Raw genomic sequence first — 57671 nt, forward strand, 5'->3', positions numbered from 1 at the left:
GAATCTTAATAAATCGTTTATCTCCACCCCGGCCATAATCATCCCCCTAGTCTGTCAAATGGAAAAACGCAGCTGTCCGAAGTAGATCCTCGGCAGAATCACTTCGAACAGCCTATTTTTCTCCCTATCTATCCTGTTATTTCAATCCAATATACTTGTCATACACATCGTACACGGAACGTGAGATGATCGCAGCCGATCTTCCCCCATAACCACCCTCTGGAACGATTACGGCTACTGCCAGGACCGGATTGTCGACAGGCGCATACGAAATGCTGACACCATTCGTAATGCGGGCATGCATTTTCCACTTTGTCTTTTTCTGTCCTGTTTTCTCATCTGTCACCGTTACCGGTACATAAATGTCTTGCTCAGATGTACCCGTTTTTGCAGCTACCTGAAACGGCATTCCCGCATACGCGCGGACTGCTGTTCCCCCTGGCTTCGCCACCATCACCATGCCTTGCTCCAAAATGTCCCAATATTTATCTGAGTGAGGAAAGGTACTCATCGTTTTTGGCGTGTGCGTTTTCACCAGTTTTCCTTTTGCATCTGTAATCTTATCTACCATCTGCGGCTGCAAACGTACCCCTTTATTTGCAAGTGTCGCTGCATACTGAGCCAATTGCATCGTCGTCGCCCGAACTTGTTGCCCAAAGGAAGCCTGCACCATCGCGGCTAATGGTCCGTAGTTTTCATCCATCACCAAATAGTCTTCTTTGCCTTTGTTTTCATTCGGCAAATCCACACCAGTCTGAACGCCTAATCCGAACGCATGATAGTACGATTGCAGTACAGACGCTGACTCTTTTCCTTTTCGACGGGACAGCTCCTCCCCGATTCTCGCCATGTACGTATTCGATGATTTTTGCAGGGAAATCGGAGGGGTAATGATGCCATGCGCTTTGGAATTGTCGTTCTTAATCCGATCTGTACCACGTCCATAGTGATACACACCTCCATCATTCCAACGGTCGGAGGGAGTAATGATGCCTTCCTGCAAACCGAGCAAAACTGTAATCGGCTTGAGGACAGACCCTGATGGCACGATTGAGCCCGGGTGCTTGTAGCCCTCCTGGATGGCCGACTCGCCATTTAATGGCCGCGTGTCGTAAGGGGCTTCCCGAATCGTCCCATTCGTCACCGCCAGCTTGATCTGGTCATACATTTTTTGATCGGGTCCCTCAATCCATACGTTTGGATCGTATTCAGGATAGCTGACCATCGCGACGACCTTGCCTGTCTTAACCTCGACCGCCACGACGTATGCTCCCTTTGCCCCCCTCGCCTCAGGGATGGTTGCACGCATCTTCGGAAGAAACTCTCGGATCGAATCCCGGATACCTAGCTGTACCCGTTGATCAATGGTGAGATACACATGATTGCCCGGAATAGATGGAACTTCCTCCACTTGCTTCACTACCGTTTGATCTGCTGCGACCTCATACATCCGGTAACCGTTACTCCCGCGAAGCTCTTTTTCGTAAGACAATTCAATTCCATCCAGCCCGACTAACTGGTTCGGTAAATACTGCGTACTCTCATCCTTATAGGAGGCGAGCTTCACATTTTCAGCAATGTGGAAGGGCCGGACATACCCAACCGCCTGTACAGCGATTTGCTTCGGATCATATTTTCTGATCGGTTTTGTCACGACTTCAATCCCCGGCAAATCACCGCGATGCTCACCCAATACCGCGATTTCTTTATTCGTCAAATCCACCTTCAGCTCTTTCTCTAAATAGCGCGGCAATTGTCGCGCCGCTTCCACATACTTGCCTTTCTCGTAGGCATAGCCGACATCCATCTTTTTTAACAGCGTGGCCTTGTCGAGGCTCAGTATTTTCTCCAGCTTTTCCACCAGGTCAACGTACGCTTTCTGCTCCATGATCTCTTGTTCACGGAAGACGGCGAGATGGGAAGGCCGACTTTCGGCAATGACATATCCGTTGCGGTCATAAATGTTTCCACGCATAGCGGGAATGTAATCTTTTTTATACGATCTGTCTGCCAGCTCATTTGCATAACTGCTCCCTTGCTGGATTTGGATTTGCGCCAATCTCAAAATGATAACCACAAACATCAGAAATACGACGATATAGACGATTTGCAGCCGTTTCACACGATCGTTTTTTTCTTCCTTCATACTTGCTCTCCCTAATTTTTCAGTACCTTCGTGAAAATCCGTTTGATACGTGCATCGAGTACATGACTGCCACCCCGACCACGAACATCTTCTATCATCATGGTAACCAGCAAACGCGGATCATCTACATTAAAAACGGCGTACCAACCGTTTTCCAGCCCAAGCTCGCCTTTTTTCTGCTTTAGTTCAGCTGTTCCAGTCTTGCCCGCCATGCGAATACCAGGCACGCGTGCTCCTCGTCCTGTGCCGCGCGGATCTTCCATAACCTGTATCAAATGCTGCTTCACCGTACTCGCCACATCTGCAGGTATGACATTCGTCTTCCAATACCCGTCTTTTTTGTCTTCCTGCAACAGTGATGGATGAACGATATTCCCGTCATTTGCAAAAGCGCTGTATACCAACGCGAGGTGAAGCGGCGTCATCGTTACCTCGCCCTGACCGTAACCGGAGTCTGCCAATTGAATCTCGTTTTTGAAACCATCGTTATACAGCTTCGACTTTTCCAGTGGATATGGAATCGGGAGAGCTTCATGGAATCCAAGCAGCTCGCTCTTTTTCACGAATTGCCCCTCCCCCATGGAGAGCGCCGCTTTCGCGAAATAAATATTGTCGGAGTACACCAATGCTTTTTCCAAATTGACAGGTCCCCCGTAATCGCTGACCCGCGTTACCTCGTATCCACCCCAGGACGCATCCTTTTGCCAATGCAGTCCGCGGACGTGGATACTGTCCGAAGAGGTAATTGCACCTGACTCAAGGCCAATCGCTGCCGTAATCGGCTTGAAGGTGGAGCCCGGCGCAAACCCGCGCGCGAATCGATTCAGAAACGGCTTTTGCGGGTTTTCATTCAGTTGCTTCCATTCTGTAGCCGACATCCCAAGCACAAACGCATTCGGATCAAAGGAAGGAGAATTGACGAGCGCCAGTATTTCCCCGGTCTTTGGTGAGATGGCCGCAGCCGTGCCTGCTTCGTTTTTCAGCTCCTGGTAAATCGTTTTCTGTACTTCAGCATCTATGGTTAATGCCAGTGGCTGTCCATGCTTGGCAAAGCGTTCCGCCACGGTCTTTTTTTCCGTTCCATCTGCATCCGTGATGATAATGCGCCCACCTGTACTCCCTCTTAGCTTCTCCTCAAAAATCTGTTCCAGTCCTGATTTTCCAATCACATCGGACGTTTTATAGCCCTGATTCTTTCGCTTCTCGTACTCTTCCTGATTGATCGCTCCTACATAGCCAACCAGATGGGCCGTCGCGTCCTGATAGGGATAGTAACGGACCTTCTTTTTGTGCAATTTGAGCCCTTCTGTTTTTTCTAATTGTTTGAGGCGTTCATCGTCCTGTGGCAGCGTGGCGATCCGGATAAACTTTGCCGACTTGCTTGTCGTAGCTTGTACCTTCGAGGTGAGGTCATCCAACGGAATTTGCAAAAGCTTGCTGACCGCCATTTTCCCGGTCTGTGACGTCTGGCTCCATTCTCCCGGATTTATCCCGATATCTACCACGATACGCTCTGTTGCCAATGGCCGCCCTGCCCGATCCGTGATTTCACCTCGTCTGGGATACACCGTATTGGCTCTTACTTTGTCCCCTTCTTTCATTTCTGGAAAAATAAAAGAAGGATTCCAATGAATGTACCAATCCTCCAAGTCGTTCTGCGTTTCTTTGACTAGCGTCGCTTTTCCCGTAAAGGAAATCGGTTCAATGAAAGTTTCCATCGTCAGCCGGTAATGAAAGTTGATCTGCCCATCCTCACCTGGCAAAACGTCGCCATTGTACATCGGCTCGACCACAATCGCTTTGGCCTCGATTCCTCCGTAAATGTTTTGATAACGTGAAACGAATTCTTCTTTGTTGATGGTCCTTTTTGTATGTAAAGAAAGCTGCTCGTACATGTCAGAGAATTTCTGTTCTCCCCATTTTGTCGTATACGCGGTGAATGCGGCCTTTGCTCTCTCGCCTTCCGACTGCGTAGTGTCCTTCCAAAAGTCCCAGAAAAGATAGAAAAAACCTGAAAGAACAACGACAAAAACCGTCCAAAATACTATCCATGTCTTTTTCACTAGTCATTCACCTTCCCTATCACACGATATTACAGTCGGATACCATAATATATGGAAAAAAGATGATGACATGATGAGACTATTCTCATAGTACGATGATAAGTGTCAGATAGTTACATCAAATGCAAAAAAACACAGGAAATTTATCCTGTGTCTGTCGTACTGCCTACTATTCTTCCCACATGTAACCAAAGCGCGGGATCGTGGTGACATTCTCGCCATATCTGCCCAGCCGCTTACGCAAGCGATAAACGAGAGCGTTGATCTCGGCTCGTCCAACATCGGGAACACTGCTCTCAGCATTCAGCAACCGCTCCGGCCAGACGAGTACCATGATTTCCTCATAGCTAACCGCCTGATTCGCACGTTGGTACAAAAGCATGAGCAAGTCCATATCTTTTCCGGTCAAATGGATTCTCGCACCATCGAGACGGATTTCTCTGCGTTCCAGATTGATGACCAAGCCGGAAGTAGAGGTAGTTTCTTTTGGATACGTCAAAGGGAATGAGAACTCCCGTGTCACATCCATCTCGCTACCCTCTGCAAAAAATATCATTTCTACCACGCCTTTGGCCAGCGTAATATGATCACCATGATAAAGAAAATGGGGTGCCTGCTGTATCGGCATTCCGTTCACTTCTGTCCCATGCTTGCTTTGCAAATCAGAAATCGTATATTGGTTATTGATTTTCCGTATCACTGCATGCCTTCTGGATATATACGGACTGGAAAAAGCAATGTCTGGTTGTAATTGATTGCCCCGTCTCCCAATCGTACACTCTTCCTTATGTAGAAACTGACGCTTTTGAAGCTGTTCGGGGTCTCCCTTTTTGATCAATACATATATGCCGTCGTCCAACATTCATCACCTCGAAAAGAGTTGGAGCTATCAGTATTTATTACAGTACAAATTACGTATAAGTCAACACTTTTTTGAACATATATTAATAGCAAAAAAGCCGCCAATTGTCCAGCCAACGAAAGTGACCGGGCGATTGACAGCTCTATATCATCGCTATCCACAAACGAATAGCGCTTGATTTTCTATGTTGATCGTCTTAGGAGCAGCGCTTGAGAGCAGCGAATTTTTTCGGTTCAATCGCCAGTAGATGACAATCGCCGTTCGGAATAAACAGTTTATAGGAAACTCCCTTTGGCACAACGATAAACTCTCCGGCTTCGACCCATATATTACGCTCGTGGTACATCAGCAGCAGTCTGCCTTTGACGACAAACAGCAGTTCATCTTTCTGGTCATTTTGTTGCCAAGGATACTCACCTTGCAGCTTCTCTAGCTTAATAGACGTATCATTCATCTCTCCGACAACCAGAGAGCCCCAGGAATCTTGCAAGCGTGATAAATGTTGTGCGACGTTCACCTTTTCCATGATGATCCTCTCCCCTTTGCCTTCTACGATAATATAATTCGCAGGAGAGAGACATAGTAGCGAAATGATAAATCATCTCATAAGACGATGATAAGATACTGAAATTTCTGATACAGGAAACAAAAACGGGCAGTCACCTTGAAGGCCTGCCCGTTAAATAGTCTGTTACTCTTTATCGTCTCACTACTCTGTCGTGCCAAACCGTTTGGCGTTTCTCGCGCGAGCACGCTCGATCTCGACTTCTCGATTGCGTGGCTCTGCATTCGTCACGAGCGAATCCAGAAGGTTTTTCGCAACAACGGAGACCTCTTGGACCGCGCGGTAAAATGCCTCTTCATTTGCCTTCGAAGGCGTGTTGAAGCCCGAGAGTTTGCGCACGAATTGCAGGGCTGCTGCTTGAACCTCATCTTCTGTCGCAGGTGGGTCGAAGTTGAATAAGGTTTTGATGTTTCTGCACATCGCTTACACCTTCTGTTCCCTTTTTTGTATCATTCTACTATACATGAACGATGAATCGCTAGGGTTGCTGATTGCGCACGAAAGGGCCGTTTAGCACAGCATTCATGTATAATGATTTTTAGATATTGATATATTGTCATTGGGGAACAGGTGGTGTGAACGAAGGTGGCAGACAACAAAAGAACGATAGTAATTTGCAATGATGTGGGTCTTTATTTTGACGCTCTGACACGTGGTAAGCATTACGAAGTTTTAGCTGAGGACGAAGCAAAAGAACAGATAAGGGTTGTTGGTGACAATAACCGAGCAAGATGGTTTAGAAAGTATTATTTCGTACCTGACGGGAATAGTGTACCAGTATTAGTTAACTGGACATTTGACGATACGATTCAAGATTCAAGTGAAGAATCTTTAGAACATATTGAGGTCACAGTCACCTTTAGTGAAGGTGACAAGAGATGGTGTTCCCTTTGCACTAAGGCTGGATTGTTGGGTTACATTGAGCGGAACATGGACGATAATGTTTTCTTAATAGAGAATCAGGTAATTGTGAAAAACTTTTCAAAAGAAGTAGTCACTGACGCATTAAAGCGATTAGACCAACAAAATCAACTACTAAGTTCAACCAAACCGTTTACTAAGGAGGTCAACCAGTAAAAACTGGCTAACCTCCTAATACGAAAGGGCAGTAGTACGAAGATTCGCCACAGAGAACCTATTTAAAAATACGATCAATTTCGTTGATTTCTTCTTCTGTCAGGTGGACGTCTACTGTTTTTAAATTATCCAGCACTTGCTCTGCTCTTTGTGCTCCGGGAATGACAACATCAATTGAATGATGTGTGAAATACCAAGCAAGGACTATATGAGCAACTTCGGCATTTTTTTTATTTGAAATTTTACGGAGCTGCTCTACCTTTTCTAGATTTCTTATAAAGTTATCGCCCTGGAAGTGAGGCATATCTTTGCGTAGATCATTGAATGTCATATCCTTATTGTATTTACCGGCAAGCAAGCCTGATGCTAGTGGAAAGTATGGAATAAACGAGATATTATTCTCTGTCGTATATGGAAAGAATTCTTGTTCCGCTTCACGCTGCAGCAAATTGTAGTTTCCCTGTACTACATCGACATAACCATCCTTATTTGCTTCTTTCAATTGTTCCAGTGAAAAGTTAGAAACGCCAATTGCTCTAATTTTACCTTCGTCCTTTAGCTGTTTTAAGACTCCAACCGCCTCATCTTTTGGTGTATCCTGATCTGGAGCATGAATATAAAATAAATCTATGTAATCTGTTTGTAGCCTTTTCAAACTATCTTCAACGGTTTGTTTTAAATAAGCAGGCGAATTATCCATGGTAACATCATTGCCGACAAGTGTAAGGCCACCTTTTGTTGCAAGGATGAGTTCATGACGCTTTCCTGCTTCTTTTATCACTTCACCTATTAGCTCCTCTGAACGTCCTGTTCCATAAAAAAACGCTGTATCTAAAAAATTCACTCCATGGTTAATCGCAGCCCGCACCAAATCTTTCCCTACTTCTTCATTTAAATCAGGATAAATATTGTGGCCACCTACAGCGCTTGTTCCAAGTCCGATTGGATTGACAACTAAATCTGTTTTACCAATTCGTGTTTGTTTCGTCATTCTCTTCAACTCCCTCTCATTTTAAGCTTAGCGTACGTTTTTCGCGTGAGGTTTTTACCGGGATCTACATCATAATTCATTACGTTACGTAAGCTTCAAGTGCAAAATGGATTTTTTTGAATATTCGCATGAAAATATTGTTTTTCTTTAGGGACCTGGAGCCTAATGGCATGTTGCCGCTCGCCCTATGCCGAGGATGAGAATAACCTCTTGTCCGAACAACCGCTCTGCTATAAACGATATATCTGTGGAAGACGTATAACACGGTCTGATGGCTTGTAAAACTAGCAAAACCTCCCCCGCTTCACTTCGGAAGGATTGAGTCCATACTGCTTGCGAAACACCTCGGAGAAATGACTGAAGTTAGAGAATCCCACGATGAGCGCAACCTCACTGACATTCAGATTGCCTTCCTGTAGTAGTCCAAGTGCTTTTTCCAAACGCCTTTCCCGCAAATAGGCAAATGCACTGGTCCCGAACTCTTCTTTGAAGCCGATCTTCAGCTTGTATTCATTGAGCTGCGCCAAACGCGCCAGTTCGATCAGAGAAGGGGGAGACTCCATATTTTCGAGTAAAATGTCACGAGCGTTGTGTATCTTTTCCCGATCACTCCGAGATAACTGTGATCTCGGTCGATTCACTTCCCGCTCGTACAAAAACGCATCCAGCGCCGACGACACAATCTCAAGAATCTTGCTTTCTGTATACAATCTCCGCAGCTTCTGATGGGAGGATGTAAAATCGTTCAACTGCTGGAGCATCCGAGCCATATATGGTTGCAACGGCATACGAAACAGACGATAGGCTTGATTGCCTAGCAGCCCTTGAAAAGAATAGGCTGCTCCCACATCGCTCTCGGCCACCCAATCATTAAATTGCTCCACGGATATACCGATGCCGACAGATTGATGAGAACCATCCGCCCGGTACATAAAATGCGCATGAAAGTCGTTCATCAATTGAAGAGAACAGCTCCCAGGCAAAAACTCGTGCTGACTTCCCGAAACGACGAACTCCCCGCTCCCCTCCAAACAAAAGCTAAGCTCCACCATGGCTGCCTGCGACTGTATATCCATGACGCGGTTTTCCTGGAGGGAATAGTTGGATTCAACCAGCTCCAATCCCGGTCGGGGAATCACTCTCCGAAAGTAGCCGTCATTATTCGTCCGTGTATACCGATTCGCTTCGGACACAATGCAATCACTCTTCGTAGAAGGCAATGCATTAATGTAGCTATCGTATATGGAATGTACAGATGCTTGCTCCATGACCTTCTCCCTGCCTAATCATATGTAGGATAATTTTGCAAATGATTCTTATTCTCATAATAGTTACACAGGCGACGATCTGCAACTACAAAAGCTGCCCCTCAGAGCATTGGGCAGCTTCCATTTTCACGATACGATACTATTTATACTCATAAAAACAAGGATAAGAATAGGCGAGAAATTCAAAGCCTTTTTTCTCCAAGATCGGTCGACTCATCGGGCTCGCATCCACCATCAATAACGGATACCCGCGTTCCTGTGCTGCTTGTACCCGCACTGCCACGAGAGCCGTATAATAGCCTTTATTTCGAAATTCAGGTAAAGTAGAGCCTCCCCACAGACTGCCAAAGGACGTATCCTCATGCAAGTACATCCAAGCTGCACTCACTGCCTGATCGCCACTGTACGCAGCGTACACGAGCAGGTGTTCAGGATCTTCCGCCAAATCCCGTTTTAATCTCGCAGCAAGCTCAGCACTCACACTCCCCCATAGATGCTCCTTCAACTGCATGATATCATCAATGCCCGCCGCGTCTGTGATTTGCCGTATCTCTGGCGGAATGACAAGGCTTCGCAACTCCTTTGCCTGCGCCACCTCCAACACAAGCGTCGCTTCCTCCTCATCAACCGTAAAACCATGAGCTTTCAGCCTCTCAAGCAAATGAGCGGGTTGGTCATAGTCAAACAGCTTCCACTCAAAGGATTGCTGAAGACTTGAGAAATAAGCGAGTTCCTGCTGGATAACCTCCTCTGCATTTTCTTCAGACAGCCTGGAAAACAAGACGACTCCTGAATCATCCGGGGTGGGTGAGACGTGGCGAACGAGGTGTTCTGTCTCCTCCCGCCGGAGTGGCGGATAAGTGATTTTCACCCTCATCTCCTTGTCAAAAAGCCGCAATACTTCTGCCTTGTTCAAGTTTTCTTCCTCCCTTGTCTACATCAGGACTAGTGCAAAATGTTCAGCAAAAACGTTAATGTACCTATACTGATCACCGTCGTAACCAACACGCTGCTGGAGACGAATTGTGGTCGCATGTTGAATTGGATCGCATAGATCGCAGTCGTTGCTGCAGAAGGCATGGCTGCCAGAACGACCAGCACCTTTTGCAGCAGCGGATCAATCGGGAATAACAGGCAGATGAGGTACGCCAAAAGTGGTGACGCCACGAGTCGAATGACACTCGCAGCACTGAGTCCCTGCCACTCTAGCGCTTTGGTAGATACATTGGCGAGCTGCATGCCCAAGATGAGCATCACGACTGGAATCGCCGCCTGTGCAACGAGATCAATTGCCTGGTAGTAGCTTTGCGGGATGACGATTTGCAGCTGTTGCAGCAAAATCGCGAGAACCACTGCGTAATTCGATGGCTGCTTGAAAATCGCCTTGATGGCCGTCCCCATCCCATTCCCGCCTCGGGAGGCAAAATACACGCCGAATACGCCCATCATGATCGAGTGGAAAACCATGATTTGCACCGCATACGTAAAGCCAGCGTCTCCAAAGGCAAACAAGATAATCGGCGTCCCGTAGTTGCCACTGTTCATGAAGGCGGTCGCGAGCATCAGTGCGCTTTCCTGTTGCTTGTCGTATTTGAACATGCGTGCCGTCAACTGCGTGATCACAACGAGAGCTGCCAGCAAAAGCAGAGAAATCACCACGATATAAAATAATTGCAAGTCGAGCTGTGTTTTGTAAAAGGTACGAAAGACGAGCGCCGTCGACAAGATGTAAATCGCCAGGGAAGAAATCGGCTTCAAATCCATTTTGAAAATGCGCTGCAAAATGTAGCCGCTGAGAAAAATGAGCAGGACAGGCAGGATGACTTCCACAAAAATCATGACTCTTCCCTCCTACCGTGCTGCTTCCATGAAGCTTTTGACCTCAGACAGTGTAGGCATGGCGGGAATGGCACCAGATCTTGTTGTCGCGAGTGCACCTGCGGCATTCGCAAAACGCACCATGTCCTCTAACGTGGCTTGTGAGATATCCAGCATACTTTCCCCCACCTCAAGAAGCTGATAGAGCAGCGCGCCCACAAACGCGTCTCCCGCACCAGTCGTATCAATCGCGGTTACTGGAAATCCACCGACTGTACCGAACTGATTTCGTGTGCGGTAAAAACACCCTTTTTCCCCCAAGGTGACAAAAACAGCCTGCAGCTCATATTGCGCAAGCATCCACGCTGTCGCTTCCACGACATCCTCGCTCCCAATGAGAAAAGCCAGCTCTTCTTCGGACAGCTTGACGATATCGGCCTGCGTCATTCCTTGGAGAGCCAAAGCCTTTGCTTCCTCCAGATCCCCCCATAAGGACGCTCGAATATTCGGGTCAAATGAAAGGAGCCGCTGATGCTTTTTCGCGTACTGGACGGCTGTCCAGGTTGCTGATCGGGCTGGCTCATGCGTCAAGGACAGCGTACCGAAATGAAAAATCGCTGCCTGTGCAATCAGCTCCTCGTTCACGTCCTGCTCCCGCAGCATAATGTCTGCACCCGGATTGCGGTAAAAGTGAAAAGCACGATCGCCTGTCTCATCGAGATGGACAAAAGCCAACGTTGTAGGTGCTTCCTCCGTGAATACAAGTCCTTCTGTGCCAATATTCTGTCTGATCAAGGTTTGCTGCAAAAAACGCCCAAACATATCGTTTCCCACCGCACCGATAAAGGAAGTCCGCTTCCCAAAGCGCGACAGGGCGGCAAGCACATTGGCAGGCGCTCCTCCAGGGTTTTGCTCAAATGCAATGCTGCCCGGCTTTTCCTTTTGCTGTACAGGTGTAAAATCAATCAATAGCTCACCACATGCAACCACATCTATCATGTTGATTTCCTCCGATGACCGTGATAGCTCCAGTATGTCACAGGTTCTTTTTTTTGCCAATGAAAGCCAGCGGCTGTACGAGTATTCGTCAAAAATGTTAAAATAAGGAAATTAATTAGCGTAGTTTATCAAAAAGGGGGAGTTATTCCATGCAGGAAAAAAACTCTTTATCCACTGGTCCTTATAACACACTATCGACATCTGCTTATCAACAGTTGAACAATCTAGCTAGCAAGGCAGACGGATTTGATTGGGAGCAATTATTAAAAGATGTTTGGCATGATGTTTACAATGGACAAATCACGCGAGATTACCTTCAGCTCGCAACAGACAATAATATCGATTATCGTGCCTTAGTCACAACTATATTAAGCTATGCTTCTTCTTACATACCTTTTGTAGGGTCTGTAATAGGCTTCTTTATTCCTATTATTGATTTAATTTGGCCCCCCTCACAACCCGATTTATTTGATATTTTGCGGCAGCAGATTCAAGATTTAATTAACCAAGCGTTAACAACAGACACATTGAACAAATTACAGGCACTGCTGCAAGGTTGGAAAAATGAACTTGATGTTTTAGCCACAGAAGTTAAGAATTTAACCGATCCGAAGACCTCGACTATAGGAAGCACAGTTAATACGATTCACCTCCAATTTGTTCATGATATACCCCAATTTACACTAAAAGACTATGCAGCCTATGCACTTCCTCTATATGTTCAAGCAGCAACCATGCATCTGGGCCTTTTAAAGGAGGCTATTTCTAAACAAACAGATTGGGGAATTAGTGATTCAGATAAAACGAACTTTCTGACTTATCTAAAACAGTGGATCGTAAAGCATAGTGAGAATGTTTATACTCTTTTTGTAACAGGGTTACAAAACATACAGGACGATGAATCTAGTCAAATTAGCTCCGCCGACTTTATCTACACGTCAACATTATACGGGTTTGATATTGCTGCATTATGGCCTACTTTTGATAAATGGCCTACTAATGACAGTCCAGAAGTTTATCCGACACAAACAGATATAGAACAAACGAGATTCTTATTTTCTGATCTAGTAGGAAGGGTTGACTGGCGAGGCTATCCATCCGCTGGTGATCCAAGCACGTACCTGTATGGGAATTTCCCTGGTGAACTGACGCAAATTTCAACGAGAACATGGGATCGAGTGGATCAGATTCAACAAGTATTAGATAGAGGATACAATCAATCACAAACATATACTTACGGGGATTCCGGTGGAGCTGCAAATGACCCTATCAACATTTCAAGAGACAATCCGTTAATTGGAGTAACACCACGGGTTATGAGCCCGTATGTTGGAATCATGATGGATTTTGCAGATGGGACTAGTATTACCAATGGAGGAAATTATGGCTATGACAAGAGAGTTGTAGCACCTGATAACCATAAAGTTCATTTTGTCTTTCCATGGACAGACGAGCTGGGTGGCCAAGATGCAGTGATAAATGCATTTGTTTTCAAAAATCTACATCCCGAAAATGTAATAGGCCAATCAGATCCAACAACAGGAGTATTTACGATTAAAGGAATTCCAGCTGAAAAAGGTTATATTGAGGATGGCAGTCCACTTAAAGTTGTACAGGAAAGATTGAACGGGACCAACGCGGTTCAACTCCCACTCGGACCTTCCCTCGTTGTACCTATTACCAATAAACTTGCTGGTCAGTATCACATTCGTGTACGTTATGCGAACCCTTCAGATTCAAGCATCGATATTTGGCAATCAGTCAATGCAGGAAAGCAGACTCTTCAAGGCGGTAATTTTACATTTCCAAGCACCAAAAACGTTCAAGATCAAGGATACGTGCCAGGACAAAATGGAAACTATAGATTGCTTACAATCTCTCTTCCTGATCCTGTCTCCCTACCTTTAGGAGAAATCGATGTACGTCTCGGACAATACACCAGTCAAACGCAGGGTAATCTGTTTATTGATCGGATTGAGTTTGTTCCGGTTCAAACTCTATTTTCAGGCCCATACTACCTATATGCTCCGGAAGGTTATCCTTTTTCAAAAACCCTTTGGAAAGGGAATACAATTAACCGGCCTATTTCTATAGTAGGAACCGCAAATTTTTCTAGTGAACCAGCCGTACTCCAATTTTATCAAGATTCAGCTTTGCGAAAAGAAATTTCTATACCTGGTTCAGGTCAAAATTACAATTATCCTAATACATCCATTCCAAATGGTTTTAATAAAATTGTACTTCACACAAACCAAAGTGCTGGTAAAGGAATAAGAGGAACAATGACAATTTCCTTGAGTAATTAGTTGTTTATAAATGAATCAAGGTACAATGGACAAAAAGAAATGGCTAAAGATCCAGACATGATCTCTAGCCATTTCTTTTTAATAGATCGTCAAATCCCACGCATTTGCCATATGCTTGAGCAGTGCTACCCCTGCCACACTGTTTCCGTACTGGTCAATCGCAGGGCCATACACACCGATTCCACAGCCGCCAGCAAAAGGCAGCTCACCAAAACGCCCACGCGGAGGGACGGCAGCCATAATGCCTCCTGAAACGCCGCTTTTCGCTGGTACGCCCACAAAAGCGGCAAAATTGCCGGAAGCGTTGTACATGCCGCATGTGACCATCAGTGCTTTGGTTACACGAGCCAGCTCTTTGCCGAAAAGCTGTTCCTTGCGTATCGGATCATAGCCATCATAGGCCAGGATCAAGCCGATTTTTGCAATGTCCTCCGCCGTTACCTCCAGAGAGCATTGCCGAATGTACACATCCAAAGCATCCTCTACCGGACAAGCCAAAAAGCCAGTAGCTGCAAGATAGTAGGCGAGGGAACGATTGCGGTTGGCCGTTTGCCACTCGGAGTGATACACTTCCTCGTTGATCGGATGCTTGCGTCCTGTCATGTGCTCGACCATGTCTTGGAAGGAACGAAATTTCTCCTGGACTCCGTTCCCCTGCAATAAGGAAGAAACCGTAATGGCTCCTGCATTGATCATCGGATTAAACGGCCTGCCCGGCTTATGCATTTCCAGCCGAACCATCGAATCAAATGCGTCTCCTGTAGGCTCTACATCCACCTGCTCCAATACATTCGAAATCCCGTGGTGCGTACAAGCTGCGAGAAAGCTGATGACTTTGGAAATGCTTTGCAGGGTGAAAGGAGCATCGTAGTTGCCTGCCCTGCTGATTTGTCCATCTGGTCCCATCACACAAATCCCTAGCTGTGTTGGGTCAGCCTCTTTCAAAGCGGGGATATAAGCAGCGCATTTGCCCTTGCCGGACTCCCCGCGATATTGCTCGATCCATTTTTCCAAGCAGTCTGTTTCAATCGTTCTTGTTTGCTGCGCCACTTGACTAACCAACTTCCTTTTCACCGTCGATTTACGCTTTTTGAGGCGGTTGAACATCGTCAGGAATGAGCGAGAAATATTCTTCTCCTTCCAAACGTTCCTGCAATTCGGCTTTTGCCTGTTCGATCAGCGCCGGGTTTTCCATCGCCTCAATCGCTGTAGCAGCCATGACTTTACCTGCCTGCAACATCCCCTTGTGTGCGATTGGCATGGCCCCTTGCGAGACGACCTGCCACGTATGGAAAGGCGTACCCAGTGCCCAGCACGTCGTCATGCATTGCATCGTTGGAACTTGCCAGCTGACATCTCCTACATCTGTAGACCCGGCAAGCGTAAACTCGTGCGTAGGAAGTGGCCCGATCACATCCGCAATCGCCTTGTCCTTTAGTTGCTTCGCCGTTTCACGATCCAACCCGAACAATGATGCTCTCATATCCTCAGCTGATAACGTTGCCTGAATTTGTTTGGCATATTGTTGATCTGCTTCATCGTACGTTGGCACGCCGACTTCAACCAGATTTTTGTGCATGAGCTTTGCTAATATCGTATTCGGCACGAGATCAGAAGCTGTACCCTCAAACACCGCATCCATAGTGGTTCCCGTCATCAAGGCGGCTCCCCTTGCGATGTCGTAGACTCTTCCATACAGCTCCTTCACTTGCTGCTTTTTCGGAGCGCGAATCAAGTATACGACCTCCGCAAACGGCTGGACGACGTTTGGCGAAATTCCACCTGTATTCGTAATCGCGTAGTGAACCCGTGCTTCCGGAATCATATGCTCTCGCATGTAGTTCACGCCTACGTTCATGAGTTCCACGGCATCCAAGGCACTGCGTCCCAAATGCGGAGCGGCGGCTGCATGCGCGCTTTTTCCGTGAAACTGAAAACGAACGGAGTAATTCGCAAGCGAGCTGATGTTCATGATGCTTGGCGCTGTCGCAGGATGCCAGGAGAGCGCAAAATCTACGTCAGCAAATACGCCGGCTCTTGCCAAATACGCTTTTCCCGAGCCCGCTTCTTCTGCTGGGCACCCATAGTAGCGAACTGTACCTTGTAAGCCGGTTTGCTCCATGTAATCCTTGATGCCAACCGCTGCTGCCAACGCTCCAGCTCCGAGGAGATTATGTCCGCACCCATGCCCATGACCGTCAGTGACAATTGGATCATGATTGATGGCGCCTTTTTTCTGGCTCAAACCTGCCAGCGCATCATACTCGCCCAGAATGGCTACGACAGGCTTGCCGCTTCCGAAGCTGGCAACAAAGCCAGTATTCAGTCCAGCGATTCCTTTCTCCACTTCAAAGCCTTCTGCTGCCAGCGCTTGACACAAGTACTCGGCAGAACGATGCTCCTCGAAGTAAATCTCTGGTGTTTCCCAAATTTTATCGCTAACGCGAATAAACGCGTCTCTTTTTTGTTCAATTAACGCAGAAATGATCTCGGTTCTGTTCATTTCATACGCTCCTTTCTCTCGATGTTCAGGCGGATGCACTGTCGGCGTTTTGCTTTAACAGCTCGCCTTTTTCATAGTTCAACGATAATAGTGCGCCAATGCAGATGACCGCGAAGCCGATCAGCATCCAGAACGCTGCATCAAATGAACCGTTAAACGCTTCTACGATAAAACCAATCGCCATCGGCGTGATAAAACCAGCCAGCTGTCCACCTGTATTCACGATGCCCATCCCTGTTCCCGCTACGGTAGCCGGAAGATTTTTCAGGACAACAGACGGCAACAGAATGATCACAAAGGAAAGGAACAGCGACACAATGGCTTGATACGTAATAAACATCGTCACGCTCGATGCAGTAAACATGAAGTACAAGAGGACCGCCACTACCACACAGGAGAAACTACCAATGATTTTTTCGCGACCTTTAGGCAGCTTGTCCAGTACATAGCCGCTCACATAAATACCGACCAACGTAGCGAAACCTGGGATCGTTTGCAGCCAGCCGAGTGAAATCATGTCCAGTCCGCGTACCTTGCTCAAGTAGGTTGGCATCCAGGTTACGAGGCCCCAGTTTACTGCATAAATGCTGAAGTAAGCGATTAACAGACTCCAAAGCAGCGGTGTTTTAAACAGCATAGCCACTGAGGTTTTTGATTGCTCGGAGCCAGTTGTATTCGTTGCAGATTCTGCTTGTGGAAGTTTAATATAGCGCCAGAACAGGAAAGCAATGATAGCGCCAATAGCTCCAATGACGAGGAACATGGTTCGCCAGCCCATGGTTTGAATCATCCAAACGGATAAAATCGGAGAGAAAAGTCCAACAATGGCACTAGAGGAGAGCATCACGGACATGGCTCGCGAGCGTTCCTTGATAGGAAATATGGTAGCGATAATCTTCGAGCTGGCTGGTTGGAAACCACCTTCGCCGATCCCGAACAGAAAACGGATGAGAATCATCGAAGCCATAGACCAAGCAGCTCCGGTCAGCCCCGTAAAAATAGACCACATGACAACAGAAGCAATGAGTACTTTTCTGGCACCAAATCGGTCTGCCAGCCAACCTCCAGGCATTTGCATGAGTGCATAACCAGCAAAAAAGCTACTGAGCAATAATCCCGTGGAAGAAGCACCAAGCTGCAAGTCTTCTGTGATCGACAAAATGGCATAGTTCATGACGTATCGATCCAGGTTCCCTAATGCCCAGCCTAAAAAGAGTAGCGCTAAAATCCAGTTTCTCGTTCGTGCTGATACCATATGTGTGGATACCTCCTTCTAGTTGCGTTACTAAGCTAGTCTTTCATTTTGGCGAAAGCGCATTCATCTCGTTCGATGACCGACAATCCGCGCCAATATGGTCCAGCCCTCTTATTTACCGCATATATTGCGACATGTCGTTATATATACTCTACGAAATGTTGAGACTATTGGCAACGGTTTTTTTTAACATTTCGATTTCTCGGCAATGAAAAAAGCACCCGTAACGGGTGCTTACAAAAGTCGGTATCGTTTGGTGGGCCTTCCTCGGGTTGATTGCGATTCCTCCCCCGAGCTCTCCGCCAGCTCAACGGCACACAAATCCGCGACGATTCGCTGTGCATTTCGCTCGCTCATTTGCAAATATTTGGCCAGGTCCTTTGTCGTGAAATCGGTCCAACCCATTTTTTGCAGCAAGGCATCGAGCTTTTTATAGCTTTTGACGCTGATGTTCCCCTTTTTTAGCTTTTCCAAAACCTCATCATCGTCGGCACGATACGAGTAGACGAGCTCCTCTTCCTGCCCGACCCACTCCACGATCGTTCCATCATCCTGAATCATGACAATATCTCGCGCTGCTTTTTCCTTCGATTGGCGCAGGGCGCGATGGGCATTCATCTCTGCTGCAAAAGCCGTCTCTCCAAAACCGATTCCGACAGCGACCGTCGTATCTGCTTCCTTCGCCAAAAACTCCACTGTGTTTTGCAAGGTAGGGATCTCTCTGTGAATCGTCCCACGGGTACTGTAGATAACGTATCGGCCATTCCCCTGCTCCAGAAGTGATCCATCCACCTGCTCGCACAGCTTGATCAGCGCTTGCTTTATTCGCAGCTCCAAATATTGCAAATGATACGGGGTCTTTGCGCTTTCCTTGATTCTGTCAAATTGCTCGACCTCAATCATCTCGATCCCGATTTGTGTATCCTTGAAATACGACGTCCGCACTTTCTCCACAAACACGCGTATCGTTTGCTGGATCTCCATATGGCTAGGCGAGATCCAATAGGCTGGGATACCTGCTTCTACTAGCGTTTGATAGACTGTCGGATAGCAGGTCATGGCAGCGTCTGTCTTTTTCTCCTTCCATAGCGCAAGATGAAAATCCAGCAGTTCCTGCGGATCGATCGTAGCTTCGAACGTCTTCATATACATATCGCTCACAGAGATGTTGATGTTGTGAAGGGAATCTTCCATGAATTTTGTGGATAAAAGCATATCAATGCTGACGCGATCAATTAATTTCCGATGAGTGTAGACCATTTCCAAAAAGCCTTTATAGATGCTGGACTCCGTCGGGTAAATATGTTCCATCCGCTTGTCATCATCCAATGCTTGCCTGGCAATCAAGTACGGAATCGGTCCGGAAAAAAGCCAGTGATCCACATACTGATCATTTTCCAAGACGATTTTCTCTGTCTCTTTTGTCTCTGTATACGGATACGGAACAAAATTCATTCCTTCCTCGAATTCCTTTGCAACCGCCAGAATCCTTTCTACTGATTGCTTGGGACCAACCACGCCGATTTTAAACATCCATCTATCAACCTCTGCGTTTCTATTTAGACGAGCCTTGCTTACGACCATTCTATACGTAATCACGCAAACAAATCCACCCTTCTCCAAACAAATGGGAAGGGATGACGTTAGTGAAAGGCGAATAACTCCGGATTCCATACTGAAAGGAGTCGTACCATGAATTTTAATCTGGATGAAGCGATTGAGGTTCTAGCGCGTACGCCACAAGCATTGGAATCCTTGTTAACAGGCTTATCGGATGGGTGGTTGCTGCACAACGAAGGCGACGGCACCTGGCATGCTACCGAGGTCATTGAACACCTGACCCTGGCGGAGAAAACAAATTGGCTACCACGTCTGGAGATCATTCTGGAAGAGGGAGAAATGAAACCTTTTCCTCCATTTGATCGATACGCTCACTTACAGGACAACTCGGTTAGATCGTTCGAGCAAAAGCTGCTGGAATTCAAATCGCTTCGTGCCCAAAATATCGCCAAGCTGCGAACACTCGTGGAACCGGAAAAGCATCTGGAATTAACCGGGCTCCATCCCGCTTTTGGGATCGTAAAAGTACGGGAATTGCTCTCTACGTGGGTCGTTCACGATTTAACGCACACGGCGCAAATCGTACGGGTCATGGCCAAAAGGTACACGGATGATGTTGGACCCTGGCGGGAATATTTGGGTATCTTGAATAAGTAACGCTTGTTCTCCATCTTGCTGACTTAAGAAAAAAGTGATACGATTTATGGTATAAGATTTCATAAAAGAGCTCTCGGAACTTCCCGGAGCCTGATTATTGATGAAGGGCGACCCTCGTGAATAATCAGGCTCCTTTATGTTTGTAATAGGGCTGCTCATCTGCCCTAATAACGAAAAGGGAGTGACGAGAGTGAACGAGATTTTTCGCATTCGCAATTTTCGCAAGCTGTTTCTTTCCAATTTGTTTTCAGGCTTTGGCCAGGGGATGACCATGATCGGGATATCTTGGTATTTGGTAGAATCCACAGGCTCAGCCAGCCTACTTGGTTCCACCATGCTTCTCTCCTCGATAATGACACTGCTCCTCGGACCTTATTTTGGTACATTGATTGACCGCTTTTCCCGCAAGACTATTCTACAGCTGGAACAGCTAGGAGGCTTCTCGGTCCTCGCTCTTGTAACAGCTTGGGGATTTTGGGGGACTTATCAAGAGTGGATGATGGTTCTCGTTTTTTTGGCGTCGATGTTCATGTTTCAGATTCACGAACCTACACAGTCAGCCTTCATACAGGAAACCTTTGAGCAAAAGGACTACAATGTGATCAATTCTACCATGGAAATTCAAAACCAGACCGCTTTGGTCCTCGCAGGAGCTTTCGCAGGTTTTCTATTGGGGAAATACGGATTACATATCGTGCTGATCCTTAACACTTTGACCTATCTGATCGCTTTTCTCTCCTTAACCGGAATCGACTATGTGTTTACACAAGAAAAACAAGTAGAAAAATACCTCCGAACATCCTGGCTGTCACAATTTCAGCAAAGCTGGGTCTATATCAAAGAAAAACGAGGGTTTATCGTATTCGGAATTGCTGCGCTGATACCATTCCTCGCCGTTATGCTGACGAACCTGCTTAACCCTATCTTTGTTAGCCAAGTTTTGGGGGAGGATGTGGCGATCTATTCCATGGGAGAGGTTACGTATTCCATCGGTGCAGTGCTGGCGGGATTTCTTCTTACCTGGTTTCGTGGAAAAATCGGTGCTTTTCCTTATATGGTAGGGAACTTCATCTTGATGGCGATTGCTCTTGTAATGACCGTTGTGATCCCAATGGGCTCGGTTTTTGTGTTGCTCTCTGCTTTTATGGGCTGGTGCAATGTATCAACCAGGCTGATCCGACAGACCATCTATATGGAACTGCTACCTAATCGTTTTATGGGAAGGGTCCTGAGCTTTTTTCGGTCGATTGGTACATGCATGCGGCTGTTATTACTCGCTCTATTTACTCTCATGTTAGATTCAACAGGCGCATCAGTCGGTTACCTTGTATTGGCAGGTCTTTTGGTAACAGCCGCACTAGGAATCGTCTTTTCCATGCGTATGCTGATGCAGCAGGTAGACACCCCCGAAGTTGTGGCAGACCAAGGCACTGTGAAGCACTAAGTCAGTCAGCCTTCCTATAAAAAGACAGCGGTAGCTATGGACGTGAAAGTACATCCTAGACTACCGCTGCCTGCTACGCTATTTGGATGGCAAAAACAGCTGCGGAACGGTATACAGCGCTGGGGCACCACCCGTATGCAGGAACAGCACGTGATCTTTCCGACTAAAACGCACTTCGCGAATCAAGCCGATCAAGCCTGCCATTGCCTTACCCGTATAGACCGGATCTAACAAAATCCCCTCTGTCCGTGCGACCAGCTGAACAGCCTCAATCATGCTATCTGTCGGGATCGCGTAACCTGGACCTACAAATCGGTCGTCGCACTGCACTGCTTCTGCACGTATGGCCCCTTGCAAACCGATCAAATCGGCTGTACTGCGAAGCAGGTCCAGCACCTTCCCTTCCTGAGCAGCTCGGTCGCGGCTTACGTTAATCCCGATCACCTGCGTGTTAGACTGACGCGCCATAAATCCCGCAAGTAAGCCTGCTTGGGTACCGCCACTTCCCGTTGCCGTCACGACATAATCGTACGGAGTCATCGCTTCCCAAGCCTGCTGCTCAATTTCTTCCGCGCACGCCATATACCCCAAGGAGCCGACTTCATTGGAGCCTCCTACAGGGATCAGGTATGGTTTTCTCCCTTGTTTTCGCAAACTTTCAGCGAGTTCATCCATAGCTGCAAGCAAATCTGCCTCTGCGGGAATGACCTCGATTTTTTCTGCTCCGAGCAAGTGGAACAACAGATGATTGCCACTCGCCTGCGGTTGGTAGTCGCCCGTCTCAGGCGCGGACAGCACGAGTTGGCAGTGCAGACCTTCTCGAACAGCCGCCGCCAGAGTCAACCGGCAGTGATTGGATTGGACAGCTCCGCATGTTATTAACGTATCTGCCCCTTGCTCGATTGCCTCCGCCACCAGATACTCCAGCTTTCGCGTCTTGTTTCCTCCTGCTGTCAAGCCAAGCATGTCGTCTCGCTTGATAGAAATGCTCGGTCCGCCTAACTCCTTGGACAAACGCTCCAGCCTTTCGATTGGTGTATGACCCTGCGAGTATTTTCTGCGATGGTAACGGATTTGGTTCATGCTTTTCTCCCCTTCTGCTTTGCGTTATGTGACTTTGTTACATGCAACCAAAAAGTACTCCGGTACAATAAGTCTCATCAATCACAAACACCATAACCGGAGGGATAAGAATGAAAAACGTCGGTCGTTTTGATCAAATGCTTCGTATCGTTGCTGGATTAGCCTTTCTGTCCTTGTTCTTCTTTCTGGACGGAGGCTATCAATACCTTTCGTTGATGGGCATTCCGCTCCTGTATACAGCCTTGACCAAACAGTGCTTCTTCTATCGTATCTTTGGGATTAACTCTTGCCAACTTCCTTCGCAAAAATCTTATTTTTTGCATTTGACCTTACCTCTTTGATTATATACCATTATCTGGTATCGATATCATTACGATCAGAGAGGTAAGAAAACACGAATGAATGTCCAAACAGAAGCAAATGTAAATAAGCCAAAAGGATTGGGCGGCTGGTTAATCTGGCCGACCATTATTGTCGTTCTGAGCCCACTTTCCTTGCTTGTATCCGTTATCGGCATTTTTCAGGATTATACTGAAGCAATTGAAGGGCTCGCACCGTTTATGGAGCAAAGTCTGTCATTCACTTTGTATTACTACGGCAACATTTTGTTAGAGATAGGACTACTCGTATTTTCGCTGTTCCTTCTCGTTTTCTATTTCCAGAAAAAGAAACGTGCTCCGCATTTATTTGTTGGTCTGATTCTTTTTTATATCACCTTGAACATGATCGATTTGTTCGCTTGGACGAGCTTTGACAATCTTTTCGGAGACACAAGTCAGTTTGTCAAGCAATCGGGACTAAGCTTGCTTCATACTTGCATCACCGCAATGATCTGGATTCCCTATTTCCGCTTGTCCAAACGAGTGAAGAATACATTTGTGAATGAATGAGTGGCAAGCGCTTCCCTCAATCGCTCCCGATGCACCCATAACGGCTTACGCAGGCCCGCCTTCTTCACGATGCCTTCTACAGTTAGCTCATGGAGCGTCTCTGTTACAGTTTCACGAATACACCCCATCATCGTCGCCAGCTCCTGATGCGTCAGGTTCACTGCCAGCTCGATCCATTCTGGTGCGTCAGCCTGGCGCTCTCCTCCGTATTTCTCGCACAGCCTGCCGAGCAAATATACTAGACGCTGTCGCACACTTCCATACGCCATGAGCCCCATCATTTCTTCTACCTCTTGCAAGCGATTCGAGACAATCTCGATAAAATGCAAGGCAAGCCTCGGCTTCTCCAGCATCAGCTCTTCAAATTGTCCTTTATCAATCGAACAAATCACCGAATCTTCCCACGCCTCGGCGTACATATTGGTTGAACTAATCGTAAACGAGCCGATCTCGCCAAACACATGGCCCGTGCCGAGCAAATCAATCGTCAGCTCTTTGCCGTCAGCCGAAAGCTTGTATAGACGAACCTTCCCAGCCTTGATCAAAAACAGCATTTTTAGCTCCAGGTGAGGAGAGGAAATTATCGTTCCTTTTTTGACTACTTCCATAGGAGTCGCCGGTTCCAATTGGGCTAGCTCTGCTTCACTTAACGACTGAAACAAATTGATGCGGGATAAAAACTTCTCCTTTTCGATCACCGTGCACTTCCTCCTGCTCACTGTAGGCTGGACTACATATTGTATGGATCACACCCATTATACTCCTTGTTAAGCAATGGATTTCGAATGAACAAAGGAGTGTAAATCGTTGAACACATTCATCATGATTCTTTCACTGATTTTGGCTTTGATGTTTTCCATCTCTGTGTTAATGAAATTTTTACGCGCAAACTCTATGCTTCAGCACTGGAAGGAATATGGGTACCCCCTTTGGTTTATGGACGTGATTGCCTCACTTGAGCTGGTCGGAGTCATCGGAGTAGTTAGCTCCTTTTGGATTCCTGGAGTATTAACATTCGCTTGTATCCTGTTCGCCATCCTCATGCTCGGTGCTATCCATGCCCATCTTTTTCGGGCAAAGCATAAACCCGTCATGGCGATAAATGCAGGAATTATGCTTATTTGTTCGTTGCTTCTCCTTTGGCTTTAATCGTTTCCGGGCGCTTTCCAGTACGTTTTTTGTCCGTTACTGATCAAGATTGCTTGTCTCGGAACTTGCTTCATCACCAGGAAAAGATTCAGCATATCGACCGAAGAAGCGATTGCGTTTATCAAAATCATAAATTTTAATACAGTAGTGAACAGCCCCAAAAAACCTAGAAGAACAGGCAACATAATCGAAATGAGAATGAATGGAGCGATGGTAATCAGAATGTATCTTGCTTTTGGAATCTTTTCTTCCGTTGCTACAAACCCGCCAAACAACGTTAGCCCCATCCATGTTTTTTCTGATCTCAAGAAATTCGGGATAAAAATCAAATGCAAGCATTCATGAATAATGACCAAGGCGAGTAGAGAGAATATCGCACCGAAGTCAATGGATATGGATAGCGAATCAGATGTCAGCCCCAATTCCTCCAAGGTTATTGGCGAAAAAATATGGATGATCCCAAAAACGATGAGTGCGTTAATCAGCATGAAAGGAATCGATAAAAGAGTTGCCGTGCCCAAACTCTGTGGTTCATTCAGTGGAACCCATTCATTTTTCATCAATTCAACATGTACATTTTCATGATACTGTGGCAATTTGGTTGTGATTCTCATAAAAAAACCTCCCCTTTCTAGTAAGACGTTCACCCTATGTAATCAGTTTCTTTAATGGGGAGATAAATAAAAAAAGGCTATCTCCTGAGCTTCCTTGGAGACTAGCCTTTTTCTCATGATCATTATGCTTGCTTAAGCAAAAACTGCTTGCCATATTCCCCGTGATCCAGAATCGTCGGGTGCTCGATCTGAATCGTCGAATGGTCAATTCCGTACTTCGTTTGCAAAATGTGATTAATCGCCAGAATGACACAATACGGCTGGATGCCTTCACGAACGAACACATGCGCTGTCAGGGAGTAATGTTCCGTGGATACTGCCCACAGGTGCAGCTCATGAACATCCTCCACGCCCTCTACTTCACCAAGGTCCTGACGAATTTGATCAAGATCAAACTGCTCTGGAACAGATTCCATCAACACGAGCAGCGACTCACGAATGATTTTGGCACCACCTGTAAAAATAATGCCCCCAATCACCAAGCTAATCAACGGGTCGAACAAGTAGTAGCCGGTCATGTAAATGAGAATCGCCGACGTAATCACACCGACGGAGCTGAGCAAGTCCCCAATAAAGTGCCATAACGCGCTCTTTACATTGAGGTTGTCTTCTTCCTTCATACTGCGGGAAAGTACGATGGTCAGCACGATGTTTACAACCAAACCGATGGATGCAATAGTCAGCATCAACTGCAAATCAACGTCTTGCGGATTGATCATCCGTTTGATCCCTTCAATGACAATCCCGATCGAAATCACGGCAAGAGCCAAGCCATTCAAAAACGAAGCAATAATTTCAAAACGGAGAAATCCAAACGTATACTTCTTAGTCGGCTTACGTGTCGCCATATAAATAGCGGTCATACTCAACCCTAAAGCAAAGACGTCAGAAATCATATGGGCGGAGTCAGACAGGAGCGCGAGTGAATTGGACATCAAGCCCCCCACAACCTCCACGATCGTAAAAAACAACGTCAATAGGAGCGTAATCCACAATGTTTTCTTCGATGTTTGCTGTTCTTTCACATGATCAAGATGGTGAAAATCACCCTTTTTCATACCTATCACCTCTGTCCATTCAAATTATAAAAATTATAATGTAAGAATTAATGTAATCATATCCTCTTTTTCGTCCATATTCAAATGAACATTTTATGGATCATACAAGTGATTTTCATTACCAGTCATGTCGTACCAAGACAAAAAAAGCCTCATCCAAAAGGATTAGGCTGGTCATTCCTGAGTGTGATTCGCTTCCAAAATTCGCCGGATATTGCCCTTGTACTGGGTGAGCAAGCGGCTTGCGTCCTCTGCTTGCAGCCCTGTCTTTTGCATCACGATTGCCAGTTTGGCGTCACCGTCTGCCTTGTGCAACAGTACCTCTGCCTCATCGGTAGAGATGTTGGTCGCTTCTGCCACGATTTGTTTTGCCCGTTCCTTCAGTTTCTCATTGGTTACCTGCACATTGACCATCAAATTTTTGTACACTTTCCCCAACCGTACCATGCATCCGGTCGTAATCATATTGAGAACCATCTTCTGCGCCGTCGCTGCTTTTAAGCGGGTAGATCCGGTCACTACCTCTGGCCCTACTACAACATTAATCGCCACATCCACACCTTGGCTGATCTGCGCCGCCTGGTTGCAGGACAACGAAATGATTTTTGCCTCCTGTCTTCTTGCTTCCGCCAATGCTCCGATGACATAGGGTGTCCGACCACTCGCTGCAATTCCCACCACGGCATCCCCTGCCTTTACGCCATAGGCAATCACATCTTCCCTGCCGTTCTGCTCCACGTCTTCGGCTCCTTCGACAGCTCTGACGATAGCTTTTTCCCCGCCTGCTATGACTCCCTGCACCAATGTGGGGTCCGTCCCAAAGGTTGGGGGGCATTCAGCAGCATCGAGCAAGCCCAATCTCCCACTCGTTCCCGCTCCAAAATAAAAGAGTCTTCCGCCGTTTTCCAGACATTCTGCGATCAAATCAACGGCCGCTGCAATCGAAGCCAGCTCCTTTTCAACGGCAAACGCAACTGTTTTATCCTCTTCATTCATAATCTGGACAATTTCCATCGTAGAGAATTTATCCAGCTCTTCCGTATTTCGATTTCTTGTTTCTGTCGTTAAATCACGAAGGTGAAACTTCATCCAGTTACCTCCCACCCATTTGCACTCATCTTCTCTTTCTACCCCACACCATGCTGCTTTTTCTCCGACGGAAACAGGCTGACCGGAAGATGTCCAACGGCCTTTCGTTCCCCGAACAAAATGTCTGCCACAAGCTCTATGGCATGATACGTATGGTCGTAAACGGCGAGATACGCATCGACCTCTGGCATTGCCAAGAGATCATACGGGTTTCGCAGGGCGACAGCTACGACCTTTTTCCCCTGTTGAACTAGCCGATTCACCAGCAGCGATTGTCCTTTAAAGATATGGGCATTGTACGTAAAAACGACGATTTGCTCCGTGGCTGACATCACGTTTGCCACCATCTCCACTTCATCCTCTGTCGGGTTGAGCGTCGACATCATATGGTATTCAACTTCACGGTATTTTCTCAATGGTTCGACCAAATCACCAGAAGCTGCTTGCCCATCCTCTGCCAAAGTAAGGTTGGAAATCCCCGGAAAAATCGCGCCTAGCGGTTGCGTCCCGCTCTGTAAAGGAAGCAGCTGATGTTCATTTTTCACCAAGGTTATGGCTTGGGCGAGCGCACTTCTCGCCATGTCTGCATGCTGGAGACGGTCAAAGGAAGGGCCTTTTGTTCGCAAGCAATGCTCCCAGGACAGAAATCGTTTCTTTATTTGAAGCACGCGATTTACGGCTTCGTTGACCCGCTCTTCTGACAGCTCCCCCGAATGAATGGCCGCAACGAGTCGTTCGTACGTTTTTTGCTGAACTTCATGCGTGTGGGATACCAGAACAAGATCGATCCCAGCCTGCACACAACGCACCGCCGCTTCCGCAACCCCGATGGTATCCGCAATGGCAGCCATCTCCATGCAATCCGTAATCGCAACCCCATCAAAGCCGAGGGACTCACGCAATATTCCCGTCACGATTTCCTTGGAATACGTAGCAGGAGAGCCTGACTCATCCATACTGGGCAAACTGATATGTCCAACCATTACCATGGGGACTCCTGCCGCAATGCTGCGCTGGAATGGAACCAGCTCGACCTGATCCAGTCTCGTCCGATCATGTCCAAGCACAGGAATGGCTTCATGAGAATCGGTGCTCGTATCACCATGACCGGGGAAGTGCTTGATAGAGGGAATGACACCACTCTCAAGCAAGCCTTGAATGGCGGCCTCACCAAACCGCGCCACCTGCTCTGGCGCTTCTCCAAAAGAACGCACCCCAATGACTGGATTGTCCGCATTGTTGTTCACATCGACCGTCGGAGCGAAATTGACTGAAATCCCTGCTGCACGCAGCTCCTCACCTGTTGCCTGGTAGATGCGCTTGGCTTGATCGAGATTGCCTGTGGCCCCCAAAGCCATCGCTCCGGGAAAGCGCGTCGCCCCTTTTTGCAGACGGGAAACCACGCCATTCTCCTGATCAGTCCCGACCAACAGCGGATAGGGATGCCAAGACTCATACGCCCAGCTCTGGAGTTTCTGTACACGTTGATAAGTCTCTTCCGGTGTCCCGATATTGCGGCTAAAAAGAATCACGTTGCCAATCTGTTTTTGTTTGATCCACACTTCCATTTCTTCGGGAATATCCAGCGTAGGGTAACCGATCATCAGCAGTTGCCCGACCTTCTGTTCCACCGTCATATGTTCGGCTTGCATGGAATCCTCCTCCCTACCGAATTGCTCTTGTTAAGAGAATGCTTTGCCGTACTTCGCATACTGCTTCCATCTGTGATACCCGAGCCTCCCATAGAAATCGACCAGCGTCGTCCAATCGATGACAATGTTTGAAATACCGCGATTCCGCAAAGCCACAATGCCCGCTTCCACAATCGCCAGTCCCAAACCCCGTCCTCTATATTCTGCATCTACGCCCAACGGACCGATGCCGCCAAGCCCATCTGCAAACAAAGGTGCCCAGTAGACGTTTTGAGCAATAAACGGAGAATCGGCATCATTGATCCGGCAAAAACCGACGATCTCTCCGCGCAGCTCCACCACGACGAATTCGCGTCCGGTTCCTCCCCGCTTAAAATAGTGAATGGCTTCATACTCCCAGCGTCCGGGAAAGCATCGATGCAAGAAGGCCAAAAAGGCAGCTTGGTCCGCCTTCGTCAACAGTCGAAAGCGACCATCTGGTACCTCTGGCAATTCCAGCTCGGCTGGTTCGAGATACCGGCCTAACAGATCGTTTTCCAACCGATCCTCCGAGTGATACCCTTGTCGTTCAAACCACGCTTTTACATCCGTAGATTCATCGGGTATGCCTGGGAAATAATGATACGGATCGCGTCCCAGCAAGACCTTTTCCACCCCTTGCTCTCGCAACGCATTTTCTGCCCTTGCCAGCAATTCACGCCCGACCCCCTGCCCGCGATGTGCGCTAGCCACGAGCAAGACCTGTATCCAGCCAATGTCTTTCCCCAACTGAATGTCGAGCCTTTCCTGCCAGCATTTGGCCACCACAAAGCCGACGGGACGCTGCGTCACAGCATCGATCGCAATCCACGACCCGGCTTTGACTACATTCTGATCCTCGAAGCTGTTTTGCCGCATGAGCTCCGTCCGCATGGGAAAGCGATCACCCAACTCCTGATTCCACAGCTCGCACAGAGCGTCCGCATATTGATCGTCCCAAGGTACGTATTGCATCGGATGCTTCCCCCCTTACGTCCTATTTCAATCCGGAAGTTTTGGAGCCTTCCACAAAATATTTCTCCGCAAACAAAAACACTATCAAAATCGGGATCAAGCTGATCAATGCCCCTGCTACTAGCAGTTGATCCTCTGTCTTGTACTGACCGCTCAAAGACAAAATCCCGATCGGCAGCGTAAAGTTCTCGTCCGAAATGAGATAAATGACTGGCGCCAAAATCTCATTCCACTTCCCCATAAACGTAAAGACCGCCAGTGTTGCCAAGGAAGGCTTGCACATCGGCAAAAACACCCGCCAATAAATTTGAAACGGATTGCAGCCATCCAGCTTTGCCGCTTCCTCGTAATCCTTCGGGATATTTAAAAATGCTTGCCTCATTAAAAAAATGGCAAACGGCTGTCCGAGCCACTCCAAAATCCAAAGTGGAGCCAACGTGTCGAGCAGTCCCAAATTTTTAAAGATAATAAACTGCGGGACTATCGTGACGATCCCAGGGATCATCATTGTTCCCAGCACGATCATGAACAGCGTGTCGCGGAAAGGAAAACGCAGCCTGGCAAAAGCAAAGGCAATCATCGAGCTGGACAATAAGGCCCCGATAACCGAAAGAATCGCGACAATCAGACTGTTGATCGTATAGCTGCTAAAATTCGCCTGTTCCCACACGGTTGTATAATTGCTCCACTGTGCAGGATTGGGCAGCCATTCCGGCGGAAATTGCATGTACTGCTTGTAGGTTTTCAGCGAGTTAAACACAGTCGTCAAAAACGGCACCAGCATAATCAACGCACTGGCTATGACAAACAGGTATCCGACGATTTTATTGAGAGGAAAACGCTTTTGCATGGCTACCTCCTTGCCTCTTAATCATAATGAACCCATTTCTTTTGCAGCTTGAATTGGATGAGCGTAATGGCAAGCAGGATGAGGAACAACACCCACGCGATAGCAGAGGCATAGCCCATTTTGAAAAAGCTGAATGCTTGGCGGAACATGAACAGCATCAGGACGAGGCTGGCGTTGTTCGCACCACCTGTCGAGCCTGCTTCCGTAGATCCCCCGGTCATGACAAAAATCTGCTCGAAGTTTTGGAAGGAGTAAATCGTATTCAAGATGATGACCAGAAACGTCGTGCCGGAAATCATCGGGACCGTCACCCGCCAAAACTTTTGCCAAGCGTTCGCTCCATCAATCGAGGCTGCCTCGTACATGTCAGAAGAAATTCCTTGCAGCCCGGCGAGAAAAATAATCATCATGTAGCCGACTGATTTCCAGATGGCGATGAGAACCAAGACCGGGATGACCCAAAATTCATCAATCAGCCAGTTTTGCGGGGCGATGCCCAGTTTGGACAGAAAAGCATTGGCAAAACCGATCCGCTGGTTAAATACCGCATCCGCTACATACGCGATCACCGTCCACGAGGAGATGACCGGCAAAAAGTGAACCATCCTGAAAAATTTCAGGCCCTTCAGCTTTTGATTCAGGGCAACGGCTAACAGCAACGCCAAAAATGTTTTGGCCGGGACGTACAGGATCGTAAAATAGGCCGTATTCCATAACGAGCGATAAAACAGCGGGTCTTCAAACAGCTTTTCATAGTTGTCCAAGCCCGTCCATTTAGGCGGATTTAAAATATCGTAGTCCGAAAAGCTGAAGTATAATGACGCGACCGATGTTCCCACGACGAATACGAGAAAGTGGATAAGATAAGGGGAGACCAGGAGCAGTCCCCATCTCCCCTCACTATCCAACCATTTTCTCTTTTTCACAGCAGGCTTCGCCTGTTGCTCGGTTTGCAGCTCTAGCATGGTTGGCACACATCCTCACTGATAGATGACTACTGCTTCTTGAAGAAATCATCCAGAACTTTTTGAATGCCTTGGTCTGTTTTCGTAATGAATTCATCTGTTCCGTATTTATCCATGAACAGCTCCGCCAGATTATCCGTGAACACCTTCACCCACTCGGTAAAGACAGCGTTGGTATCAATCGTGCCTGCGAACTCCAGGGTGTCGAGGAACACTTTTTTGTTTTCCGGCTTTGTCGCCGGGTTTAGGAACATTTCGGAATTCGCCACTGATTTTTTCACCGGAATCGCTTCCCCTACTTCTGTCCATTCCTTTTGTGCTTCATCAGATGTCGTCCAGTAGGTGATCCATTCTTTAGCAGCCTTGACTTTCTGTTCCTCTGCTTTTTTGTTGATGACCCATGAGTTGGCGATGACGGGTGCGAAGCGTTTTCCGTCCGGTCCTTTTGGCATAGGAGCGACATCGTAATTCAACCCTGCACCATTCATCGAGGTTGTTGCTGCATAAATATCGATTTGCATCGCCACAGCCCCGCTCAAAAATGCTTTGAAGTTGCTTTGGAACGCCTTTAGATCAGCCGGATTCGGGAATAGCTTGCGCTGCATACCGTCGACCATCCACTCGACCGCTTTTTTGTTCTCAGGGCTGTTGATAATCGATTTTGTCAAGGTCGGGTCCAATACCCCGCCACCATACGCTTTCAAGATGTTAAACGCCCCGCGTGAGCTACCGAAAAACGCGAAGCCGTACTGCTTCACTGATTTTTTGTCAAAGGCAGGATCGTCTGCATTTTTCCCGTTGGCATCGAGGGTCAGCTTGACGGAAGCCGCTTTCAAATCATCCCAGGTCCAGTCAGCCGTTGGGTATGGCACGCCCGCTTTGTCGAACAAATCCTTGTTGTAGAAAAGGGCTCCGACTTGAATGCCCTGTGGCACGCCCCAATACTTCCCGTCTGAGTCTTTGTTGAACTCCAGACCGTTGAGCTCCTCTTTGCTGATTTCTTTTGTGACGTAGTCGGTGATGTCGAGAATCGCGCCACGTTGGGCGTAACCAAATACTTTTGTCCCGTCGCTCTGCCATAGATCAGGCGCATTCCCGGCCGCGATCTGAGTCGTCAGCTTTTGATAAAAGTCATCATAAGGTGCTGTCATCGTTTTGATTTTGATATGAGGATGCGATTGTTCGAATTTTGCAATAATTTCTTCCATCTTTTTCTTCGTGGGTGGATCAGAGCTGTAGCCCATATACAATTCGACTTTGTCCCCCTGCTGTGTGGAGGACTGGCTGCTACATCCAGAAATAAGCAATGCCGCTGCTAAGCCAATCATACCGAGTACTGAGAGAAACCTTCTCTTTTTCATGGAAAACCTCCCCAATTGCAATAAGTGGAAAACTTGCATAGCTAACGATATCTCTAAAAGCCTCACGTACATCTAGCTCCATGTAGATACTTTGAAGATAGGGACTCTTTATTGACTGATAAGGATAAAAGGATAAAGGCAGGAGTTTGTGTAGTCTAAGGAGGATTTGCTTATTTGTATTGCTCTCGAACAGCTTTACGCGTCTGGCGCAAGTACGCAGCAGAGACGTCGTAATTTTTGGCAGCAACACCTCTAAACAAGATGTCGATCACATTGAGTTGTGCGATCCGTGAGGAAGTGGCGGCACTGCGTTCATCCGCTTCTGTTGAAAACGTGGTTAAGTGAATATCCACGCATTCCGCCAAGGAGTTTGTGCCGTATTTGGTCATGCCAATGGTCACAGCTCCCGATTTGCGGGCTTGTTTCATCGTGGTTATAATCTGCGAGGTTTCCCCAGAATTCGAGATGCCGACTGCCACATCTCCAGCCGTCAAGGTGACTGCCGAAGTAAGCTGCAAGTGGGAATCCGAATGGGCCGTGCACATTTTATTGATGCGCAAAAATTTATGCTGGGCATCCTGGGCAACCAATTGCGAAGCACCCACCCCGTAAAAATCAATCCGGGTGGCTCGGAACAGCTCACCAATCGCCCGCTCTACTGTTTCTGTATCCAAAATTTTAATCGTTTCCCGCAAGGAGAGGATGTTGTTGAGCGAAACGGATTCAATCAAGGTATACATATCAGCATCGGGAAGAATCTCTTTGTATTCATCCTGAGCGGTAGACGATTGCAAATCACCCGCTATTCTGATCTTCAACTCCTGAAAACCATCCACACCGATACTTTTGCACATGCGTATGATGGCAGCTTGGCTGGATTCGCTTCTTTCCGCGAGTTCCTTGATGGAAAGACGAATCACCTCATCCGGATTGGCTAAAATGTAATGCGCTGCGTTTTGTTCAGAACGCTTGATATTGTGCAACGATTCGCGGATGCGCAGCAACCCGCCATTCAACACGATACCACCCCTTTAGTCCATAAAGTTATTAAGCGCTTACATTCTAGTGTGACTTTGGTAATTGATTACATATTTTGTATTATAGACACTTGAAATAAAATATCAAGCTTAATTGTCAGATTTGAAATAAAATTTCAAAACTATTTTTCGACACTTTCTCCTTTTCTTCGTTCTGTTATAAATTTTTCACAATTTTTACCGTTACTAATACGAATCTCTTTTCGTATTAATCCATGTACACCCGACTGACAAATAATGGGGATGATCAAAATGACCAAGCGTAAGGCACTCGCATTCACCCTGATAGCGGCACTCCTTTTGCCAATCACACCTGTTCTGTTAAACGAAGCCGCAGCAGCCTCTTCCTACAAAGCGAAAGCAACTGTAACTGCGACCAAGTTGGAGGAGCTTTCCATAAACGATCTGAATAAAAAAACAAAAGCGACTCTGAATCACGTCAAAGAAGTCATCCCAGACCTGAAGGACTATCCCATCACCTCCATCGTAAAGGAGAATGTCGACACCACTTCTGGTCCGATCGAACGTCTGGAAGTGATCTTGTCGAGCACACCAGAGGGTACTACCCCAGACTTTGGAGTTGTCCATGTAAACGCAAGTACAGGAGAGCTGATCAGCATCGACATTCAAAACAGACTCTCGTCTTCGAAAGAAGTGTTAGGTGATGAGGAAGCGATCAAAAAAGGCAAGGAGTTTCTCAAACTTCTGTTTGGAAAGCAAGCAGAAAAATACAAGTTCTCACAAATTAACTCCTCTACTGTTCAGGATAACAAGACACAGATTCTCGTGATTTACACTTCCCCGGATCATTCCATCAACGTGACCCTGGATCGTGTCGGAAAATTAAAGGCTGTCAAAAAAGACATCTACCCCAAAGCAGCGGGCAAAAGAAAATAGCATGAACCTTTGGTCCAATGAAAAAGAGACGGTTCTGCCGTCTCTTATTTGATGCTGCGAAACCAACCTTACAACCCTGTAATATTTCGTAAGGTAAATCAATTTCCCATTTTTCTCTTATCGTTTACGATTCTCCTGTTACATGTAAAGGAGGATCACCAAAAATGAATGGCATGGAAATCAACATTCACTATTTTCGCTTGATTAATGACTTGGGAAAAGAGTATCCGGCTCTCAATCCCGTATCTTTTTACGTAGCGGAATATACGGTGTTTATTTTGGCTTTGAGTGCTTTGGTGTATTGGTTTACGAGAAAACATGAGAATCGCATCATGGTCATTTGTGCGACGTTTACGTTTGCCATCGCTGAGCTTTTCGGGAAAGTAGCTGGAAGCCTTCATGCGAATAATCAGCCATTCGCTGAGCTTGCGAACGTCAATCAATTGGTACAAAAAGCAGTCGACAATTCATTTCCCAGCGACCATACGATCCTGTTTTTTTCCTTTTGCATGACCTACTGGCTTTTTAGAAAGACGACGGGGCCACTCTGGATGCTGCTTGCTGCTTGTGTCGGGCTTTCTCGCATTTTAGTAGGCGTTCATTATCCGGCAGATGTCATTGTAGGTGCCCTGATCAGCATTGGGTCTGCCTTGGCCGTCTATATAATCGTGCCGAGATTGAATTTTGTCCATACTCTACTTGCTCTCTATGAAAAAGGAGAGCAAGCGATCTTGCCTACGAAATCGAAAACGAGAGACTTTTGATTACCGCTACGTCTCTGTCATCGTTCCACCATTGACATGCAATACCTGGCCCGTTACATATCCCGAATCATCCGAGGCCAGGTAAACATAGGTCGGAGCCAGCTCGAACGGCTGTCCTGCACGACGCATCGGCGTGTCGACACCCAAAGTCGTGATGTATTCTGCCGAATAGCTGGATACTTGCAGCGGTGTCCAGATTGGTCCAGGAGCCACTGCATTCACCCTGATGCCTTGCTTGACCAATTGAAGGGACAAGGAGCGGGTAAAGGAGACGATGGCTCCTTTGGTTGCTGAATAATCAACCAATTGCGGATGACCAGCATAGGCAGTAACCGATGCCGTACTAATGATGGAACTGCCTGGCTGCAAATACGGCAACGCCTCTTGTGTGATGTAAAATAAGGGGAAAAGGTTGGTCCGAAACGTGTCTTCCAGTTGCTCGCGGCTTATCTGGAGGATGCTTTCTTGTGGAAACTGTACGCCTTGATTCAAAACGAGTACATCTAACTTGCCAAAACAGCCAATCGTTTGGCGTACAACCTCCCGACACCAAGCCTCGTCACGCAAGTCTCCCGGCAGCAGCAAACATTGCCCTCCGTAATACTCAACAACTTGCTTGGTCTCCTCGGCGTCGATGTGCTCATCCAAATAAGGAATCGCTACAGATGCCCCCTCCTTCGCAAAAGCAACCGCTACAGCACGGCCAATCCCGCTGTCTCCACCTGTTATAATCGCTACCTTTCCCCGAAGCTTGCCGCTTCCTATATAGTCAGGATTATCGAAAATCGGTCGCGGGACCATCAAGTATTCCATCCCCGGTTGTCGATCCTGATGCTGTGGCGGAAACGTAAGGGGCGTCTCTTCGCAAGTAGTCTTGTAACTGTAATATGGGTATCTCGGATACATGGAAAATACCTCCTGTACAGATTCAGTCGATATCGCCATGATATTCGCCTACCCTTCTTGGTGTGCGCTGTGTACGCCATCAAGGGCACAGCATAGAAGGAAAATGACATGTATGTATGACATGACCTTTTCCCAAGGTGGAAGCTACCATTTATGAGGTAATCATCTTGATGAACTGAAGAATAAGAGGAACTCCTTGTACAGGAATGTCACTCAGAATCAAAACTCCCGGCTGGACAGCGTATACATTGGGAGGTTGTAGCATTCCATTGATGAAAAGATTCACAATAGAAACTTCATTCGGGTCCAGAATCCCTGAAGTACTGAATAGCATGACAGCATCACTGTTGGTATACATGTTTTTGACTCCATCTGAAATTGCTGTATACTGATAGGTTTCTGTTCGTATTAAACCAGGCGTACATGGGCATGGGGGGCAGGGCGGCACGATTTGCAGACTCTGTCTCCTCACTGTGTATGACTGTGTGACATAGTGCCTCATGAAATCACTCGTCCTTTCTCGAAATTCTCCGACCGTTCACTCTCACTACACATATGAGTAACCCCAGACACATTTCATCCACCTGGGGCCACCATCCTATTCATCTTAGTTAACGACAAACTCTACAACTATGGGTGTACCACCGTTTTCGACATCTCCATCTGGAATCGTGATCGCTGTCGTTGTGATTGTGGAAGTATTACCTGCCTGAAGCACCCCATTGATGTAGAGATTGTAAAAAGCAAACGTACCAGGAAATGCTGTCGCAGCAGCACCAGCGTCAGTGGTAAATGCAGTTGCCGCAATGGCAAACGTTGCACCAGTACCAGTTCCAGCACCCATGGTGGACGTAAATCTCAATGAGGTTAGATACGGTTTAACAATCGGCACTTCGAATCTCCTCCTCTAATGAATCCCTACTAGTAAATGATTGGATTCATCCGATTGAAACCGACAAATGACAGGAGAAGCACGCACATTTTCCCTCAAAAGAAGCTATTTGGAAAATAAAATCACCCTCCTACTTTTACCAGTAGGAGGGCTACATGATTTCTAATCTTGAAACAGTACTCGCAACTGCTCTTTCTCTGCGTCACTCAATACGTATTCTGCCATCGGGAACAGCACACTCTCTTCTTTAAAGAAATGTTCCATGAGTATTTCTATTGACTTCAGCAAATGAGTGTGGACAGCTTCTATTTCAACTGGATCAGATTTCTCCTTTTCTACGATTCGCATAAACGACATCAGGCTTTCATGAATAAGATCATGCTCTTCCTCCATGGCTGCAATCGGTCCCATCTCCCGTTCGATATAGTTAGCCATCAGAGGATACAGGTCTTCTTCCTCGCGTCTGGAGTGTTTCTCCAGTTCCGCCCGAAACGAGGACGCCAGCTCATGAAGCTCTGTTAGGCCTTGCTTTCTTTTCGTAGGTTCGGCAGTAGATTTCAGGTTATTTGCTAGATGTACGAGCTCATTCATCTGCTCAGCTAATGATAGGTGTTCTTCTTTCAGTTTTTCCAGAGCCGGACACAGCTTCCTTCTCCCTTCAAACTCCTGCATCATCCCCATACATCCTATAGGCGGTGGTCCCATTACAATCCCTCCATCTACTAGTGGGAGTCAGTTACCAAAAGAAATATGATATGCTAGCTGTCCCCGGTTGTCCCTAGCAACCATTCGAATACAGTCACCGTCTTGCGAAAAAACAACCGGTCCATTCTGGATGGGAATCGCTACAAACTGACAAGGATTAAAATAGAGTCGCAGATGCTCCTCATCCTCCGTGATCTCCCATTTTGCCAGCTGCCTTTCCAAGAGAGCCGGACTGTGTGGTTCGGCATCATCCGCCAAATCTTGAATGAGTATCCCCATTTTTTTATCCACTAAGGCAGGCAGCTCCTGGTGAAGCTCGGCAATCGTTCGCTTACTAGGATTCATCGCAACTGATCACACTTCCTTCCCCGGATTATTTCCCTTGTTCTCTTCGGTCTCGCTGATCTTTTCTCAATACCATCCATGCCAGTGGGAACAACACTACCGTTGCACCGCTGAGCAAAAGCACCTCCATATATCGCTGGGCGAAATACATATTGACTGTGTACTGGGTGCAAACAATGCTGGCGAACAAGATCAATGCTAATAGGATGACACCTCTATAGCTGCTCTTCATAACTCTTCACCCCTACAGCGTATACGGCTCCATCTTTCTCTTGAAGCACAATTTCCGGAAGTGGTCTTCTTGGGGGACCAGCGAGCGGCTTACCTGTAGCGATATCAAATTTCCCATGATGGCAAGGACATAGCAGCTCTTTCTCATCTCGATCCCAAAATACCGGACAACGCAGATGGGTACACGCATTTTGATACGCCTTGTATTCCTTTTCCTTCACATATACGAACAACGCGCTGTCATGCTCTCCTGGATAAGCAAACTCGATCGCATCTCCGGGTTTTATATCGCTGAGATTCGCAATTTTTTGTGTGGGATACGACTTGCTGGATGAACTCATCAGCTCTTTGGCAGCTAATGCCCCCCATGGCAGAGTAGATGCCGCGAAAAGACCTGCTGCTCCTACCATTGTTTTCATAAAACTCCGTCGATCCAGACTGCGCTCATTGGAACGATTGATGTTATGGGTATAATTGTCATCCTTCAACGGAATGGGGCGGGTTTTCTCGTTCTCCATAAGGTATATCTCCCCTCTAGAATAGCTTCTGTTTGCCCTGCAGAATGCCAGGCAGGCTAATTTTCACATTGGTTTCGCCTTCGAGCACATCCGGGTCGTGGCTGGCAGTCCATTTGCCATTAGCCAAAGGAATCTGTGCCCGTTTTTCTTCCAGCTCTGCTTCCTCAATCCACTGCAAGGTGTTTGTCGGGCAAACCGAAGCACACATCGGCGGGATTCCCTCTTTCGTACGGTCGTAGCATAGATCGCATTTGTACATGAGATTCTGTTCTTCATCAAATTTAGGAATCCCATAGGGGCAAGCAATCGTGCAATTTTGACAACCGATGCATTTTTCTACCAAGGCTGACAATACGGCCCCATTATCTGCGATTTGAATCGCTTGAGCAGGACAGCTGCGGGCGCAAGCAGGATTGACACAATGGAAGCACATCAGCGGAATCGTTTGTCTGCTGATAAACGGGTCCACATCCAGTACGTAGTTTCGGTTTCGGTTGTCATGACCTCCACACTGTGTACACGCCGCCAAGCAGCTTCGACAACCGATGCAATTATCCATTTCGATGTATAAGACTTGTTTACCCATGGCGAACTCCTCCATGTTTGTGCTTGATGATTTTCGCGGCGCACGCTTTAAACTCAGGCATTTTGCTGTAAGGGTCCAATGCCGGGTTGGTCAACAGATTGATAGACTGCTCTTTTCCCCAGTGGTATGGAACAAACACCGTATCCTCTCGAATCGCCTCGATAACTTTCACACGGTACTGCGCCTCGCCTCTTCTCGTTTTCAGAGTGACCAGCTCATCGTGTTCAATACCGTAACGTGTCGCTGTTTTTGGGTGAACCTCTAGCAGAGGATCAGGATACATGTCCTTCAAAAACGGGATTCGTCTTGTCTGGTTCCCGGACAAATAATGGAACACAACTCGTCCCGTCGTTAACCGCAAAGGATATTCTTCATCCGGCTCCTCCGCTGGCGGGCGGTAAGGCAGCGCACATATTTTGGCTTTTCCATCCGGGTGATAAAATTTTTTATCCAGGAATAAATGCGGCTGCCCCTCGTCGCCTTCCTCGCGGCACGGCCAGAAGACACCATTGTTTTGATCAATTTTTTCGTAGGTGACCCCATAATAATCAGCTATTCCGCCTTTGGAAACCTGACGTATTTCATTGAAAATATCCTGGGGAGACTTCAAGTGAGTAAAGAATTGTCCGCGCCCCATTCTATTGGCGATTTCTATCTGAATCCACCAGTCAGGCTTGGATTCGGCAAACCATTCCTGTGCCTGACGGTGACGAATGATGCGTCCTTCGAGATTGGTTGTCGTTCCATCGTCCTCTGCCCAAGTCGTAACGGGAAGAACGACATCGGCGTATTCAGCCGATTCGGACAAGTAAAAGTCGCAGCAAACCATAAAATCCAGACTTTTCAGGGACTCCCGGACATGGTTTAGATTTGGCGCACTTACAACCGGATTGGAGCAGAGTAAGTATAAGCTGCGAATCGTTTTATCCTTCATGAGCTGGAACATCTCGTAGGCAGAGACGCCTTTCTGCGGCATCTCTTCCACGGGAATGCCCCAGGCACACGCTATTTCACGTACATGTTCAGGATTGTCGAGCTTGCGGTAGCCAGGCAATTGATCGGCTTTTTGCCCGTGTTCCCGCCCCCCCTGACCGTTTCCTTGACCAGTAAGGGTTGCCACACCTGATTTTGGTCGGCCAATCTTGCCTGTGACGAGCGACATGTTGGTATAGGCCGATACGTTGTCTGTCCCTTTCGACTGCTGTTCCACACCACGGCAGAACATCACAATCGCATCGGGTGCCCTACCGAAAATGTCGGCAGCCCGCACAATCTTCTCCACCGAAACCCCTGTTATTTCGCTGACATACTCCGGTGTGAAGGTAGCAACCACTTCTTTTGTTTCTTCAAAACCATTCGTATGATTTCGAATAAAGTCTTCATCGATATGCCCGTTCTTGATCAGGAGATGAACGATTCCGTTTGCCAGCGCCAAATCTGTACCGGGCCGCAGATCCAGATGGATATCAGCGCGACGTGCCAAAGGTGTTTCCCTTGGATCGGCTACGATCAGATAGCCGCCTCGATTTTGCACTTCCCAAATACGAAACATGCTGGTTGGGTGACACTCAGCCGCGTTTGATCCGGCCAAGAACAAGCAGTCTGTTTGGTGAATGTCCGTCCAGGGAATGGTAGAACCTCGGTCAATCCCCAAGCTTCGATTCAATCCTGCCGCAGCCGAGGACATGCAGAAGCGGCCATTGTAGTCGATATAGCGGGTTTGCAAGGCGACCCGCGCAAACTTACCCGTGAGGTAGCATTTTTCGTTCGTCATGGAAACGCCAGAGTAAACAGACAAGGTATCTTTGCCATAGTTGTGCTGCAACTCCTTGAACTTGGAAACGATCAAGTCAAGTGCTTCCTCCCATGACGCTTCCCGAAAACCTTCCGCCGTGCCTTTTAATGAAGCATCTGTTCGAATCAACGGCCGCTGTATCCGATCCGGATGATTCACTTGCTGATAAGCCGTTACCCCTTTTGGGCACATCTTCCCCAGATTGACAGGGAAATCGTACCGTGGCTCCACTCCGATAATCTTGTTCGTCGTTGTATCTACACGCAGGTTCATCCCGCATTGCATACCGCAGTAGCTGCAGTGTGTGCTGACCAATTTCTCATTGGGATGTACCTTGTTTTCAATTACTTTAAAAAATTTATCCTTTGGCATGTTGATTTGCCTCCCTGGCATTGATCTCGTGCGTAGGAACTCCTGTGAAGCGGAACATCCGGTATTTTCTGCGGCACGGCAAGCAAAGTTCAGCCAAGTGGAAACCTTCTTCCATTTGAAAAGCCATTTCGTTTTTACCCAGCACGTTGATTACATCTGCCGACTGTTCCGCAGAAACAAACTCTTTGCTGCACACTTTGCACTTTTTCATTTCCTGCTCGCCATAGTGCTCGCGATAATTGCGAGCGAACACACTCATGGGACGGAACGGTATGTGAGCCAGTTTTCCGAATGGCAGATAAATCAATGTCACAATCACTGCAAATTGATGAGTGACGGATATGACCGGGTGCCCAAAGCCCCCTAAGAACATGTTGCTTGCAGTTAGCATCAAGCCTGTCACGCTGATAAACAGTAGCAGATATAATGGCAAAAAGTCGTAGACAAAGGATTGTTCAGCCCGTGCCTGCATATTCTTAAATCTGCGATACAATGCCATGACTGCTCCACCGATGACCATAAAAGCCGTAATGTTCAACGCGTTGTAAAAGAGAAAGGCAACCCAGCCATCCGCTTGTACGGTAAGAACATCCACACCCATGAACACGACCTGATAGTAGCCATTGTCTGTCATCGTGAAATACATCCAGCCAAACACTAACGGAAAGGTGACAAACGCGGCCAAGATGCATCCCCATCCCAGCAAAATGTGCTGTGTCCAGCGATACCATCCCCGATTCCAAATAAAGCGATAGATGGCCAGATGATCCACAGCTGTATTCGCCGTGCTTTTACGAAAGAGAAGACGTAACCCCTTTTTCAAAATGACATTCGTTGGCGGGCGGTCTGCCCACGCAGAAAATCGATAAAGGAAACCTCCGATAAAGACAAGAGTCCCCACCATATACCCGTAAAGCGCCAAATCAATATGCGTGAAAAAACGTGTTCCCACGTAACTTAGGACGAACAAGCAAGCAATGATGATAAAAGCACGCTTCGCCACTTTGGAAGCAAATAGATAGTTCATACAACACCCTCCCTGCTGCTGCTCATTTTTTCCTTTCGCTCGAGACCATTGTAGCAACGGCTCGTAACCCGGGTTGTGATTTACCTCACACCCTTGCCACAATCAGGACGATTTTCCTACCCCCAACCTTCGATTTCGGATGATATAATGAGTTACCTATGTATCCTTGGTTTAGGGGGGACCACATGACCGGAAATGGCACAACCTTTGTCGAGCAGATTTCTTCCGATTTTGTGAATAGCCTTGAAACGTTTTCTGTTCGGAAAAGCTTTGTTCCCGGAGCCGTTCTGTTTATGGATGGCGAAAGAGCCGATCAGCTATTCTTAATTTCGTCTGGCCAAATCAAGCTCACAAAAAACACAAACGATGGAAAAGAATTAACACTGCAAGTATTTGGTGCAGGAGAGCTCGTCGGCGTCTCCGGTCTCTTCGAACAGGAATTGACGTACACCTCCACAGGCACCATGTTGATGGAGGGTGAGATATGGATCATCCCGCGACAAGAGTTGGAAAAAATGCTCATCAAAAACGGTCAATTTTGTGTAGACTTCCTGCGTTGGATGGGATTGATGAACAGGCGGATGCAGTCCAAATTTCGCGATTTGTTACTCAATGGCAAAATCGGCGCCTTGTATTCAACGCTCATCCGCATGAGTAACACGTACGGCAAGCCACACCCCGACGGAATCCTCATCGACCTTTCCCTTACCAATCGTGACTTGGCACAATTCATTGGTCTGACACGAGAAAGTGTCAACCGAATGCTTTCCGATCTAAAAAAACAGGATTCCATCGATTTGCTTCCGCACGGGCATATCTTGATTAAAGACCTTGCCTATTTAAAAGAGGCGATTTATTGTGATGACTGCCCTCCAGATATTTGCCAAATGTGAGCAAAGTCTTCATACCTCCTGTATAAAAAAAGTCCTGGACTTGTCCGTCCAAGACTTTTTTTCATGAGTGATTCAAGCTTCTTTATCCATGTCTTTGCTCTGCGAGCTCGCTGAACATGCCAGCATAGTACTCGACGTCTCCTGCATCGTCCAGTATCGCACTGATCGTTAGCCATTGGAGATACTGATCTCCATTCTTCCGGCGATTCCAGATCTCTCCTTGCCAATAGCCATTCTTCTTGATCGAATCCCACATCTTTTGATAGAAATCGGCATTCTGCCTGCCAGATTTTAAAATATTGGGAGACTTGCCAATCACTTCATTCATTTCATAACCGGTCACTTTCGTAAAAGCATGGTTCGCACTTTTAATGACTCCACGTGTATCGGTAATCAGTATCGCCTCTCCCGTCTTTTCCATAATGGTTGCGGCGAGCTGCAGCTTCTCTTGATAAAACATCCACATTACCAAGACCAAGCTTACCAGCGCAAACTGAGATAACGCCATGAAACCAATCGCGTAATGCCCGGTCAGATTAAACAGCATCGTTAAGATCAACGGCGGGAAAAATCCTCCTAATCCCCCCATGGCAGATACGATCCCGTTCACAATCCCCGCTTGTCGCGAGAAATACATCGGCACTAATTTAAACACGGCACCGTTACCAATTCCGGCACATAGCGCTACCAACAAGCATCCTACCGTATACATCAAGATCGATGGCGAAAACGATAAGACAATACCAGACAAGGCGAGCCCGGCAAACACAATCATCAATGCCTTGAAGGGGTTCCACTTATCACCTAGCCAGCCTCCCACTGGTCTCGCAAGTGTCGCCAAAAGAATGAACCCTGCCGTTCTCATACCTGCATCTACCTTATCCAGTTGGAAATGGCTCACTAAAAAATTCGGGAGATACACGGTGAAAGCGACGAAGCAACCAAACGTAATAAAGTAGAACAAGCTGATTAACCATAGCTTTTCGTTTTTGTAGACACTCTTTATCTGCTGACCGAGAGGAGTCACTACCTTAGGTTCGTTTTTATCCCCCATCAAGAAGGTTAGAACGGCGAATCCCACAAGCAATAACATGAACATCTGTACAGTAGTTGCCCATCCAAACGATTTAGCCAGAACTGGCGCTGAAAAAGTGGTGATCGCTGTACCAATATTCCCCATACCGTAGATTCCGTTTACAGAACCATGCTTTTCTTTCGGATAGTATTTAGGTAGAGACGTAACACCAACAGAAAACACCGCTCCGCCTATCCCTATAAATAACCCGCCGATTAACAAATCTGTATAAGTGGTCGCCTGGCTAATATAAAAAACAGGAGCCAGCAGCAAGAGAAAGCTTATGCTAAATAATATCCTCGCCCCAAATCGGTTACTCCAATATCCAACAGGGATTCTCAGCAACGATCCTAAAAGAACAGGAATCGCTGTCACCCACGCCACTTCGCTTGCACTCATGGGTACGGTTTCTTTGATAAAAGGCATAAGCGATGACAGAATGACCCATACCATGAAACCGACCGTAAGACTTAACGTCTGTAATGGCAACTGCCATTTTCGTACCATAAACAACACCCCTCACTTGGGAAATCTTCTTCATCCACTATGATAAGAGGCAAAGTTTGGTTTCGTTGTGATTTTAATCACAGCTCCTTCCAGGCAATCCGCTTATAATCAAAGCGAAATCTTGAATCGAAGGAGTGAATTATACATGTTTTGTTATCAATGTGAACAGACTCCATCAGGTGGTTGTAAGGTCATCGGCGTTTGCGGAAAGAATGAAGATCTTGCGAGTATTCAGGATACAATTATTTTTGCTTTAAAAGGAATTGCAGCTTATGCCACACATGCTCGACAACTGGGATATATCGATCCTGAAGTGGATGGAATTACACAGGAAGCTCTTTATTTTACATTGACGAATGTGAATTTTAGCTTGGATGAACATTTGCAAATGGCTATGAAAGTAGGGAAAGCCGCGATAAAAGTCATGGAGCTTTTGGATCGGGCCCATACAGATCATTTCGGAGTGCCACAGCCAATCACCGTCTCGCAAAATAAAATAGAAGGAAAATGCATCGTTGTTACGGGACACAATCTGTTTGCTCTCGAAGAGCTGTTAAAACAGACAGAGGGCAAAGGAATCAATGTGTATACGCATTCCGAAATGCTGCCTGCACATGGCTATCCCGCACTGAAGAAATATCCTCATTTGAAAGGGAACATCGGGAAAGCATGGTACGATCAACGCCAGTTGTTTGAGAAATTTCCCGGCGCCATCCTGGCTACAACAAACTGTGTGATGCCTATTCGAGGCAGCTACGCAGATCGTTTCTTTTCGTATGATATAACCGGTTTGGAAAATGTGACGAAAATTGTAGAAAACGATTTTGCACCGCTCATTGAAAAAGCATTGTCTCTTCCTGAGGTTTCCATCGAATCGGAACTGACATTGACGACCGGGTATCATCACAAAACGGTCCTCGGTATTGCCCCTGAAATTATTCAGGCAGTCAAGGAAGGAAAGATCAAACGTTTCTTCGTCATCGCTGGTTGTGACGCTCCTGGCAAGGGAGGCGAGTATTACCGTGAATTGGCTACGTCCTTACCGCCAGAAACAGTCATTCTTACGACCTCCTGCGGAAAATTCCGTTTTAACGATGTAGATTTCGGCACCGTGCCAGGTACCGACATCCCACGATATATCGATTTGGGACAGTGCAATAACTCGGTTTCTACCATTACGATTGCGGCTGCATTAGCCGATGCCTTCGAGTGTGAAGTGAACGAGTTGCCGGTAAGTATCGTTCTTTCCTGGTTTGAACAAAAAGCGGTTGCCATTCTGCTTGGTCTGTTTAGCCTGGGGATACAGGATATACGGATCGGTCCAAAATTGCCTGAGTTCATTCAACCGGGTGTTCTGCAAGTATTGCAAGACTTGTTCCATATTCAGTTGATTGGCGATGCCCAAGAAGATATGAAGCAAATGCTCGGAATCACGCAATAAGCTATCACCTGTGGCCACAAATCACAAAAGGAGGCACCTTCTTCTAACAGGAAGGTGCCTCACTCTTATGGAATTTAAAAAAAGGCCCTATCCATCGGTAGATAAGACCCTCCTATTTCCTTACAGCGGCAAATTCGTAACAGCCGTCCATGTTCCCACTTCTCCTGCCCGCACAGATGGGGGCTTCATTCGAACCGTTCCTCGTAATACATAATGTCGCAACCCAAGTGTTGGCTCGTCTTTGTAAGCAAAGGTGCCAACAAAATTGGCATAAGGTGATTCAATCGTGATTTGCCTGGACCTCTCATCCCAACTTCCTTGTATGGGAATCGGAGTACCACGGAAATTAACGGTTCCACTGACCCTGCCATTTACGACATTGGAAATCATCAATGTGCCCAACGTAGTGGGTCTTCCACCGAAGCTCGCTTGAATTTCCCATGTTGAGGGGTACGGCAAACTGACCCGAGTCGTCTGTCCAATTGCCACGGTCGACCTCTCCTTTCGATTGACTTAAGCGCGAAGTCAAAATAGTACGTTACAGTATACGTAGCCATGATGAATCTTCCCGTAGGCGGAAGCACAACTTTATTTTTGACGAAAAAAGAGACGGTTCCCCGCCTCTTCTCTATTACTTCCATTCGGTTTCCGTTTTGTGTTCAATTATGGGTATGATTTTTTGTTCACTGCTTTTTATCATTTGTTTCAGTAATTCATCGCTGATCGTTACTTTATTTTTTCCGTCTTGAAGTTGTCCTTCAGCCATTGTTCTTCCAATCACATCGATCACTTGTTGTCTCGAGACATTTTTAGATGCTGCAATCTCGACAACAGTTTTCCCTTTGGCTAGTTCTTCTTTTAACTCTGTCGCGCTCATTTTTAGTAAAGCAAGCAGTTTTTCATCGTTTAAAATGGAATCAGCGCTATAATCAGGCTTACCATTCAAAGAGAAAAAGCCCTCTACTTTATTGTTTGATGGTTCAAAATCTACTCGAGCAAGACTAATTGTATTCCCCTGAACAAATACTTGGTAACCCTCTCCCTCTGATCCCTTCTTGGTGTAATTCAAAATAAATGTTTTTTCATCTGGATTCTCCATTTGCTCCATGGCAACCTCGTAATCTTTGATGTTGCCGTACAATTTATCAATAAGCTGATCTACCTTCCCCTTGATTTCCTGATCGGGTAAAGTAATGAGCGGTTTCTCCTTAGGCTCCCAATTCTCTTGCGTCAGGTCTTGAATCTCATCCGTAATACCGTTTGTATGGAGGGTAATCTTTTTGCCAGTTCCCCCTTTTTCCTGAAGGACGATGCTTAGTTGGACCTTTTTGGTTGAATCATTGGGGTCTCCAAGGTAGCTTGCTTTCATAATCTCAAACGATTTCGTTTCGGGAATGGCCAGATACAGCTTCTCAAGTGTCGCTTTTCCAGCCTCATCCAGCTTGACTTGTTCAGAAGTCATTGGTGCTCGAGTAAGCATGTCAATTACAACAGGGGCCGCAAATGCTGCAGTTGGAATCAAAATCGCAGCAGCAACAATTCCACCAATCAAGCGTTTTTTCATCGTTATTTCACTCCTTTTTCGTTGCAAATAGTGAGAATAGGATTGTTCGATTCGTTTGGAAATGGCCGGCGGGCACTCCATCGTTTCTGCCTCTTCGTGCAGATGTTCACGGATTTTGCGTTCAATAGTCATTGATCTTTTCCATCCTTTCCAGGGGGAGATTCCCTAAGTATTTTCGAAGCGCCTGGAGGCCAGCATGATATCTGGACTTGACTGTACCTAGCGGAATATCGAGCAAAGTCGCAATTTCCTCAAGAGTATAGTCGTGATAAAAGCGAAAGATAATCACTGCCCGCTGTTTGTCGGTCAGCTTTCGTATGGACTGGGATATCATTTGGTTTGTGGCATCCATCAACGCGGTATGTTCATCCCAATAAGACTCTTCGTGGGAGAAGGCACGGATGCGTTCAAATATGCGGAATCTCCTCCAGCTCTTGACCCGAAATCTCTGTACTTGACGGATTACCAGGCCATGCAGCCAGAACTGGAAAGGGCGGTTCGTATCGTAATTTGGAAGTGAGGTCCACATTTGCATATAAATTTCATTCATGACATCTTCCCGATCCTGCTTGTGATCCACCAGAAAGGAGACGGTCCGGTACACGTCCTGAAAAGTGGCATCATACATCGTATGAAACGCCCGTTGATCACCCTCTTTCATTTGTATAAGTAATTGGTACATCTCTTCATTTTTCATTCAGAGGGCCCTCCTGAGTAAGCAGCTTACACCCTATATTGTCTCTCGATCGGAAAAAGGTTCGGTTTTCTTACTATTTTTTTGCAAAAGGCAACGAGACCCGTATGGCGAAGCACGAAAAAGAGGCGGTAGTTTCCGCCTCTTAATCATTTAATCCCTTTCCCTCGAGAATTTGCTGCATACATTTTTCAACCCTTGCCTCGCGCGTTTTGGCTTGTTTGGGTGCTGAAAAATGGAGAAGGTAGGCTCTTTGCCGTCCCGGAGTCAATGCTTCAAAAGCAGTTTTCAAGGCAGGCATTTCATCCAATTTATTTTGAAATTCTTCAGGAATGCTGTATTCTTCATGCTTTTTAAAGTTCACTTCCAAACCGGCTTTTTCAACTTCAACGGCTTCTTGAATATAGGCCTTCAAAATAGATTCCATTTCCATGATTTCTTCCACATTGGTGAACCGGATCTGGCGGGCAGCCTGTACATTCTCCGTTTGTTGAATGAGAATCCCGTGTGGATCTTTTAACAAGGCACCTTTTTGAAACAGTAGTGCACAATATTCTTTAAATCCATGTATTAAAACGATGTTTTTTTTCTCAAACGTGTAACAGGGATGCATCCACTTAAAATCTTCGGTCAGCTCACAGTCAAGCACAATACTTCTCAACTTCTCGTATTCTGCCCTCCACTTTTTTGCCTTGCTTAAAAATTCATCAACCTTCGGATTCGTTTTACTTGTTGTCATCAGGAACACCCCTCATCTAGTTGGTGTCATGTCAATTTTTAGTTTTGACATTATGGTATTTGAATTATTCGATCATCAAGTATACAAGTTCCTTCTGATTATGGTTGAGTAATTTTATTGCGAGAGAGGGAAAACTAACGAGAAATGGCAGATAGGGGAATACACATGATCTCAGAATTCAAGCGATTTTTACTCGGTAGACCTATGAAATCAAGTGAACTTGCTGCAGAAAAGTTAAATAAAGTAAAAGCTTTGGCGGTTCTTTCATCTGATGCTCTATCTTCTGTCGCTTACGGAACAGAACAGATTCTCCTCGTGTTAATTACTCTGGGTGCAGTAGCAATGTGGTACTCAATTCCCATTTCCATTGCGGTTGTTGGTCTGTTAACCATCCTCATTATGTCTTACCGCCAAACCATCTTTGCTTATACAACTGGTGGTGGAGCATACATTGTCGCAAAGGACAATTTAGGAACCACTACGGGACTGGTTGCTGGTGGCTCGTTGCTCGTGGACTACATTCTAACGGTTGCTGTTAGTACTTCTGCTTCTACAGACGCTATTACTTCGGCATTCCCAGTCCTACATGAACATCGCGTTCTTATTGCTCTGTTCATGATTGCTATCGTAACGGTATTAAATTTACGTGGAATCACAGAATCGGCAACGATTTTAATGTATCCGGTTTATTTGTTTGTTGTCGCAATTCTCGTCTTAATTATTGGCGGCGGATATCAATGGATGGTGGGAAATGTTCAAGCTCATCCCCCAGAATATGGGGCGGTTGTTCCAGGAATAACTTTATTCCTTCTATTGAGAGCATTTAGTTCAGGGTGTTCGGCATTAACAGGGGTAGAAGCCGTATCCAATGCCATTCCCAACTTTCGGGACCCCGCACCGAAAAATGCTGCATTAACGCTTATCATGATGGGACTTATCCTCGGAGTTATGTTCATGGGCATTAGCCTTTTGGCTTATTTGTATGGTATTTCACCGACTCCAAAGGAAACAGTAGTATCTCAAATTGCTTCTACAGTTTTTGGACGAGGAATTATGTATTACGCGATTCAGGCTGTTACAGCGCTTATTTTATTCCTGGCGGCTAATACCGCTTTTGCAGCCTTTCCTTTACTCGCCTTTATGTTAGCCAAGGACAGATTCATGCCAAATATGTTCATGGTTCGAGGAGATCGTCTTGGGTTTTCAAACGGGATTATTTTCTTGGCCATTCTTTCAGCACTATTAGTGATTGCGTTTAAAGGAGAAACGGAAAACTTAATCCCTCTATATGCGCTTGGTGTTTTTATCCCGTTTACCTTGTCACAAGCAGGAATGATGAAACGCTGGATTTCCAAAAAGCCCCGTGGATGGTTCACACCTTTTGTTATTAATACGTTAGGAATGCTAACGACCCTTACGATTTGCCTGATCTTTTTCATTACAAAACTCTCGCAGGTATGGCCGATTTTTGTGTTCCTTCCTATCGTCATTTTCATTTTTAGGAAGATAAATCAGCATTATAGAGATTTGGCAAATGAGCTACGACTTGATATGGAAACAGACAAACCCGAACCCAAAGGGAGTGTCATCGTTATTCCTGTGGCGGGAATTTCGCAGGTGGTGAAAAACACCATTAGTTATGCGCAATCCTTGTCAGACGACATTGTCGCAGTCTACATCGGGTTCAATGATGAAGACATGAAAAAAATGGAGGAAAAATGGGAGATCTGGAATCCCGGAGTACGTTTGATTGTCTTGCGTTCCCATTATCGCAGTATTATAAGACCTTTGTTTAAGTTTATAGACACGGTTGAGTGGAAAAAAGCAGAAACGGATCATGTTACCGTCATGATACCGCAGTTTATTACCAAGCGCTGGTGGCATAACTTACTTCATAACCAAACGAGTTTATTAATCCGGGCATATTTATTCGCCCGCCAAGATGTAAAAATTGCTACGGTTCCATACCGATTAAAGAAATGAAGCAGGATCCAGTAAGCCATAAACAACGAAGAAAACCCGTCCCTTTGTAAGGAGACGGGTTCCATCATTTTTTACCTTGATCATCACGACTGTTATTTAGATCCAGTATGAGCCTAAAATTAGATTGAATGACTACCCAATCATACACTTTTTTTACGCGAATGATTTCTGGCTGAATACTATTCGAGACTCCAGAAGTGACGGTAACCACAAAGCTGCAAGAGGCCGTATTTCCTGACTGATCCCTTGCTGTACAGGTGAGCATCGTCATCCCTACAGGAAAGTCCATGGTAAAAGTGGCAACTGCAATTGGGGCAGGAGGGGAAAAAGGCCGTGTCATCCCATGGCAAGTAATTGAGGTTACCCCGCAAGTATCAGTGGCAGTGACTTCATAGGTAACAGTAGCGGAGGTTTGCCCAGGTAAAACAGGGACTGTGATATCCTCAGGGCAAGTGATGGTTGGAGGTTCGTCAATCACCGTGATGGTAAAGGAACATGCTTCCGTATTCCCAAATATATCTTGTGCCGTACAGGTGACAACAGTATCTCCCACTGGAAAAAGCGAGCCAGAAGGCGGAGAACAGGTAACAGTGACTCCGGGGCAGGTCGCAACAGGTGTTGGATAGTTTACAATAGGGCAAGGTACTACCATGTCAGGTGGGCAGGTTGGTGGCTGCACGCAGCCATTGAGCAAAACAGAAACATTGCTCGAATCCTCGTTTGCAGTAGCGATGTCAATTCTTCCGTCTCCGTTAAAATCAGCTACTGTAATGCTGAGCGGACCTGCTCCTGTAGGGAACTGAAAGGGAGGCGAGAACCCTCCCGCCCCGTTGTTTATGAGAATAGAAACGTTATCAGAACCTGCATTTGGGGTAGCCAAATCAATGACTCCATCACAATTAAAGTCAGCTGCTGTTATATCAAAAGGAAACGCATCAGTACCCAAGGAAAAGGGACTTCCTGCTGCTTCTGTAAAAGAACCTAATCCATTGTTTAGAAAAACGGTTACATTACTCGTTGCGTTATTTGCGACAGCAATATCAATAAACCCATCACCATTTAAGTCAGCAGATACAAGGCTACTGGGGGATGAGCCGCCGGGAAGTACAGAGAAACTCACTCCAGGAGTTTGAAACGTACCGTTTCCATTCCCTCTAAAAACTGTTACATCATTGGTGTCTCGATTGGCAGTGGCCAGATCAAGGTTGCCATCTCCATTAAAGTCAGCCGCTACAATATCAGTTGGGGCCAATCCTGGGTTTGTGTCAAAAGGACTCCCTGGAGCCATACTAAATACACCTGATCCATCATTCAACAAGACAGTAATAAAACTAGTTCCTGCAAGTTGGCCCCTATTTGCTATAGCCAAGTCCAAACCGTTCACACCATCAAAGTCACCTACAGCAATCGCAAAAGATTCGGAAACAGCAGGAAATACACCGGTACTATAGGCTACAGGTGCAGCAAAAGTGCCGTCCCCCATATTTAAAAGGATAAAAACCCGGTTATTGGAGGATTGATCTGTAACAGCCAAATCGATAGAACCATCTCCATTTAAATCAGCTGCTACAATTTGACCTAGTAAAGACCCGGGAAACAAAGTACTGAAGGGGATCGTTTGTGACACGGAAAATACGCCGGACCCATTGTTCAGAAGAATAGAAACATCATTGGACCCACTGTCCACTACGGCCAAATCTATGCGACCGTCTTTGTTAAAATCGGCAGAAGTAATGCTGGAAGGAGATGTTCCTCCCGTATTATATTCGACTGCGGGCTGAAAAAACGGGCAGGCCAAATTGGATTCACCCTTTCTTACAGGAATACAGGCAGTCATTCCTGATCGAAATGCTTCACTCCGGACACCAATAAAGGCAAAAAAATGCACGTGGTGCATACTATGCTAATGCCTTTGATCATGATATGGATGTTTAGGCATGAATGTGAATGAAGATTATGTAGCATTTAGCAAGATTCAATCCTTTGAAGTTATGGAATATACCAAATAACACGCCGAGGCACCTCCTGTAAAACAGGCAGGTGCCTCGCACTTTTATGCCGCTTGTTTATACTGATGGAAAACGAGATAGTGGCTTGAAGCTTCCGTGGCCACAGGTTTCCACTATCTCAGCCGGGAGTGCCCTGGTCATTACATGTATTGATTTACCGAAACCGAAACATCTGCCGGATCACTTGAGAGATTTCTGAAGTTCACATAGTACTCGCCAGGTGGGAGCCAAAATGTCTGTTTACCTATGACTTCTCCTTTTATCTGAAAAGTCTTTGGTTCCTTGCCAGGGCAAACCACTACGTATTCTATATCAGCGTTCTGTCCTGTATGGTGGGTGGTAATCTCAACGATTCTGTAGTAATTAACAGTGAACTTGGTATAATCCTCCCAAGCTATCCAACCATCAGTATTTCTTAATCCGAGCTTTCTAAAAAAGATGTTTTCATTTGATTGTTGCTGAACATTTTTGATTTGAAAGTTTTTTTGCTGTTCTTTCCCAATGACACTCCCCCCTTGTAACCAAGCCTTTCCTTGGGCTAATTTCTCAGTTTGTGGAATGTCATTTGCAAACACAGCCTGCGAACCAAAAGTTAATGCAGAAACAACTGCACCCAAAGTCATTAGCTTTTTAATCATAATCCACACTCCTATTTCCGCTTAATTTTTTCGAGCATACCTTTCGTCGACTAACGAGGTGTGTACGATGGGTCACAAATTAAAATAATACATTTTTTCCAACTATTTACATTCGTAAAACTATCATACCACACACCTTTTAACAGTACAATCGTATTATTTAAAGATATTCTGAGTTGTAGCCAATGGTACGCTTTTGCACACTTGGGATAGAATCTCGCATATTTGTTTTGCAAAAGAAAAAGCTACTCAGCAGAAGCCAAGTAGCTCATTCCCAATATTTTATGCTCTCACACTCTTTCAAAAGTTTGTTACCCTTAACAACTGGTTATGAGTTTGATCAAACAAAAAAATTTATTATGTATACCCTGTTTTCTGAAATAGTTGGTGAAGCCGTAGGTGGACCAGAACAACGAGTATCTTGGTAAATAAATCCTCTAGTATAAAAAAAGAGGCGGATAATCACCGCCTCTTTCCCTGATCTATCCAAAGCAAACCTCTGCTCTTTCCATGGATCACCATACATATTTTTGTGTAACGATTAAGAAGTTAGTAACCAAGAAAACCCATCTCCTTAAAATAGGTTTCCTAAAAGGGTGTTTGTACGTTTCGGGAAGAAAACATTACGCATTAAATAAAAAGTGTAAGGTTTTTCCTTACATTACCATTTTTTAGGAGTTGGTTGAATGCCGATTACCAAACCATTTATGACGTCGCTCAGGTTCACTTCAACGATGGGGGCTGGAACAGGGACTGGAGCAACATTTGCCATTGCCGCAACATCATTTACGAATGATGCAGGTGCTGCTGCTACAGCATTCCCTAGTACGTTTGCTTTTTACAACCTCTACATTAATGGGGTGCTTCAGTCAGGAAATACTTCCACAATTACAACGACAGCGATCACGATTCCTAATGGTGATGCCGAAAATGGCGGAACACCATTGATCGTAGAATTCGTCATCAACTGACAACCAGAAAGTAAATAAGAATTTCCCCAGGAGAGGATACACGCCTGGGGAATATTCCATAAAAGAGTAACATGTCAAGAACATGTTGTAGCCTCAGATTCTTGTACATCTTCATTACTATGAGAAAGGGCTGGAGACCATGCAGCAAAAAACCAGTAAAAGAATAGTAGTGACTCGATCTAATAATCTGAGCACCTGTTACCCAGTAATGCCGCCACTCGGGTGCCCTGATATTTTTCCCGGGCAACCTTGCCCGACCTGTCCACCCTGTCTTCCCTGCCCGCCGTGCCCCTGTACGCCTGGACTGCTAACGACAGTAATTTCTCAATACACGACTTTTTCGGATGGACAAAAAAATATATATACGAATGCCGACGCCTCACTACAGTTTAGTACTTCCGGAATTCTCGACCCCAGCACCGTATCGATTGTTAATCTTTTTATCAACGGAATTCTTCAGCCTTCAAATACGTATGTGGTCCAGCCCGGCGCCTTGATGCTTAGCGATGTCCCGTTCCAAGGTGTTCCTATAATCCTTCAGTTTATCCAGATCTCCAATTCCTAATAAACGTGTCTTACATACGGGTAAGGGACTACGAGTACGCTTGGAAGCCTTTCATCTGAGGGGATGGACGGTATCATTTTTCCTTTTAATTGGGACGAAACAAAATATTCCGAGTAGTTACAAGAATCACTTATGTAACTATTTATAGATTATTAATTAAACAAACCCGTCTCCTCAAAATAGGGACGGGTTGTTGATTTTGGTTACTTCTGTGGATTTCGTTCTCTATTTCTTCCCCTCAAACCAAAAAGACCAGCTAATCCAAGCAACCCTATCCATTCCCAGTCTGAATCAGTGTCTACTGCTGTCGTTCTGTACGTGTTGTTATTAATACCCGTGTTAGCGGGTGCCCCATTTCCTGTAACGCCTACACCTGTATTTGGGGTGTTTGTTCCTCCTGTGTTCCCTGCACCTGTACCACCAGTCTCAGCAAATGCAGTTAAACTCATTGTTACAGTTAACATTAAAGCTAACATAATTACCCTCAACTTTTTCACTTGAAGAACCCCCTTGCTGTATTGTCAATCTGAGAATAATTTTTCAGACCGTCGCATTTTTGTTTGCAGGCCTGAAGTGGAACCATGATGTTACTTTGCTCTTAATACGATAATCTTATCCAAGGCAACACTATGCAGACGGAATGAAATCTACAGCTACTTCCTGAAGATAATCGGAAGTAGTAAAATCGCTTGTTACCATGGATTTCTCCACGGGGGAAGGCTATGTTAATTTTGTAATCTTGAAATTGATTTATTGTCCTAAAACTTGAATGGGTATGATTTTGCGCTTTTGCCGAAGTGTAAACTTGTGTCGCTAAGACTAAGCCCATGAAAACAAAAAAGAGGCGGATAATCACCGCCTCTTTTCCCCAATCAATCCCAAGCAAACCTCTGCTCTTTCCAAGGATCTCCATACATATTATACCCATTCTTCTCCCAAAATCCTTGCTTGTCTTTCTCCATAAACTCAATCCCACGCACCCACTTGGCGCTTTTCCAGAAGTAGAGATGCGGGATAACAAAACGCAGCGGCCAGCCGTGCTCTGGAGTTAAATCCTCGCCGTTATGTTTCGTAGCGAACAGGTTGCCGCTTTTCATGAAGTCAACAAGCGGAATGTTCACCGTCCATCCGTGCTCAGCGTGCAGCATGACATACTTCGCTTCCGGCTTCACCTTAACCAGCTTCAGAACTTCTTCAACCGGAATACCTTCCCATTCATTATCCAGCTTGCTCCAGCCTGTAACGCAATGAATATCGTTGGTCGTGCCGCCTTTTGGCAAAGCCATCATTTGTTCGTAG

Annotated in this window: 59 protein-coding genes (2 of these 59 cut by a window edge); 14 read left to right on the forward strand and 45 right to left on the reverse strand. The window is 46.3% G+C overall.

Going from position 1 to position 57671, the window contains the following annotated elements:
* The 6 genes from FO446_RS22960 to FO446_RS22985 form a co-directional block, all read right to left on the reverse strand.
* A protein-coding gene (locus tag FO446_RS22960; protein WP_173610134.1) for a hypothetical protein crosses the window boundary here: on the reverse strand, positions 1-36 show its 5' end (the start). The gene continues 261 nt to the left of window position 1, outside the view; only the first 36 of its 297 coding nucleotides appear in the window; the start codon lies at positions 34-36; the stop codon falls past the left edge of the window.
* Between the two features lie 100 nt (positions 37-136).
* On the reverse strand, positions 137-2146 hold the full coding sequence (locus tag FO446_RS22965) for a peptidoglycan D,D-transpeptidase FtsI family protein (RefSeq protein WP_237899179.1): 2010 nt from the start codon (positions 2144-2146) through the stop codon (positions 137-139).
* An 11-nt stretch (positions 2147-2157) separates the two neighbouring features.
* Positions 2158-4209, reverse strand: coding sequence for a penicillin-binding transpeptidase domain-containing protein (locus FO446_RS22970; protein WP_237899180.1), 2052 nt, complete (start codon positions 4207-4209; stop codon positions 2158-2160).
* Between the two features lie 169 nt (positions 4210-4378).
* Positions 4379-5071: an FHA domain-containing protein gene (locus tag FO446_RS22975; RefSeq protein ID WP_232773540.1), complete on the reverse strand. Its 693-nt coding sequence runs from the start codon at positions 5069-5071 to the stop codon at positions 4379-4381.
* Between the two features lie 196 nt (positions 5072-5267).
* Positions 5268-5597: a cupin domain-containing protein gene (locus FO446_RS22980; protein WP_017251270.1), complete on the reverse strand. Its 330-nt coding sequence runs from the start codon at positions 5595-5597 to the stop codon at positions 5268-5270.
* Positions 5598-5780: 183 nt separating this feature from the next.
* A complete protein-coding gene (locus FO446_RS22985; RefSeq protein WP_221867935.1) occupies positions 5781-6056 on the reverse strand; it encodes a DUF2277 domain-containing protein in 276 nt (91 codons plus the stop codon).
* 165 nt (positions 6057-6221) lie between these two features.
* On the opposite strand from FO446_RS22985, the gene FO446_RS22990 reads away from it, so the two are divergent.
* Complete coding sequence (locus tag FO446_RS22990) at positions 6222-6713, forward strand: hypothetical protein (RefSeq protein ID WP_173610129.1); 492 nt, start codon at positions 6222-6224, stop codon at positions 6711-6713.
* 58 nt (positions 6714-6771) lie between these two features.
* Here the strand turns inward: FO446_RS22990 and FO446_RS22995 are convergent, their stop codons facing one another.
* From FO446_RS22995 to FO446_RS23015, 5 genes are all read right to left on the reverse strand, one after another.
* The gene (locus tag FO446_RS22995) at positions 6772-7704 is read right to left on the reverse strand and encodes an aldo/keto reductase (RefSeq protein ID WP_173610128.1); all 933 of its coding nucleotides are present in this window, start codon (positions 7702-7704) and stop codon (positions 6772-6774) included.
* 284 nt (positions 7705-7988) lie between these two features.
* Positions 7989-8972 (reverse strand): helix-turn-helix transcriptional regulator, encoded by a 984-nt coding sequence (locus FO446_RS23000; RefSeq protein WP_237899181.1) that lies wholly within the window; start codon positions 8970-8972, stop codon positions 7989-7991.
* A gap of 139 nt (positions 8973-9111) precedes the next feature.
* Positions 9112-9888, reverse strand: coding sequence for a GNAT family N-acetyltransferase (locus tag FO446_RS23005; RefSeq protein WP_221867934.1), 777 nt, complete (start codon positions 9886-9888; stop codon positions 9112-9114).
* A gap of 29 nt (positions 9889-9917) precedes the next feature.
* Positions 9918-10811, reverse strand: coding sequence for an AEC family transporter (locus tag FO446_RS23010; RefSeq protein WP_173610125.1), 894 nt, complete (start codon positions 10809-10811; stop codon positions 9918-9920).
* Between the two features lie 12 nt (positions 10812-10823).
* Positions 10824-11789, reverse strand: coding sequence for a PfkB family carbohydrate kinase (locus FO446_RS23015; RefSeq protein ID WP_221867932.1), 966 nt, complete (start codon positions 11787-11789; stop codon positions 10824-10826).
* A 149-nt stretch (positions 11790-11938) separates the two neighbouring features.
* Here FO446_RS23015 and FO446_RS23020 point away from each other — a divergent pair, with 149 nt between their 5' ends.
* Positions 11939-14095 (forward strand): insecticidal delta-endotoxin Cry8Ea1 family protein, encoded by a 2157-nt coding sequence (locus FO446_RS23020; protein WP_237899182.1) that lies wholly within the window; start codon positions 11939-11941, stop codon positions 14093-14095.
* 78 nt (positions 14096-14173) lie between these two features.
* On the opposite strand, the gene FO446_RS23025 is transcribed toward FO446_RS23020, so the two are convergent.
* The 4 genes from FO446_RS23025 to FO446_RS23040 form a co-directional block, all read right to left on the reverse strand.
* Positions 14174-15157: a glutaminase gene (locus FO446_RS23025; protein WP_419466133.1), complete on the reverse strand. Its 984-nt coding sequence runs from the start codon at positions 15155-15157 to the stop codon at positions 14174-14176.
* A 19-nt stretch (positions 15158-15176) separates the two neighbouring features.
* Positions 15177-16598 carry a M20 family metallopeptidase gene (locus FO446_RS23030; protein WP_232773536.1) on the reverse strand — a complete coding sequence of 474 codons (1422 nt, stop codon included), beginning with the start codon at positions 16596-16598 and terminating at the stop codon, positions 15177-15179.
* Between the two features lie 25 nt (positions 16599-16623).
* Positions 16624-17853 carry an MFS transporter gene (locus FO446_RS23035; protein WP_237899186.1) on the reverse strand — a complete coding sequence of 410 codons (1230 nt, stop codon included), beginning with the start codon at positions 17851-17853 and terminating at the stop codon, positions 16624-16626.
* A gap of 234 nt (positions 17854-18087) precedes the next feature.
* Positions 18088-19386 (reverse strand): hypothetical protein, encoded by a 1299-nt coding sequence (locus FO446_RS23040; protein ID WP_173610254.1) that lies wholly within the window; start codon positions 19384-19386, stop codon positions 18088-18090.
* Positions 19387-19545: 159 nt separating this feature from the next.
* Between FO446_RS23040 and FO446_RS23045 the strand changes: the two genes are divergently transcribed.
* Positions 19546-20070: a DinB family protein gene (locus FO446_RS23045; protein ID WP_173610119.1), complete on the forward strand. Its 525-nt coding sequence runs from the start codon at positions 19546-19548 to the stop codon at positions 20068-20070.
* Between the two features lie 190 nt (positions 20071-20260).
* Positions 20261-21514, forward strand: a complete 1254-nt coding sequence (locus tag FO446_RS23050) for an MFS transporter (protein WP_237899188.1) — start codon at positions 20261-20263, stop codon at positions 21512-21514.
* A 78-nt stretch (positions 21515-21592) separates the two neighbouring features.
* On the opposite strand, the gene FO446_RS23055 is transcribed toward FO446_RS23050, so the two are convergent.
* Positions 21593-22597 carry a D-cysteate sulfo-lyase gene (locus FO446_RS23055; protein ID WP_237899190.1) on the reverse strand — a complete coding sequence of 335 codons (1005 nt, stop codon included), beginning with the start codon at positions 22595-22597 and terminating at the stop codon, positions 21593-21595.
* A gap of 110 nt (positions 22598-22707) precedes the next feature.
* Between FO446_RS23055 and FO446_RS23060 the strand changes: the two genes are divergently transcribed.
* Together FO446_RS23060 and FO446_RS23065 are read left to right on the forward strand one after the other, a co-directional pair.
* Positions 22708-22938, forward strand: a complete 231-nt coding sequence (locus tag FO446_RS23060) for a YgaP family membrane protein (RefSeq protein ID WP_237899192.1) — start codon at positions 22708-22710, stop codon at positions 22936-22938.
* 57 nt (positions 22939-22995) lie between these two features.
* Positions 22996-23487, forward strand: coding sequence for a DUF2569 domain-containing protein (locus FO446_RS23065; protein WP_173610115.1), 492 nt, complete (start codon positions 22996-22998; stop codon positions 23485-23487).
* Here FO446_RS23065 and FO446_RS23070 read toward each other — a convergent pair.
* A complete protein-coding gene (locus FO446_RS23070) occupies positions 23439-24185 on the reverse strand; it encodes a Crp/Fnr family transcriptional regulator (protein WP_237899194.1) in 747 nt (248 codons plus the stop codon). The genes FO446_RS23065 and FO446_RS23070 overlap by 49 nt on opposite strands.
* 109 nt (positions 24186-24294) lie before the next feature.
* Here FO446_RS23070 and FO446_RS23075 point away from each other — a divergent pair, with 109 nt between their 5' ends.
* The gene (locus FO446_RS23075; RefSeq protein ID WP_173610112.1) at positions 24295-24636 is read left to right on the forward strand and encodes a DoxX family protein; all 342 of its coding nucleotides are present in this window, start codon (positions 24295-24297) and stop codon (positions 24634-24636) included.
* Here the strand turns inward: FO446_RS23075 and FO446_RS23080 are convergent.
* The 9 genes from FO446_RS23080 to FO446_RS23120 all read right to left on the reverse strand — a co-directional run bounded on the left by FO446_RS23080 (position 24633) and on the right by FO446_RS23120 (position 34234).
* Complete coding sequence (locus tag FO446_RS23080; protein WP_232773529.1) at positions 24633-25250, reverse strand: DUF3267 domain-containing protein; 618 nt, start codon at positions 25248-25250, stop codon at positions 24633-24635. The two genes, FO446_RS23075 and FO446_RS23080, sit on opposite strands and share 4 nt — an antisense overlap.
* Before the next feature lie 122 nt (positions 25251-25372).
* Positions 25373-26308 (reverse strand): cation diffusion facilitator family transporter, encoded by a 936-nt coding sequence (locus FO446_RS23085; protein WP_173610110.1) that lies wholly within the window; start codon positions 26306-26308, stop codon positions 25373-25375.
* Positions 26309-26482: 174 nt separating this feature from the next.
* A complete protein-coding gene (murQ, locus tag FO446_RS23090; RefSeq protein WP_173610109.1) occupies positions 26483-27397 on the reverse strand; it encodes an N-acetylmuramic acid 6-phosphate etherase in 915 nt (304 codons plus the stop codon).
* A 38-nt stretch (positions 27398-27435) separates the two neighbouring features.
* A complete protein-coding gene (locus FO446_RS23095) occupies positions 27436-29049 on the reverse strand; it encodes a glycoside hydrolase family 3 protein (RefSeq protein WP_173610108.1) in 1614 nt (537 codons plus the stop codon).
* 30 nt (positions 29050-29079) lie between these two features.
* Positions 29080-30042 (reverse strand): GNAT family N-acetyltransferase, encoded by a 963-nt coding sequence (locus FO446_RS23100; protein ID WP_173610107.1) that lies wholly within the window; start codon positions 30040-30042, stop codon positions 29080-29082.
* Between the two features lie 22 nt (positions 30043-30064).
* Positions 30065-30892: a carbohydrate ABC transporter permease gene (locus tag FO446_RS23105; RefSeq protein WP_048034482.1), complete on the reverse strand. Its 828-nt coding sequence runs from the start codon at positions 30890-30892 to the stop codon at positions 30065-30067.
* 17 nt (positions 30893-30909) lie between these two features.
* Positions 30910-31857, reverse strand: a complete 948-nt coding sequence (locus FO446_RS23110) for a carbohydrate ABC transporter permease (protein ID WP_173610106.1) — start codon at positions 31855-31857, stop codon at positions 30910-30912.
* 29 nt (positions 31858-31886) lie between these two features.
* Entirely contained in the window at positions 31887-33218 is a 1332-nt protein-coding gene (locus FO446_RS23115) for an ABC transporter substrate-binding protein (protein WP_237899196.1), read from the reverse strand.
* A 170-nt stretch (positions 33219-33388) separates the two neighbouring features.
* The gene (locus FO446_RS23120; protein WP_173610253.1) at positions 33389-34234 is read right to left on the reverse strand and encodes a MurR/RpiR family transcriptional regulator; all 846 of its coding nucleotides are present in this window, start codon (positions 34232-34234) and stop codon (positions 33389-33391) included.
* Between the two features lie 273 nt (positions 34235-34507).
* Here FO446_RS23120 and FO446_RS23125 point away from each other — a divergent pair, with 273 nt between their 5' ends.
* Positions 34508-35152, forward strand: a complete 645-nt coding sequence (locus tag FO446_RS23125; protein WP_173610104.1) for a hypothetical protein — start codon at positions 34508-34510, stop codon at positions 35150-35152.
* A gap of 164 nt (positions 35153-35316) precedes the next feature.
* On the forward strand, positions 35317-35916 hold the full coding sequence (locus FO446_RS23130; protein WP_237899200.1) for an undecaprenyl-diphosphatase: 600 nt from the start codon (positions 35317-35319) through the stop codon (positions 35914-35916).
* A gap of 6 nt (positions 35917-35922) precedes the next feature.
* On the opposite strand, the gene FO446_RS23135 is transcribed toward FO446_RS23130, so the two are convergent.
* The 10 genes from FO446_RS23135 to FO446_RS23180 all read right to left on the reverse strand — a co-directional run bounded on the left by FO446_RS23135 (position 35923) and on the right by FO446_RS23180 (position 43293).
* Positions 35923-36822: an SDR family oxidoreductase gene (locus FO446_RS23135; RefSeq protein ID WP_173610102.1), complete on the reverse strand. Its 900-nt coding sequence runs from the start codon at positions 36820-36822 to the stop codon at positions 35923-35925.
* 151 nt (positions 36823-36973) lie between these two features.
* Positions 36974-37324, reverse strand: a complete 351-nt coding sequence (locus FO446_RS28970; RefSeq protein WP_173610101.1) for a DUF4183 domain-containing protein — start codon at positions 37322-37324, stop codon at positions 36974-36976.
* A gap of 105 nt (positions 37325-37429) precedes the next feature.
* Positions 37430-37714, reverse strand: coding sequence for a DUF4183 domain-containing protein (locus FO446_RS23145; protein WP_173610100.1), 285 nt, complete (start codon positions 37712-37714; stop codon positions 37430-37432).
* A 162-nt stretch (positions 37715-37876) separates the two neighbouring features.
* Positions 37877-38389 (reverse strand): hemerythrin domain-containing protein, encoded by a 513-nt coding sequence (locus FO446_RS23150; protein WP_237899205.1) that lies wholly within the window; start codon positions 38387-38389, stop codon positions 37877-37879.
* 57 nt (positions 38390-38446) lie between these two features.
* Positions 38447-38764, reverse strand: coding sequence for a hypothetical protein (locus tag FO446_RS23155; RefSeq protein WP_232773522.1), 318 nt, complete (start codon positions 38762-38764; stop codon positions 38447-38449).
* Between the two features lie 28 nt (positions 38765-38792).
* Positions 38793-38996, reverse strand: a complete 204-nt coding sequence (locus tag FO446_RS23160) for a hypothetical protein (RefSeq protein ID WP_048034491.1) — start codon at positions 38994-38996, stop codon at positions 38793-38795.
* On the reverse strand, positions 38980-39513 hold the full coding sequence (locus tag FO446_RS23165) for a Rieske (2Fe-2S) protein (RefSeq protein WP_173610097.1): 534 nt from the start codon (positions 39511-39513) through the stop codon (positions 38980-38982). The genes FO446_RS23160 and FO446_RS23165 overlap by 17 nt, the downstream gene beginning before the upstream one ends.
* A gap of 16 nt (positions 39514-39529) precedes the next feature.
* Positions 39530-40099, reverse strand: a complete 570-nt coding sequence (locus FO446_RS23170; RefSeq protein ID WP_088909171.1) for a 4Fe-4S dicluster domain-containing protein — start codon at positions 40097-40099, stop codon at positions 39530-39532.
* Positions 40092-42266: a molybdopterin oxidoreductase family protein gene (locus tag FO446_RS23175; RefSeq protein WP_221867912.1), complete on the reverse strand. Its 2175-nt coding sequence runs from the start codon at positions 42264-42266 to the stop codon at positions 40092-40094. Before FO446_RS23175 ends, FO446_RS23170 begins: the two co-directional genes overlap by 8 nt.
* Positions 42253-43293, reverse strand: a complete 1041-nt coding sequence (locus FO446_RS23180; protein ID WP_173610095.1) for a hypothetical protein — start codon at positions 43291-43293, stop codon at positions 42253-42255. Before FO446_RS23180 ends, FO446_RS23175 begins: the two co-directional genes overlap by 14 nt.
* Positions 43294-43478: 185 nt before the next feature.
* On the opposite strand from FO446_RS23180, the gene FO446_RS23185 reads away from it, so the two are divergent.
* Positions 43479-44186, forward strand: a complete 708-nt coding sequence (locus FO446_RS23185; protein ID WP_237899206.1) for a Crp/Fnr family transcriptional regulator — start codon at positions 43479-43481, stop codon at positions 44184-44186.
* Between the two features lie 82 nt (positions 44187-44268).
* On the opposite strand, the gene FO446_RS23190 is transcribed toward FO446_RS23185, so the two are convergent.
* On the reverse strand, positions 44269-45768 hold the full coding sequence (locus FO446_RS23190; protein ID WP_173610093.1) for a nitrate/nitrite transporter: 1500 nt from the start codon (positions 45766-45768) through the stop codon (positions 44269-44271).
* A gap of 145 nt (positions 45769-45913) precedes the next feature.
* Here FO446_RS23190 and hcp point away from each other — a divergent pair, with 145 nt between their 5' ends.
* Positions 45914-47209: a hydroxylamine reductase gene (hcp, locus tag FO446_RS23195; protein WP_237899208.1), complete on the forward strand. Its 1296-nt coding sequence runs from the start codon at positions 45914-45916 to the stop codon at positions 47207-47209.
* Between the two features lie 120 nt (positions 47210-47329).
* Here hcp and FO446_RS23200 read toward each other — a convergent pair whose 3' ends face one another.
* The 4 genes from FO446_RS23200 to FO446_RS23215 all read right to left on the reverse strand — a co-directional run bounded on the left by FO446_RS23200 (position 47330) and on the right by FO446_RS23215 (position 50206).
* Complete coding sequence (locus FO446_RS23200) at positions 47330-47698, reverse strand: hypothetical protein (protein WP_173610091.1); 369 nt, start codon at positions 47696-47698, stop codon at positions 47330-47332.
* Between the two features lie 142 nt (positions 47699-47840).
* Positions 47841-48905, reverse strand: coding sequence for a hypothetical protein (locus FO446_RS23205; protein WP_232773518.1), 1065 nt, complete (start codon positions 48903-48905; stop codon positions 47841-47843).
* Positions 48895-49470, reverse strand: coding sequence for a sigma-70 family RNA polymerase sigma factor (locus FO446_RS23210; protein WP_237899209.1), 576 nt, complete (start codon positions 49468-49470; stop codon positions 48895-48897). The genes FO446_RS23205 and FO446_RS23210 overlap by 11 nt, the downstream gene beginning before the upstream one ends.
* Before the next feature lie 142 nt (positions 49471-49612).
* The gene (locus FO446_RS23215; RefSeq protein ID WP_237899211.1) at positions 49613-50206 is read right to left on the reverse strand and encodes a YdeI/OmpD-associated family protein; all 594 of its coding nucleotides are present in this window, start codon (positions 50204-50206) and stop codon (positions 49613-49615) included.
* 165 nt (positions 50207-50371) lie between these two features.
* On the opposite strand from FO446_RS23215, the gene FO446_RS23220 reads away from it, so the two are divergent.
* On the forward strand, positions 50372-52189 hold the full coding sequence (locus FO446_RS23220; RefSeq protein WP_237899212.1) for an APC family permease: 1818 nt from the start codon (positions 50372-50374) through the stop codon (positions 52187-52189).
* A 64-nt stretch (positions 52190-52253) separates the two neighbouring features.
* On the opposite strand, the gene FO446_RS23225 is transcribed toward FO446_RS23220, so the two are convergent.
* Both FO446_RS23225 and FO446_RS23230 read right to left on the reverse strand, forming a co-directional pair.
* The gene (locus tag FO446_RS23225) at positions 52254-54086 is read right to left on the reverse strand and encodes an FG-GAP-like repeat-containing protein (RefSeq protein ID WP_237899214.1); all 1833 of its coding nucleotides are present in this window, start codon (positions 54084-54086) and stop codon (positions 52254-52256) included.
* A 252-nt stretch (positions 54087-54338) separates the two neighbouring features.
* Positions 54339-54836 (reverse strand): hypothetical protein, encoded by a 498-nt coding sequence (locus tag FO446_RS23230; RefSeq protein ID WP_237899216.1) that lies wholly within the window; start codon positions 54834-54836, stop codon positions 54339-54341.
* A 686-nt stretch (positions 54837-55522) separates the two neighbouring features.
* Here FO446_RS23230 and FO446_RS23235 point away from each other — a divergent pair.
* Together FO446_RS23235 and FO446_RS23240 are read left to right on the forward strand one after the other, a co-directional pair.
* The gene (locus tag FO446_RS23235) at positions 55523-55807 is read left to right on the forward strand and encodes a DUF4183 domain-containing protein (RefSeq protein WP_173610086.1); all 285 of its coding nucleotides are present in this window, start codon (positions 55523-55525) and stop codon (positions 55805-55807) included.
* A 208-nt stretch (positions 55808-56015) separates the two neighbouring features.
* Entirely contained in the window at positions 56016-56372 is a 357-nt protein-coding gene (locus FO446_RS23240) for a DUF4183 domain-containing protein (RefSeq protein ID WP_237901086.1), read from the forward strand.
* Between the two features lie 203 nt (positions 56373-56575).
* Here the strand turns inward: FO446_RS23240 and FO446_RS23245 are convergent, their stop codons facing one another.
* Both FO446_RS23245 and FO446_RS23250 read right to left on the reverse strand, forming a co-directional pair.
* Positions 56576-56869 carry a WGxxGxxG family protein gene (locus FO446_RS23245; protein WP_173610084.1) on the reverse strand — a complete coding sequence of 98 codons (294 nt, stop codon included), beginning with the start codon at positions 56867-56869 and terminating at the stop codon, positions 56576-56578.
* 375 nt (positions 56870-57244) lie between these two features.
* Positions 57245-57671, reverse strand: the 3' portion of a protein-coding gene (locus tag FO446_RS23250) for a sulfite oxidase-like oxidoreductase (RefSeq protein ID WP_047074928.1). The gene runs 170 nt beyond the window's last position; only the last 427 of its 597 coding nucleotides appear in the window; its start codon lies beyond the right edge, outside the window — the gene reads right to left on this strand; its stop codon occupies positions 57245-57247.

It is taken from the genome of Brevibacillus brevis (assembly GCF_022026395.1).
Lineage (GTDB): Bacteria > Bacillota > Bacilli > Brevibacillales > Brevibacillaceae > Brevibacillus.

Coding starts and splice junctions, on each gene's coding strand:
- FO446_RS23080 (WP_232773529.1), bottom strand. CDS start 25,250: ATGAGAATCACAACCAAATTGCCACAGTATCATGAAAATGTACATGTT.
- FO446_RS23175 (WP_221867912.1), bottom strand. CDS start 42,266: ATGCCAAAGGATAAATTTTTTAAAGTAATTGAAAACAAGGTACATCCC.
- FO446_RS23035 (WP_237899186.1), bottom strand. CDS start 17,853: ATGGTATCAGCACGAACGAGAAACTGGATTTTAGCGCTACTCTTTTTA.
- FO446_RS23160 (WP_048034491.1), bottom strand. CDS start 38,996: ATGAAGAGCAGCTATAGAGGTGTCATCCTATTAGCATTGATCTTGTTC.
- FO446_RS23060 (WP_237899192.1), top strand. CDS start 22,708: ATGAAAAACGTCGGTCGTTTTGATCAAATGCTTCGTATCGTTGCTGGA.
- FO446_RS23220 (WP_237899212.1), top strand. CDS start 50,372: ATGATCTCAGAATTCAAGCGATTTTTACTCGGTAGACCTATGAAATCA.
- FO446_RS23130 (WP_237899200.1), top strand. CDS start 35,317: ATGAATGGCATGGAAATCAACATTCACTATTTTCGCTTGATTAATGAC.
- FO446_RS23020 (WP_237899182.1), top strand. CDS start 11,939: ATGCAGGAAAAAAACTCTTTATCCACTGGTCCTTATAACACACTATCG.
- FO446_RS23125 (WP_173610104.1), top strand. CDS start 34,508: ATGACCAAGCGTAAGGCACTCGCATTCACCCTGATAGCGGCACTCCTT.
- FO446_RS23210 (WP_237899209.1), bottom strand. CDS start 49,470: ATGAAAAATGAAGAGATGTACCAATTACTTATACAAATGAAAGAGGGT.
- murQ (WP_173610109.1), bottom strand. CDS start 27,397: ATGAAGTTTCACCTTCGTGATTTAACGACAGAAACAAGAAATCGAAAT.
- FO446_RS23165 (WP_173610097.1), bottom strand. CDS start 39,513: ATGGAGAACGAGAAAACCCGCCCCATTCCGTTGAAGGATGACAATTAT.
- FO446_RS23150 (WP_237899205.1), bottom strand. CDS start 38,389: ATGATGCAGGAGTTTGAAGGGAGAAGGAAGCTGTGTCCGGCTCTGGAA.
- FO446_RS28970 (WP_173610101.1), bottom strand. CDS start 37,324: ATGAGGCACTATGTCACACAGTCATACACAGTGAGGAGACAGAGTCTG.
- FO446_RS23230 (WP_237899216.1), bottom strand. CDS start 54,836: ATGATTAAAAAGCTAATGACTTTGGGTGCAGTTGTTTCTGCATTAACT.
- FO446_RS23135 (WP_173610102.1), bottom strand. CDS start 36,822: ATGTATCCGAGATACCCATATTACAGTTACAAGACTACTTGCGAAGAG.
- FO446_RS23045 (WP_173610119.1), top strand. CDS start 19,546: ATGAATTTTAATCTGGATGAAGCGATTGAGGTTCTAGCGCGTACGCCA.
- FO446_RS22995 (WP_173610128.1), bottom strand. CDS start 7,704: ATGACGAAACAAACACGAATTGGTAAAACAGATTTAGTTGTCAATCCA.
- FO446_RS23205 (WP_232773518.1), bottom strand. CDS start 48,905: ATGACTATTGAACGCAAAATCCGTGAACATCTGCACGAAGAGGCAGAA.
- FO446_RS23155 (WP_232773522.1), bottom strand. CDS start 38,764: ATGAATCCTAGTAAGCGAACGATTGCCGAGCTTCACCAGGAGCTGCCT.
- FO446_RS22980 (WP_017251270.1), bottom strand. CDS start 5,597: ATGGAAAAGGTGAACGTCGCACAACATTTATCACGCTTGCAAGATTCC.
- FO446_RS22975 (WP_232773540.1), bottom strand. CDS start 5,071: ATGTTGGACGACGGCATATATGTATTGATCAAAAAGGGAGACCCCGAA.
- FO446_RS23225 (WP_237899214.1), bottom strand. CDS start 54,086: ATGCACCACGTGCATTTTTTTGCCTTTATTGGTGTCCGGAGTGAAGCA.
- FO446_RS23180 (WP_173610095.1), bottom strand. CDS start 43,293: ATGAACTATCTATTTGCTTCCAAAGTGGCGAAGCGTGCTTTTATCATC.
- FO446_RS23085 (WP_173610110.1), bottom strand. CDS start 26,308: ATGAAAAAGGGTGATTTTCACCATCTTGATCATGTGAAAGAACAGCAA.
- FO446_RS23185 (WP_237899206.1), top strand. CDS start 43,479: ATGACCGGAAATGGCACAACCTTTGTCGAGCAGATTTCTTCCGATTTT.
- FO446_RS22965 (WP_237899179.1), bottom strand. CDS start 2,146: ATGAAGGAAGAAAAAAACGATCGTGTGAAACGGCTGCAAATCGTCTAT.
- FO446_RS23030 (WP_232773536.1), bottom strand. CDS start 16,598: ATGAACAGAACCGAGATCATTTCTGCGTTAATTGAACAAAAAAGAGAC.
- FO446_RS23015 (WP_221867932.1), bottom strand. CDS start 11,789: ATGATAGATGTGGTTGCATGTGGTGAGCTATTGATTGATTTTACACCT.
- FO446_RS23170 (WP_088909171.1), bottom strand. CDS start 40,099: ATGGGTAAACAAGTCTTATACATCGAAATGGATAATTGCATCGGTTGT.
- FO446_RS23105 (WP_048034482.1), bottom strand. CDS start 30,892: ATGCAAAAGCGTTTTCCTCTCAATAAAATCGTCGGATACCTGTTTGTC.
- FO446_RS23010 (WP_173610125.1), bottom strand. CDS start 10,811: ATGATTTTTGTGGAAGTCATCCTGCCTGTCCTGCTCATTTTTCTCAGC.
- FO446_RS23115 (WP_237899196.1), bottom strand. CDS start 33,218: ATGAAAAAGAGAAGGTTTCTCTCAGTACTCGGTATGATTGGCTTAGCA.
- FO446_RS23000 (WP_237899181.1), bottom strand. CDS start 8,972: ATGGAGCAAGCATCTGTACATTCCATATACGATAGCTACATTAATGCA.
- FO446_RS23040 (WP_173610254.1), bottom strand. CDS start 19,386: ATGTTTAAAATCGGCGTGGTTGGTCCCAAGCAATCAGTAGAAAGGATT.
- FO446_RS23190 (WP_173610093.1), bottom strand. CDS start 45,768: ATGGTACGAAAATGGCAGTTGCCATTACAGACGTTAAGTCTTACGGTC.
- FO446_RS23100 (WP_173610107.1), bottom strand. CDS start 30,042: ATGCAATACGTACCTTGGGACGATCAATATGCGGACGCTCTGTGCGAG.
- FO446_RS23240 (WP_237901086.1), top strand. CDS start 56,016: ATGCCGCCACTCGGGTGCCCTGATATTTTTCCCGGGCAACCTTGCCCG.
- FO446_RS23095 (WP_173610108.1), bottom strand. CDS start 29,049: ATGCAAGCCGAACATATGACGGTGGAACAGAAGGTCGGGCAACTGCTG.
- FO446_RS22985 (WP_221867935.1), bottom strand. CDS start 6,056: ATGTGCAGAAACATCAAAACCTTATTCAACTTCGACCCACCTGCGACA.
- hcp (WP_237899208.1), top strand. CDS start 45,914: ATGTTTTGTTATCAATGTGAACAGACTCCATCAGGTGGTTGTAAGGTC.
- FO446_RS23110 (WP_173610106.1), bottom strand. CDS start 31,857: ATGCTAGAGCTGCAAACCGAGCAACAGGCGAAGCCTGCTGTGAAAAAG.
- FO446_RS23065 (WP_173610115.1), top strand. CDS start 22,996: ATGAATGTCCAAACAGAAGCAAATGTAAATAAGCCAAAAGGATTGGGC.
- FO446_RS23235 (WP_173610086.1), top strand. CDS start 55,523: ATGCCGATTACCAAACCATTTATGACGTCGCTCAGGTTCACTTCAACG.
- FO446_RS23055 (WP_237899190.1), bottom strand. CDS start 22,597: ATGAACCAAATCCGTTACCATCGCAGAAAATACTCGCAGGGTCATACA.
- FO446_RS23215 (WP_237899211.1), bottom strand. CDS start 50,206: ATGACAACAAGTAAAACGAATCCGAAGGTTGATGAATTTTTAAGCAAG.